The organism is Sphingobium estronivorans, assembly GCF_008692605.1.
GTDB classification, from domain to species: Bacteria; Pseudomonadota; Alphaproteobacteria; order Sphingomonadales; family Sphingomonadaceae; genus Sphingobium; species Sphingobium estronivorans.
The window spans coordinates 1-55974 of record NZ_LFCT01000028.1 but is presented as its reverse complement, the minus strand read 5'-3'; the positions used below and the strand labels follow the sequence as shown (position 1 = coordinate 55974).

The following is a 55974-nucleotide window of genomic DNA, read 5'->3' as shown; positions in this document are numbered from 1 at the left end:
TATAAGAAAGCGACCTGGGCGGCGATCCTGACCTGGCGCCCGACCCAGCGCGTGACCGCTTATGGCAAGATATCGACCGGCTATGTCGCGGGCGGCATATTGAGCGGTATTCCCTACAGGCCCGAAACCCTGACCGCTTATGAACTGGGCCTCAAGACCCAGACTCTGGGCAACCGGCTGCGCACGAACATTGCGCTTTTCTATAGCGATTACAAGAATCTCCAGACCCAGAATTTCATCAATGGCCGCCAATTCTTCAACAATGCGGGCAAGGCCGACATCAAGGGCTTCGAAATCGAGACCGATTTCGTGCCGATGCGCGGCCTGACGCTGAGCGGCAATCTCAGCTACACCGATTTCGGCTATAAGAGTTTTATCCTGAACGGCGTCGACGTGGCGGATGTGGCCCGCACCACCTTCGCGTCGAAATGGCAGGGGCGCGCATCGATTCAATATGATGCGCCGGACATGGCGATGGGCGGTCATGTGTCGGGACGGGTCGACGGTCGCTATCGCAGCCGTTTGCCGCTGGTGTCGACGCCCTTCTACGATTTGCAGGGCAATGTCGCCGCGCTCAACCAATATGCCTATCAGAAGGGTTTCTGGGTGGTCGACGGCCGCGTCGGCTGGGTCGACATGCCGCTGGGCGGCGCGAAAGCGTCACTGTCGCTGTTCGGCCAGAACCTGTTCAACAAACATTATACGGCTTTCGGCTCGCCCGTCCTGCAACTGGTGGCGAGTTATGATCGCGGACGAACATATGGCGTCGAACTGGGCTTTGCCTTCTGACGCTGGTTTTTTTGAGGGAAAATGACAGGAGAGCGAAAAATGGAAAACGACATTGCCGCACGCGTGAGCAGCGCCGATTTTGCCTATTATAATGGCGGGGAATCGCCGCACAGGACTGAAAGTTCCGTGCTGATCAGTTCGTCGCCCTATCTCAATCATCCGCAATTGCGGTCCCTGATCGCGCAGGAGATGTTGCGGCGCAATGGGGCGGAACTGCCCAATACCGCCTATATCCCGGATGTCGTGAAAATATTGATGGAACTGGAGAATTGGCCGCGCATATTCCAGCTCTTCGAGGAAGAAAAGGTGCGCCTGCCGGAATTCAAGGCTTGGCTGGAGGGGCGCAAGATATCGCTGTTCCGGAAGGAGGAACTGGAAGGGGCCAAGCCGGGGACGCTTCGTGCCGTGATCTATGACTTTGTGGTCAACAGCGGTTATAATATGGATCATTTCTTCCAGGGCATGGAAATCAAGACCGATTTCGATTTCTATATGAAGGAGCGAACCCATACCCATGACATCGAACATATGATCACGGGTTTCGAAACCAATCATGCCGGCGAAATCGCGTTGCTTGCCGCTAACATGCGGGCGATCTACAGATATTTCGTTCCAGAACTAGCGTCCTTTTTCAACCGGGTGAGCGCCTATCTGCGCGCCAAGACCATGATGAAGAGCGGCCTGTTCTATCCCGAAGCGGTGAAGATTGAACTGGATGCGGAAGACATTGGGGCCGCCCAGGGTCGGAACTGGAAATATCCTTTGTTCATCGTACCCTATCGGGACTATCTCGACTGGCAGGTGACGGATATTCGCGAGGAACTGGGCATCACCAATCCGCCTACGCCGGGCGAATGGGCCTGGACCAATTCGGTCAGCGAAGACCCGCGTCCCGGCCACGCCATGGCGGCGGAGTGACGGTGAAGCCATCCCGGCGCTGGTTGGCGGCGCCGGGATGGCTCCTCAATCTTATACCAAGGCGCGATGAGTGTGACTCATCGGATCTCGGTAAAGCGCGCCTGAGCGAAACCCACTTGTGATCGGTCGAAGACTGAGCGCGATGATATTAGGCAGTCGCATGCGTGCGCCGCAAACGGAGGGAAGGGCGAACCGATCCGCCCTTCCCGTTCCTTATTCCGCCGCCTCGAGCGCGGTTGCGTTGTTCGCCGCCGCCGTCGGAACCAGATATTCGCCTGGCCGTGCGCCGGTATAGGCGCTTCCGTCGAAGGTCTTGACCCCGTTCACCAAGGTCAGCCGCATCGGCGCGGGCGGGCGGGTGAAGCGCCAGGTGGTGCCCCCTTCGCCATCGGGTACGTCGAAGCGCTTTTCCATATTGCGATAGGCGATTTCATCCAGGTCGAACACCGCAATGTCCGCGCGGCGGCCGACCTTGATCTCTCCTGTGTCATGCAGACCGAAGAAATTGGCGAGCTTTCCGGTCTTCACATGGATGGCCTGTTCCAGCGTGAGCCGTCCATCCTTCACATATTGAGTGAAGAGCAGGATATTCTCGCCGCCGCCGCACAGCATTTGCAGATGCGCCCCGGCGTCGGAGATATTGCCGACGGTCTTGGGGTCGAGCATCAGGTCGACGGTCAGATCCTCATCCTTGGGGAAGGGGGCCATGTGCACGGTCGACTTGGTGCCATTCTCCAATATCCACTGCGCCATCGCATCGGACCGGTGCAGCCCGCGCGCATCGGCAAATTCCTTCAGCGTGCCGCCCACCGGTCCCGCGCCATTTTCGCTGTCGAGCAGGAAGAGGTCCTGGGGATTGTTCATCGGCGAATGCGGCCAGGCTTTGGCGTCCCAGCTTTCCCGCGCCCGTGCCCGCCAGTCGGGATCGGCCAGCAGTCGTGCTTTCTCTTCATGCGTTTCGGCCAGCACCACTTCATGCCAGACATAATCGTTGGACTGGGCGAAGATCAGCGACTTGACGAGGCTGAGCGTGCTGGTCGGCGACACATGGGCATAACCCGGCCAGATATCGACGCCCTCGGCCTTCAGGCGCGCCATCGTCTCTTGCAGTTTCGGCAGGATGTCCCGCTGGAAGTGCAGCGTCGGAATGCCGCCCGCCACCTGAATGCGAATGGCGCGGCCCTTCAGCAGCCGGCCCAGCCGTTCCAGGCTTTCCGGCCCGGTCTTGCGCATGAAGGTATCGATGATGACCTGATAGGTGGTGCCCGGGTAGCGCTCCATCACCGCGAACAGCGCCTCGAACTCGGCATCGTCGGCCAGCAGGGTCGGGATGGCGCGGTCGTCGCCGTCATGGTCGTGCAGATTGTCCGACATGCCCAGCGCACCGGCCGCCAGCGCGTCGTCCAGCAGTTCGGCCATGCGGGCGATTTCCGGCGCCGTGGCGGCGCGATCCCACGCCTCTACGCCCATGGTGGCAAGCCGCAGCGCGATATGGCCGACAAAGGCGGAATAATTGGCGGGCAGGCTGATGTTGCGGGCCATGGATGCCTTATATTCCGACCATTTCTCCCAGTCCCAGGGGACGTGCTGGAGGAAGGGCTTCAGCGGAATATCCTCAAAGAAGGAGAAGATTTTGATCATCTCCAACTGCGCGGCCTTTTCCTTTGACAGCGGCGCGGCGGAAAAGCCGCAATTGCCCAGGATCACCGTGGTTGCGCCATTGCCTGGCAGGGGGTCCAGATCCGGCTGCCACCACATCGTCGCGTCATAATGGGTGTGGCTTTCGATAAAACCGGGCGTCACATAGCAGCCGCCGGCATCCACCACTTCCTCGCCGGGGGCGGGGGCAAGGTGGGCGCCAATCTCGGCGATGCGACCACGCGCGATGCGTACGTCGGCGGCATAGCCCTTGGCGCCTGTACCGTCGATCACCGTGCCGCCACGGATCAGCATATCGGTCATGTCTCTCTCCTCTTGGGGGTTGCTGTTCCCTCGATGCTCAAAACCTGCATCTGTCCCGCGGGAATCCCGGCGGTCGTGCTTGGGGAAAGGCTACTCTTCCAGGGCGGTGGGAGCGATGACGAACTTTGGGAGAGGATCGGGACATGATCCATTTTTGCCGGGACGAATGATCCCGTTACCGCCGCCGCAGCCCCGTTTCCGCAGCAATATGGGCGCAAAAAAACGCGCGCCGTCCCGAAGGACGGCGCGCGCCGGAGAAAGGAAATGCCGAATCGGCCTTACAGCTTCAGGCGGAGTCCACGCCATAGGTCGCGGGTTCGCCATAGGTGTTGCCGGCATAGCCGATCGCACCGAAATCGATCCCGTAGAGCCGATATTTCTTGTCGAAGATATTCTTGCCCCACAGCGCGAGTTCCGCCCTGGCGCCGTTGAGGTCGATATCGGTCAGCGAGATGCGCCCGTTAACCAGCGAGCGCGGCCCGCTGGCGATCTCGTCATTATAGGGCGTTCCCACGGTGGTCGGGTCTGCGTTATTCATGGGCAATATGTCAGGATGGCTTCCCGGTTATAGCCAGGAAGCCATCGCTCTCAACACAGGTATGGAAGGCTCGATCCGATAAAATCAGATCGTTATCTGCCCTAAGCCTTCACGCTGCCGAACTGCGCCGCGATTTCCTTCACCGCGGCGGCGATGTCGTGACGGCGATAACCCAGCAGCGCCGTTTCGGCGGCATCGGGTTCATAACGGATCCAATTGCCGCGCCCCTGCGGGATTGCCACGTCGGGGAGCAGCGGCTGTTCTGCGTCGCGCTCCTCGAGCTGCACGTCCCGGCCCGCCGCGTCGAAGAACAGCTGGAAATAATCCCGGAACGAGAGATTTTCATCGCCCACCAGATAGGCTTTGCCCGGTTCACCCCGCAGCAGCGCGCCTTCCAGCGCCTCCGACAGCGATTGATAGGACATGAAATTGGTGCCGCCGGTCGGTGCATAGGCTTCGATCGGGATCAGTCCCTCGGCCCATTGCATATAGGGTTCGAAAATCGCGCTGGGCAGGCCCGGCACGGTGCCCACCATGAAGGGGGCATTGACGCTGATCACGTCGAAACCGGGCCGCCCCTGCGCCCGCGCGCCTTCGCAGGCGGCGAGGCGCGAACGGATATAGGCATTGCCCGCCAGCAGTTCCGGCGCGGCCTGCGGATAGAAGCTGCCCAACTGGATCGCACGCTTCACCCCCGCCTCGCGGCAGGCGGCGAACAGGGCGGGCACGGCCTCATGATTGGCCTTCAGCAGAAAGGCATCGAAATCGCTGTCCTGCGGCACATGGCGCGGATCGTTGCCCGCCGCGAAGATCACCCAATCGAAGCCCTTCAGGCGGTCGGCGGTGAAATCGCCAGCGACATAGTCGCCCTGCAAAAACGGCATCTTCGCCATGGGCGTCGCGGGGTTGGGGGCGTTGCGGCCCGCAATGCTGACCTCATGGCCCTGCGCCGCCATATGAATCGCCGCATGGCCGCCCAAAGCGCCCGTGCCGCCGATGACCAGCAGTTTCATGCCTCTATTTCCTTTCCTGAACGGATGGCGGCGATGCGGTCCTTACCATGCATCGCTTCGACCATTGGGGTGAGATCGGGGCTGCGGCGCAGATGGTTGCCGCCGTCGACGGACAGGCACTCGCCCGTCATCCACCGGCTGCCCGGCCCCGCGAGAAAGCGCACGACTTCGGCGATGTCCTCCGGCTCGCCCAGCCGCCCGAGCGGATATTCGGGCAGGAACTGATCGGCCGATCCCGGCGTCGTGAACAGGGCGCCCGTGCTTTCGGCGCGGGTCAGGCCGGGGCGCACCGCATTGATGCGGATGCCGGCGCTGCCCAGTTCGTCCGCCGCTGCGCGTACCAGCGCCTCCACCGCGCCCTTGGCGATGTGATAGGCGCTCAGATAAGGGAAGGTGAGCGGCGCGGAACTGGACGAGGTGCAGATGATCGATCCGCCGGGCCGCATCAGCGGAACGCCGTGCCGGACCACGAAAAAGGCGGTCATCAGGTTGATTTCGACTGTCCGTCGCAAGGCGTCGGCATCCAGCATCATCAGCGGCGTGAAATCGCCGCTGCCGACCGTTGCGAACAGGATGTCCAATTGTCCGGCCCATCCCTGCGCCTGGATGAGCGCCTGTTTCACCGCGGCCTCATCGGCACAATCGCCGGTGATGGTGAGGATATCCGCCTCCGGGACGGTCGCCACGATCGCCGCCCGCGTCGCGGCCAGTCCTTCTTCCCGCCGCGCCATCAGCGCCAGCCGGGCTCCGTCCCTGGCCATGGCGATGGCCGACGCCGTCGCAATCGCCCCGGTGGCGCCGGTGATGAAGGCGGTTTGTCCTGTCAGCACGCTCATGCGCCCACCCCCAGGGTGACGGGCCGCGTTTCCGTCCAGTCGACGATCAGCCGTCGCCGCGTGAATTGCCAGTCGTTCCCCTCACGCCGCCATTCATCCTGATAGCGGATCGCCCAGACGAGGATGGTATCATCATTGTTGAGCAGATGGTCTGCGGTGCAATAGGTTTCGCCTGTCGCCCGGTCGCCATCGATGATGACGGTCTGCTGGTGGACCCGATGCTGCGTAGCGCGAAACATGGTCCCCAGCGCGTCCAGCGAAGGCAGGCAATTGTCCCGTCCTTCGCTGGTGAAGCCGGGACCTTCGATCACGCAATCCTCGGCCAGCACCTGCCGCCACAGTGCCTTGTCGCGCCGGTCAGCGCCGGCCGCATAAATCTCGGCCGTCCGCCGCAACAGGTTTTGATCGATCAGCGACTGGATAGCGTCGGACATGGAAACGCCCCTTTTTCAAAGCAAATTCAGACCAGTTCGGCGATCGGCGGGAAGGCCGACAGCAGAGCGGCGTCCACCGCCTGCACCTGACCGTTGATCCCCGCCGAGCGACGACCGAGCAGGAACAGCGCGACTTCCGCGATCTGCTGCGCCGTGAGCGCCCCGCGATAGGCCGGATCGGCCAGGCTTTCCGGGTCGTCGATCGTCTCGATCCCGCCATTGCCGGTCATCGCGGTCAGTACCATGCCGGGGCTGATGGCATTGATCCGGGCGCCCCGGGCGGCAAAGGCTGCCGCCGAGGAACGGACCAGACCCACCAGTCCATGTTTCGACACGGAATAGGCGGCCGCCTCGGCAAAGCCGATCATCCCGGCCAGCGACGCCGTCACCACGCAGGCGCCGCCGGGCCGCAGTCGCGCCCGCGCCTGTTGCACGCCCATGAACGTGCCGCGCAGATTGACCCCGATCAGCCGGTCGAAAATATCGAGCGTCACCTCCTCCAGCGGTACATAGGGTTGAAGCGTACCCGCGTTCAGAAAAGCCGCGTCGATGCCGCCGAACCGGCTTTCGGCCAGGTCGAACATCGCGCGGTTATCCTCTTCCCGCGCAATGTCGGCCTGGATCGCGACGGCTTGTCCGCCGCGCCCCGCGATCAGTTCGACGGTGCGTTCCGCGCCGGCCAGGTCGATGTCGGCCACGACGACGCGCGCGCCTTCCATCGCCAGCCGCTGGCAGGCGGCGCGGCCGATGCCCGACCCGCCACCCGTTACCAACGCGACCTTATCGGAGAACAGGTTGCTCATTCTGCCGCTTCCAGCTTCGTGCGGAAATGGGGAATGACCTTGGCACCGATATTACGGATCGTCTCCATGATCGCGGCATGCGGCACCGTGCCCATCTGGAACAGGAACAACACTTCGTCGGCGCCCGCTTCCTGCAGACGCGTCACATAGCGGATGCAGTCGTCGGCATTGCCATAGGCATCCTGCGCGACCGAATAGTTGCTGACATGCTCGTCACCGATGGGGATGTGCTCCTCCGACAGATAGGCGACGATCTGTTCCTTGCCCTTCTCCAGTGCGGCTTCCTGTTCTTCGGCGCTCAGATAGTCGATGCTCGGCTTGGGGCCGCCCTGATACCAGTGGGCGATGGCTTCGGCGAAGAAGCGCTGGCCACGCAGACCGATCCGGCGGGCTTCCTCGCGGTCGTCCAGCACGCAGGCGGCGCAGAAGGCGGCCAGATGCTCGGTGGGCACGAGACCGACCTGATCCTCTTGCTTGCGGTTGCGGAAATTCTCACGGTAGATCGCATTCTTGCGCGCGATTTCCTCCGGCCCGGAAAAGCCGAGCACCAGAGCGCCAATGCCGCGCTTGCCCGCCAGTTCCAGCGTGGCTTCGCGGGTGCAGGCATAATAAAGCGGCGGATGCGGGTTCTGCAGCGGCTTGGGATGGATCGGGCGGCGCGGGATCTGAATATATTTCCCGTCATGCTCGATCTCGTCCTGCGTCATGATCTTGGGGATCAGATACATGGACTCATCGATCATCGGTTGCAGCTCGGCAAGGTCATAGCCGAAGGTGCCCGCTTCCTGCTGGGTCCCGCCCTTGCCCATGCCGAAATGGACGCGCCCGCCCGACAGTATGTCCAGCGTCGCGATGCGCTCGGCCACCTTCACCGGATGATTCATCGCGGGCGGCAGGCAGACGACGCCATGGCCGATGCCGATGCGCTTCGTCCGCCCCGCCAGATAGGCCAGCATGGTTTCGGGTGCCGACATATGGGCATATTGGGTCAGCGCGGTATGCTCGACGCACCACACATTGTCGAAGCCGACTTCTTCAGCCAGTTCCACCTGCTCGACGATCTCATTGAAGCAGCGGACCTCGGATTCCGGGGATGGGTCGGCCATCTGCGCTTCGTAGATGATGGAAAATTTCATCGTCTCTCCTCGCTTTTTAATTGTTCGCACCGAACTTATCTGCGGTGGTCCATCGGGCATCGTCTGTTTGGACTAGCTGCCTGAAACTGGTACGTGAATTTAGGATTCAAAAGCGAAGATGGCAACATTTTGCGCAGGAAAATTGTTGCCGATGTCCGCGATTATCCCTCAAAGCTGATCCCATTGCCGCTGATCATCGGCGTTACGGTCCATTGGCCGTCCGGGGTCTGCATCCATCCCGCCGCGGCCAATGCGCCGCCATCGACATGGATCGTCGTACCCGTCACCCAGGATGCGAGCGGGCTGGCCAGATAGAGCGCGGCCCCGGCGCAATCTTCCGGCCGGCCGAAGCGGCCGAGCGGGATCCACTTGTCCATATGCGCCCGGTTCCGGGGCGGAATCATATAGTCCAGCGGCACCTGCGGCGTATCGGTCGTCTCCGGCGCGACCGCATTGATGCGGATTCCGGCGGGCGCCAGTTCCAGGGCCAAGCTCTGGGTAAGCCCCGTGACCGCTGCCTTGGCCGCGCCGTAGACCGCGCAATTGGGAATGCCGCGAAACGCTTCGATGGCGGTGATGCTGACGATACTCGACCCCGGCGCGGCAGCGCGCAGCAGGGGGAGCATGGCGCGCGTCACCCGCATGACCTGACCGAAATTGATTTCGACGATGGCATCCGTTTCCTCGTCGCTCAGTTCCTCGAACGGTTTCGTGTGGACGAAATGACCAACATTGTTGACAAGCACGTCGAGCTTGCCGTCCCATGCGCGCAGTTTCTCCGCGAACGCGCGGACCTCAGCGGGCTGCGTCACGTCGCAATGGACGGCCAGCGCCTGCGGATGGGCTTGGGCAAAGGCCGCGCATTGTGCTTCGTCGATCTCTGCAATGGCGACGCGGGCGCCTGCTTCGACAAAGGCTTTGGCGCAGGCGAGTCCGATACCCGATCCCCCGCCCGTGACCAATACGCTCTTATCGGTGAAATCCATGCGTCACTCTCCCATTATCGGTTGGTTGCTCACTCGATCTGTCGGCGGCCGATCCTCTTATCGTTGAGAGGAAATATTGCCTCCATCCACGACGATCTCGGCAGCGGTGATGTAGCTTGCCTCATCCGAAAGCAGGAAACGGACCACGCGGCCGATCTCTTCGGGCTCCCCGATCCGTTCCAGCAGGATGCGCTGCTCGAAATGCCCCTGAGGCAGGGCATTGATGGCGGGCGTCATCATGGGTGTCACGATCTGCCCTGGCGACACCGCGTTGATGCGGATGCCGTCCCGTCCCAGCCGGTCCGCCAGCGAGCGCACGAGCGACAGGACGCCCCCTTTCGCGGCCGTGTAAATGGGATTGATCGCATTGCCCAGCGTCGCGTTGATCGACGCGGTCGCCACCATGGCGGAGCCGGGCTGGCGCTTCATATCCTCCAGGAAAGCCTGCAACAGCAGCACGATGGGGCGCAGATGGACGTTCATCCCGTCGTCCCAGCTTTGCAGCGTGATGCCGTCGAGCGAGGCGGTGTCGACGATCCCCGCGCAGTGGACGAGGCCGCCGATGGAGGGCAGGGCGGCCCGCGTCCGCTCGGCGGCCCCGGCGATCGCCTGAGGATCGCGCACATCGACACCCATGCCGGTGCAGGGCGTGCCGGTTTCTCGCCGTACGGCTTGCGCGGCCTCGACAGCCCGTCCTTCATGGATATCCCAGATTACGACCGGCCGCCCGACGCTGGCGAGCGCCCGGGCGGAGGCCAGGCCGATTCCCGACGCGCCGCCTGTGATCACGACGCCCGTGCCGGGAAGAGAGAGGCGCGATTGTAGATCTTTGCTCACAATTCGCTCTCCCTATCCTTGTTCTTTTGCCGCTGCTTAACCCAGATCGCGTAGCGCGGTGCGAAGCACCTTGCCGCCGGCATTGCGGGGCAGGGCATCGACGAAGGCGATCCGGCGAGGCACTTTGTAATTGGCCATATTCTCGCGTGCCCAGCCAATGATCGCGATCTCGTCCGCCTGCTGGCCCGGGCGCAGCACGACGAAGGCCTTGCCGATCTCGCCCAAGCGCTCGTCGGGCACGCCGATAACCGCCGCCATTTCGATGGCGGGATGGGCGGCAAGCAGCTTTTCGATCTCGGCGGGGTAGCAGTTGAATCCGCCGGAAATATACATGTCCTTCTTGCGGTCGGTGATGGCGAGATAGCCGCGCGCGTCGATGGTACCGATATCGCCGGTATGCAGCCAGCCGTCCGCATCGATGGCCTCCGCCGTCGCCTGCGGATTGTCCAGATAGCCCTTCATCACCGAATGGCCGCGCACCCAGAATTCGCCCGCCTGTCCCGTCGGGACATCGCGGCCTTCCTCATCGACGCAGCGCACTTCCAGGCCGGGCATCGGCAGGCCGCAGCTATGCGCGACCGTTTCGGCATCGTCGCCCTGACAGGTCATGGCGATGGAGCCGCATTCGGTCATGCCGTAGCCGTTGACGATGTTCGACATGCCAAGTTCGTTGCGCATCCGTTCGACCAGCGCCGGCGCGACCGGCGCCGCGCCCGTCACGGCGACCCGCAGGGAGGAGAAGTCGCGGGGCTTGTCCCCGGCCAGTTCCTGCAGCAGCGTCAGATAGATGGTCGGCGGTCCGGGGATGAAGTTGATCCGGTTCTGCTCAATCTGCCGCACCATTTCGGCACCGTCGAAGGTCGCCATCGGCACGATGGTCGCGCCGCGCGTGAAGCATGTTACCCAGCCTGCCTTGTAGCCGAAGGTGTGGAAGAAGGGATTGACGATGAGATAATTATCGCCCTCGCGCAGGTCGACGCGCACCGACCAGTCGCCGAACGTCTGCACAACCTGTCGGTGCGAAGTCAATGCGCCCTTGGGCCGGCCGGTCGTGCCGGAGGTGAAGATGATGTCGCTGATGTCGTCGCCGGACAGGCGCGCATACGCCTCATCGACCGCCGGATCCCCCGCGCCCTTGCCGCGCGTCAGGAAATGGTCGAACCCGTGATCGGTGCGGATGATCTCCTGCAGATCGGGCAGCTCTTCTCCGGCCAGAAGCGTCGCATAATCGACGCCCAGGAAATCCTGCGGCGCGAACAGCAGCTTGACCCGGCTGCGGCGCAGGATGTCGGCGGCTTCCTGCCCCTTGAAGCGGGTGTTCAGGGGGATGATGGCGGCGCCCACGATATGGGCGCCCAGCGCCGCGAGAATCCACGCCCGGCAGTTGGGGGCCCAGATGCCGACGCGGTCGCCATGACCGACGCCGTGGCTGAGCATGGCGGATGCGGAGGCCCGCGCGTCGGCCCAGATGTCGGCGAAGGTCCAACGCTCATCGCCTTCGATCAGGCCGATGATGGCAGGCCAGCGTTCCGCCGCCGCCTTCGCGGCGGCGGGGATGGTTTCGGGCCATGTTCCCATGGTTTCGGTCATTGGCCGCGCGGCTCCCTTGGCAGTCCGAGCCCGCGCTCGGCGATGATGTTGCGTTGAATCTGATCGGTTCCGGCATAGATGGTGTCGGACCGGCTCATCAGATACATGGTGGTAAGACCGTCGAAGCGTTCTTCGTCGAGGCCGACTTCGCCCTCCTGCCCCAGCACGTCCATGGCAAGTTCGCCCAGCGCCTTGTGCCATTGCGACCAGTAGAGCTTATAGGTGTATGCGGCGCCGGACAGGGTCTCGCCCTCGTCGGACAGCATGCGCAGGCCGTTATAGCGCATGATCTTGAGACCCGCATGGGCATGGGCGATCCGCTGGCGGATCAGCGCATCCCCGGCCTTGCCGTTCGCCTTGGCAGCGGCGATGATCTCGTCCAGTTCGTTGCGGAAATGCATCTGCTGGGCGAGGGTGGACACGCCGCGCTCGAAGCCCAGCAGTGCCATCGCCACCTGCCAGCCGTCGCCCTCCGCACCGATGCGGTCGATGGCCAGTGCCTCCGCGCCGTCGAAGAAGACTTCGGCAAATTCGGCCTCGCCGGTCATCTGGCGGATCGGACGCGGCGTGACGCCCGGCTGGTCCATCGGCACCATCAGGAAGGACAGGCCCTTATTGCCCACGCTGCCCAGCTCGGTACGCGCGACGACGAAACACCAGTCGGCGACCATGCCCATGGACGTCCAGATCTTCTGCCCGTCGATGATATATTTATCGCCTTCTGCCCGCGCCTTGGTCTTGACGTTGGCAAGGTCGGACCCCGCACCCGGCTCCGAATAGCCTTGGCACCAGATCGCCCGGCCATGGGCGATGTCGGGCAGAAAGCGCGCCTTCTGCTCCTCCGTGCCGAGCGCCAGCAGCGTCGGCCCGAGCAGTTCGACGCCCAGATGACCGAGGCGGGGAGGGGCCTTGGCCCGCGCATATTCCTCCGCGAAGATCACCTGCTGCGCGATGGAGGCGTCCCGCCCGCCCCATTGCTCCGGCCAGCCGACGACGCTCCACCGCGCCTCGCCCAGCGCGGCTTCCCACGCGCGGCGTTCCTCGACATTGTCGGTCTGGTTGGTCTGGCCGCGAACCCCTTTGAAGGGGCCGCTAAGCTGGCTGTTCAGCCAGTCGGCGGCCTCTTCGCGAAAGGTTTTCAGTTCAGGGGCGAAGGCAAGTTGCATGGATCAGGCGACCTCGAACAGACCGGCTGCGCCCATGCCGCCCGCGACGCACATCGACACGACGACATATTTGACGCCCCGGCGCTTGCCCTCGATCAGCGCATGGCCGACCAGACGCGATCCGGTCATGCCGAAGGGATGGCCGATGGCGATGCCGCCGCCGTTGACGTTCAGCTTTTCCGGGTCGATGCCCAGCTTCTGCTGGCAATAGACGGCTTGCGACGCGAAGGCTTCGTTGATTTCGAACAGGCCGATATCGTCGATCTTCAGGCCCGCGCGGTCGAGCAGCTTGGGGATGGCGAAGACCGGGCCGATGCCCATTTCATCCGCGCCGCAGCCCGCAACCTGGAAACCGCGATAGACGCCCAGGATCGGCCGCCCTTCCTTCTGCGCGGTGGCGAGGTCCATGACGACCTGCGCCGACGCACCATCGGACAGCTGGCTGGCGTTGCCCGCCGTCACATGCTTGCCTTCCTGGATGACCTGGCCGTTCTTGAACACGGGCTTCAGGCCGGCGAGCGCCTCATAGGTGGTGCCTGCGCGGATGCCCTCATCCTTGGCCAGCGTCACCTCTTCCTTGCCGGTCTCATTGCCTTCCTTGTCGAGCAGCGCCTTGGTGACGGTGATAGGCACGATTTCGGCATCGAAGCGCCCGGCTTCCTGCGCGGCGGCGGCGCGCTGCTGCGACAGGGCGGCGAAGCGGTCCTGATCCTCGCGGCTGACGCCATAGCGTTCGGCGACGATCTCAGCCGTCTCGATCATCACCATATAGGCATAGGGGTCCTGCGCCTTGATGAATTCGGACCGATTGCGGAAGGTCGGCGCATGCTTGTTGATGGTCAGCGAGATGCTTTCCATGCCCCCGGCCACGGCGACGTCGATCTCGTCGCACATGATGCCGCGCGCGGCGAGCGCGATGGCATTGAGGCCCGAGGAGCATTTGCGGTCGAGCGTGAAACCGGCGGTCGTGACGGGCAGCACCGAACCATGGACGGTCAGGCGGCCCAGATTGTAGCTTTGGGTGTTCCAGTGGTTGCCGACGCCCAGATACACGTCGTCGACGCGCGCCGGGTCGATGCCCGCGCGTTCGATCGCGGCATTGACGACATGGGACGACAGGACCGGCGCCTCGGTATCGTTGAACGCGCCGCGATACGCCTTGCCGACGCCGGTGCGGGCGGTGGAGATGATGGCTGCTTCACGCATGGGGAAATCCTCGCTCAAAAACCTTGCATGTTGGTCGGGCCGAAAAAGGCCCGCATTTCGATCACTTCATTCGCTTCGTTGAAGCGGAAGGTGTCGATGACATCGATGCGCTTGGGGCCGTCATAGTTCAGATGAACGCTGAAGGGGAAAGCCGCATACTCCGCCGTGACGCGCACCGGGCCTTCCAGGGTCAGCTTGGCGCCGGTCTTCATGGATTCGGCATAGAAGGCGCGGATCGCTTCACGACCCTTGTGGGGCGGGCTGCCAATGGGGTCCTCGACCGTCGCATCCGCCGCGAACAGCGCGGCGACCTGATCGGGACTGCCTGCCTCGAACGCGGCGACATAGGCGTGGACGGTAGCTTCCATCTTGGCGGGATCGGGCATTTGGCTCACTCCGGGAAATAGCGGTTGATGGTGTCGACGATGCAGGCGGGCTTGTCCTGGCCGTCGATTTCCACGGTGACGCGGATCACGGCCTGGATGGCGCCGCCCTTCACCTCCTCCACCGACACGATCTCGCCGGTGCCGCGAATGCGCGAGCCGACGAGCACGGGCGCGAGGAAGCGCGTGCGGTCCATGCCGACATTGATGCCCGCGGAAAAGCCGCGCACATCGACGATCTGCGGCAGGAACAGGTTGACCAGGCTGAGCGTCAGATAGCCATGCGCCACCGTGGCGCCGAACGGCCCGTCCTTGGCGCGGACGGGATCGACATGGATCCACTGATGATCGCCGGTGCAGTCCGCGAAGGCGTCGATGCGATCCTGCTCGATCGTCAGCCATTCGGAAACGTCGAGCTTTGCGCCGTCCTGACCCAGCAGGTCGCGCGGATTGTTGAAGACCACCGCCATGGATCAGGCCCTCTGGCTGGAGACGGAGACGATTTCGCCCGTCATGTAGGAGGACAGTTCGCTCGCCAGGAACATCATGACGTTGGCGATTTCCCACACTTCGGCGGGGCGCTTGAACGCTTCCTTCTCGACCAGCAGGTCCAGCGTTTCCTGCGTCGTCACCTTGGCGAGGAAAGGATGCATGGCGAGCGACGGCGCGACGGCGTTGATGCGCACGCCATGTTCGGCCGCTTCGATGGCGGAGCAGCGGGTGAAGGCCATGACGCCCGCCTTGGCGGCGGCATAGTGGGCCTGCCCCTTTTGCGCGCGCCAGCCCAGGACCGAGGCGTTGTTGACCATGACGCCCGACTTGTTGGCATACATGTGCGGCAGGAAGGCGCGGGTCATGCGGAACAGGCTGGTCAGCGTGACGTCGAACACGCGGTTCCACTGGTCGTCGGTCATGTCCACAATGTCGACCTCGCCGCCCAGACCCGCATTGTTGATGAGCACATCCACCTTGCCCAGCGCGGCCAGCGACGCGTCGCGCAGCGCCTGCACGGCTTCTTCGCTGGTCACGTCGCAGACGAAGGTCGCTGGCCGTTCCACGCCCGCTTCATCGGCGATCCGGTCGGCCGCTTCGCCCAGACGGCGCTCGTGGAAATCGCTGATCAGCAGCTTCGCGCCTTCCTCGGCGGCGCGCTTGGCGGCGGAAAAGCCGATGCCGGTGCCCGCAGCAGCCGTCACGACGACCGTCTTGCCCGTCAGCAGGCCGCGCGGAGTGGGATAGGGCGGAACGGGGGAAGTCGGGGTCATGCTGCGTCCTTGCTAGTTGCGGGCGTCGGTTCGGCCCGGTCGAGTTGGGCGTCCACCGCCAGCACGATCTTGCCGCGCACATGGCCCTCGCGAACGCGGGCCATGGCTGCGGCAGCATCGGCCAGCGGCAGCAGTTCAAAAGGCGGCGGCGCCATGGCGCCTGCGTCAATAGCCGTCACCAGAGCGGCGAGATGCTCGCCCAGCCGCTCGAAACTGGCGGAGGCGCGGATGGCGCTGATGTCCCGCGCGGCGAAGCGAGCCGTGTCGGGCAGCGCCTCCTGCGGCAACATGGTTTCAATGGCGACATAACGGCCGCCGGGCCGGATCAGCGCGGCCGGATCGGAAAGGCTGCCCTGACCCACCGTGTCGAGGACAAGGTCTACGCCCTCGGCCGCCCATTCGGCGATCTTTCCGGCGACATCTTCGTTGCGATAGTCGATCGGCAGGTCGACGCCGAGCGATCTCAGCAGATCCTGATTGGCCGCACCGGCCGTCGCGGCGACGATGGCTCCTGCGGCCTTGGCGATCTGGATAGCGAACAGGCCGGTTCCGCCCGATCCGCCGTTGATCAGCACGCGCTCGCCTGCCTTCAGCTGGCCTTGGGTCAGCAGCGCCTCGCGCGCGGAAATTCCGGCCACGGGAATAGTGGCGGCAGCGGCGAAGGAAAGGCCGGCGGGCAGCTTCACGGCATGGGCGACGGGGCAGATCGCATAGTCGGCCCATGTGCCCCCGCGCCCGAGCGGCAGCCCGGACATGAAGGCGACGCGGTCGCCTACGGCCATATCGGTCACGCCGTCGCCCAGTGCGACCACCGTGCCCGTGCCGTCAAATCCGGGCACCAGAGGCAGGAAAGCGTCGGGCAGGAAAGGCAGGAAGCCCGCGCAGGCCTTCCAGTCCGCCGGATTGACGCCGACCGCCGCCACCTTGACCAGCATCTCATGGGATTGCGGCGCGGGGACGGGCAGGGACTGGCGGCGAATCGCCTCCGGTCCGGCAAAGCCGTCCATCGCCATGGCATCCATGGTGGAAGGAAGGGCGTCGCCTGTCATGCGGCCGCCTTCTCGTCGGTCGGAGCATCGCCGTCCAGCAGCAGCTTCGCCAGCGCCTCCCGATGGGAATCCGGCGACCCCAGCCAGCTGGCCGTGGCGCGGGCGCGCTTGAAATAAAGATGGGCGTGATGTTCCCAGGTGAAGCCGATGCCGCCGTGGAGCTGGATCGCGTCGCCGCTGATCGACCGATAGGCGTCGGACGCATAGCCGCGCGCGATATGGCAGGCTTCGGCCAGTTCCTCGCCATCCTCATCAATGGCGGCGGCGGCATAATAAGCGGCCGAGCGCGACGCCTCGACCAGCAGCATCATGTCCGCCAGCATATGCTTGTACGCCTGGAATGAGCCGATCAGACGCCCGAACTGCATGCGCTGCTTCGCGTAGTCGACGGTGGCGTCGAGGCTATAGTGCGCGCCCCCCGTCTGTTCGGCGGCGAGCAGGCCCGCGCCGATGGCAAGGGTGCGGGCAATGGCGGCCCTTGCGCCACCCACCTCGCCCAGCACCATGTCGGGCGTCACCGCGCAGTCGAAGGTCAGTGTGGCGAAGCGGCGCGTGCGGTCCAGACCGGGCAGCGCCTCGACCGAAAGGCCGGGCGTCCCTGCTTCCAGCACGACCAGACTGTCATCCGCCGTGGCGACGACGATCAGCTGCGCGATATGACCGAAGGTCACGAAACCGGCCGTGCCGGTCAGACGGCCGTTCGACAGGGTCGGCCGGTCGGCGGTTCCGGCGAAGCAGGCCGCCGTCCCGGACGCCAGACGGGGAAGGAGGCTTTGCTTCTGCTCGGCCGACCCGGCCGCCAGCACGGCCTGAACGGCCAGCACCGCCGTTTCGAAAAAGGGCACGGGCGCCAGCACGCGGCCCGTTTCCTCCAGTACCAGCGCCATTTCCACCGCGCCCAGCCCCAGCCCGCCATAGGCCTCCGGCACCATCAGCCCGGCAAAACCCATCTCACCGGCGAGGCTCCGCCACAGGCTTTCGTCGAAGCCCGTGGCGCCTTCGACCACGGCGCGGATCAGGTCCGGGTTGGCGGCGTCGGTCAGGAAGTCGTGCGCGGCCTCCTGAATGGCGCGCTGGTCATCGCTGAGCGCGAAATCCATCAGGCGGCTCCGTAGACCGGCTTGGCGGGTTCGCGCGTGGTCAGCAGCTTGCGGACGATGCCGTCCATCTCGCTCGCTTCGATGCGGGCGCCCTTGTCGAAGGCGGGGCTGTCGGTCCAGCCTTGCGACAGGAAAACTTGGCCGCCCTTCAGTTCGAATACCTGGCCGGTCACGCCCTTCGACTGTTCGGACACCAGATAGGCGACCAGCGGGGCCATGTTCTCGGGCGCGAACAGGTCGAATTCGCCTTCCTTCACGTCCATGTCGAACGCGCCGGTGTCGGTCATCCGGGTACGGGCATTGGGGGCCAGCGCGTTGGCGGTGACGCCCAGGCGGGCGAGTTCGGCCGCCTGCACCAGCGTCAGCGACGCGATGCCGCCCTTGGCCGTCGAATAGGCCGACTGGCCGATCGATCCCTGAAGACCCGCGCCGCTGGTCGTGTTGATGATGCGGGCGTCGACGGGATTGCCCGCCTTGCTCTGCGCGCGCCAATATTCGGCGGCGTGGCGGCTGGTGCAGAAATGGCCGCGCAGATGGACGCGGATCACCGCATCCCATTCCTCGGGCGAGCAGGTGAAGAACATGCGGTCACGCACGAAACCGGCATTGTTGACCACCGCATGCAGCGTACCGAAGCTGTCCAGCGCCTGCTCGACCATGCGCTTGCCCGCATCCCAGTCAGCCACGTCGTCGGTGTTGGCGACAGCCTCGCCGCCCATGGCGCGAATCTCGTCCACCACCTGTTCGGCCGCGCCCTTGGTCAGCCCGGCCTCACCATGGGTGCCGACGCCCAGGTCGTTGACCACGACCTTGCAGCCCTCCGCCGCCAGACCCAGCGCATAGGCCTTGCCCAGGCCATTGCCGGCCCCGGTCACGATCGCAACACGTCCTTCGCAGATACCCACTTCTTTACTCCTTCATTGCGCTGCGACGGGGATCAGCAAATGCTGGCTCAAGTCCCCCACCAGATCGAGCAGCGAATAATCCCGCCGCGAAAAACGCCATTGCCCGTCCTCGCGGACGAAGGCGTCATGATAACGGCCCGCGCAGATCGCCTGAAGCGGCAGGTCCGGCGCGGCCTGAAACACGGTGTAATAGGACCGGCAGGTCGCGGTCCCGGCTTCCTCGTCGATCTCGACGATCGGATTGGTGATGACATGCTTGGTACGCGGGGTGCCGCAGGGATAGATGCGGACATTCGCGCGCCACAGCGCCAGCATCGGAGCGGAGCCTTCGACTTCCGCGTCGCCGGTCTTGATCCGCGCCTTGTCGAACAGCGCGGCGACGGCTTCCAGATCGCCAGCGTCCATCAGTTCGGCATAGCGATAGAGCAGATTGGTAATGGCCGTTGCGTCGTTCATGCGCGTCCCTCCCGCTGTGCCGCTTGCTGTTCACGCCTTGAAGCTGTCTCGCCCGTCAGGCGCACCGCGACGGCGTCCGACCGGATGCGCTGCCGCTCCGGTTCGGGTGCGGTGAGCGGGTCCACCTCGACCATCCCGGTCAGCGCGGCGCGGGCGAGCTTCTGATATTCGCCCTCTCCATCATTCTTCCACGTCACCTGATGCGGCTCGAAGCTCTTGATGACCTTGGCCGGATTGCCCGCCACCAGACTGCGCGGCGGCGTCTCCATGTCGGATTTGACCAGGCTCAGCGCCGCGACCAGATTTTCCGCCCCGATCACCGCATTGTCGAGGATCACCGCATTCATCCCGATCAGCGCATTCTCGCCAATCTCGCAGCCGTGAATGATCGACCCATGGGCGATGGTCGCGCCCCGCCGGATGACAGTGTCGCGCAACTGGTTGGCATGCACCGTCACGCTGTCCTGGATGGAGCTGTCGCCTTCCACCACGATCCGCCCGAAATCGCCGCGCAGCGACGCGCCGGGCGCGATGAAGCAGCCCGGTCCGACGATCACGTCCCCGATCAGCGACGCCAGCGGGTGGACGTAGCTGGTCGGGTCGACCACGGGAACGATTCCTTGAAAGGCGTAGCAGGGCATGGGCGGAGCTTCCCGTTACAGCCGTTCGATGATGGTGACGTTGGCCTGCCCGCCGCCTTCGCACATGGTCTGGAGGCCATAGCGCCCGCCGGTGCGCTCCAGCGCGTTCAGCATCGTGGTCATCAACCGCGCGCCGGTCGCACCGATGGGATGGCCGAGCGCGATCGCGCCGCCCTGCACGTTCACCTTCTCATGCGGGATGTCGAGTTCCTTCATCCACGCCATGGTGACGCTGGCAAAGGCTTCGTTGCATTCGAACAGGTCGATGTCGGACAGGCTCATGCCCGCCTTCTTCAGCGCATATTGCGTCGCCGGGATCGGGCCGGTCAGCATCCACACCGGATTGGCGGCGCGCACCGAAAGATGATGGATGCGGGCGCGGGGTTTCAGGCCATGCTCCTTCACGGCGCGCTCGCTCGCGATCAGCAGTGCGGCCGCGGCGTCGCAATTCTGGCTGGCGACGCCTGCGGTGATGACGCCGCCTTCACGGACCGGGTTGAGGCCCGCCAGGCCCTCCAGCGTGGTGCCCGGGCGGATCGTCTCGTCCTTCGCCAGACCTTCAAGGGCCACGACTTCCTTGTCGAACCAGCCATTGTCCCAGGCCGCCTGCGCGCGCTGATGGGATGCGAGGGCGAATTCCTCCATCGCCGCGCGGCTGATGCCCCATTTTTCGGCGATCATTTCGGCCGAACGGATCTGGTTCACTTCCTCGTCGCCATAGCGCGCGTCCCAGCCCTTCGCGCCCTGGAACGGGCTGTCGAAGCCATAGGGCTGGCCCGCGAACATGGCGGCGGAGATGGGAATGGCGTTCATCGCCTGGCTGCCGCCCGCGACGACGAAGTCCTGCGTGCCGCTCATCACGCCTTGCGCAGCGAAATGCACGGCCTGCTGGGAGGAACCGCACTGGCGGTCGACGGTGACGCCGGGCACTTCCTCGGGCAGGCCCGCGACCAGCCATGCCGTGCGGCCGATGTCGCCCGCCTGCGGCCCGATGGTGTCGCAGCAGCCCCAAACCACGTCATCGACCAGCAGCGGATCGATGCCGGTGCGCTTGACCAACTCGCGGATCGGATGCGCGCCAAGGTCGGCGGGATGGACGGCTGCGAGGCTGCCCTTCTTGCGGCCGACGGGCGAGCGGACGGCGTCGATGATATAGGCTTCAGGCATTTTCGGTTTCCCGTGCAAAGGTCTGGTCCGGCCCCATGGGCTGGGTGAAGATGCGCGTGGCGATGCGCGCGCGGTGGAAGGCCGGGGTGCCCCAGCTCTGGCTGAGGGCAAGGGCGCGCTTCAGGAACAGATGCACGTCGACTTCCCAGCTATAGCCCATGGCGCCATGCACCTGGATCGACGCGCGGGCGGCGGTGTCCGCTGCTTCGAGCGCGACCAGCTTGGCATGGCTGATGCGGGCGCGGGCCTGCACGTCGCGCGCGCTGATCTCGGCCGCCGCTGCCGCGACAACCGGTTTGGCGAATTCGATCGCGACCTGGGCGGTGGCGAGGTGATGCTTGACCGCCTGATAGCTGCCGATCGGCTTGCCGAACTGCTGCCTTTCCTTGGCATATTCCACCGCGAGGTCGACGGATCGCTGGGCAAGGCCCAAGCCCATGGCGGCGTTGAACAAGGCTGCGCGGTCCAGCGCCAGATCCCAGTCGGCCTTCCCCAGCGCGGTCGCGTTGGCGGCGTCCCACGTGACGGAGAACAGGCGGCGGAACGGGTCGATGCTGGGCTGTGCCGTCAGCGTCACCTGATCGGGCGTGGCGAGATAGGCCTCGCCGTCCTTTTCCAGCAGGATCGCCGCTGCGCTGTCGGCATGGGCGACGAAGGGATTGAGCGGGTGCGCGATCGCGATGGTCGCCATCGTATCGGCCAGCAGCGCATGATCGGGCGCCAGCGCGGCCAGCATCGGCGCCGCCACGCCCGCGCTTTCCACCAGCGGTTCGGGCAGCGCGACATAGCCCGCTTCCCGGGCGATCAGGGCGAAGTCGGTTTCGGACAGGCCAATGCCGCCTGCGCTTTCGGGCAGCAGCACCAGGGTAAGGCCAGTCTCGACGATGGATGCCCAGCGCGCATCGTCGCGCGCGACGCCGGCTTCCATCATCTTGCGCCAGTGATCGGGCGTGCAGCTGTCGGCGAACAGGCCGCGAGCCGTTTCGGCGAACATCAGCTGTTCGTCATTTAGGGTGAAGTCCATTGTCCCCTCCCGTCAGCGCGGCAGGCCGAGCATGCGCTCGGCGATGATGTTGCGCTGGATTTCGTTCGACCCGGCGTAAATCGGCCCGGCAAGTGCGAAGATGTAATCGTCGATCCAGTCCACCGGACCGGCGGCGGACGCCTCCTGCGTCAGTTCTGCCGTGGGGCCGAGGATCGCGAGCGCGGTCTGCGTCAGGTGAATGTCCAGTTCCGACCAGAAGATCTTGTTGGTGCTGGCTTCCGGGCCGATTTTCGCGCCCGCCATCAGCCGGGACGCGGTCTGGTAGATGTTGAGCGCATAGGCGTCGGCGTTCATGTGCGCGCGCACGACGTCCGCTTCCAGCGCCGGGTCGGCCGTTTCCTTGTTCGCTTCCCACAGCTGCGCCAGCTTACGCGCCGCCACCTGGTAACGGGCGGGCGATCGCAGCATCAGGCCGCGTTCGAAACCGGCCGTCGCCATGCAGATGTGCCAGCCCTGGCCCTCGTCGCCCAGCCGGTTGAAGGCGGGTACGCGGACATTTTCCAGGAAAATCTCGGCAAAGCCGACATGGCCGTTGATCTTCTTGATCGCGTTGACCGTGACGCCCGGCGCATTGAGCGGGAAGAAGATCAGCGACAGGCCCTTGTGCCGCTCCGTGCCCGGCGTGCGGAACAGGCCGAAGGCCCAGTCGGCGAACACGGCGCGGCTCGACCAGATTTTGTGGCCGCTCAGGATATAGTCGTCGCCATCCTGCACGCACGTCGCCCTGACGCCCGCAAGGTCGCTGCCCGCCTGCGGTTCGGACCAGGCCTGCGCCCAGATTTCCTCGCCGCTCGCCATTTTAGGCAGGAAACGCTGCTTCTGCTCATGCGTGCCGAACTCGATCAGGGTCGGGCCGAGCAGGAAGATGCCGTTCTGGCTGACGCGCCCGGGTGCCCCGGCGCGCGCATATTCCTCCTCGAAGATCAGCCACTGGATGAGGTCAAGACCGCGGCCGCCATATTCCTTGGGCCAGGTCACCATGCCCCAGTCGCCGGACTTCAGCGTCTTTTCCCATGTCCGATGGGCTTCGAAGCCTTCGCGGGTGGCGTCATAATGTTCCAGCGGTTCGGACGGCCCATGGGCTTCCAGCCATGCGCGCACTTCCGCCCGGAAAGCCTGTTGTTCGGGAGTGTAGGTCAGGTCCATCAGAACTTCGCCGCCTTGCCGGTTTCGACAAAGGCGTCGCGAGCCTTCTGGCTGTCTTCATGCATGTACATTTCCAGCGTGAAGCCCTGTTCCCAGCGATAACCGCGATCCACGTCGCGGGCTTCGAGACCGTTCAGCGCTTCCTTGGCGATCACGAGTGCCTTGCGCGATTTGGACGCGATCAGCGCGGCAAAGGCGCGGGCCTCGGTTTCCAGTTCGGCGCGCGGCACGACCTTTTCGATGGCACCCAGACGATAGGCTTCCTGCGCGGGGATATTGCCGCCGGTGAAGAAGGCCGCGCGGACCTTGTGCAGCGGCAGCATGCGCGACATGTGGCTCGCCCCGCCCATCGCGCCGCGGTCGATCTCCGGCAGCGAGAAGAAGGCGTCGTCCGCCGCGATGATCGTGTCGGACGCGCCGCAAATGCCGATGCCGCCGCCGATCACGAACTTGTGCACCGCGACCACGACCGGGACTTCGGCGTCGTGGATCGCCTTGAAGGTCAGGTAATTGCCGCGATTGAGATAGGGGATGCGCTCGGGATGGGCCTGCATCTCCTTAATGTCGACGCCGCCGCAGAAACCGCGCCCTTCGGCCCGGATCAGGATGCAGTGGACATCCTCGTTGCGCGCGGCTTCGGAGATGATCTTCGGCAGGCTGTTCCAGGTCTCGCTGTCGAAGGCGTTGACCGGCGGCACGTCGAAGACGATTTCCGCGACCCGGTTCTCGATGGTGCATGTAATCGGCATATCTCTGTCTCCTCAGGCCGCCGAAGCGGTTTCGCGGCCCAGTGCGGCAAGCGCGGCCAGACGCTCGTGCGCCTCGTCCACGATGCGGCCCACCAGTTGCTCGCAGCTTGGAATTTCACCGATGCGTCCGCCGACCACGCCGGTCGCCATCACGCCATGTTCGATATCGCCGTCGACCACGGCCTTCTGGATCAGCATCGGCATGGTCGCAGCCATCATCGCCTGCTTGAGCGGCATCGCGCCATGGGCGGTCATGCCCCGCGCCGATTTGATGAGGCTGAGCCAGCTTGCGCCGGTCTGCTTCTTCATCGCCATGCTCGCCTCGATGGCGCGCATCCACATGGCGAGGTTGCCGGACTTCTCGATCCGGTCCATCAGCTTGGTGCGGACCATGCGCTGGGGAATGCCGTCGAGCTTGGTGGTGACGATGATGCGGTCGGTGCCGGCTTTCAGATATTCCGCCTTGGCGCTGTCAGGCACCGGGCTTTCCTTGGTCAACAGAAACCGCGTGCCCATCGCGATGCCCACGGCGCCATAGGCGAGCGCCGCCGCAAGCCCGCGTCCGTCGGCGAAACCGCCGCTGGCGATCACCGGCACCTTCACGGCGTCCAGCACCTGCGGCAGCAGCACGGTGGTCGGGACGGAGCCGGTATGGCCGCCGCCTTCGCCGCCCTGCACATTGACCATGTCGACACCGAGTTCGACCATCTTCTGCGCATGCTTGACCGCGCCCACGGTCGGCACGCAGAGAATGCCCGCGTCCTTGAAACGCGCGATCATCTTCGCATTGGGGCCACGCCCGAAGCTGACCGCGCGCACCCGATCCTTATTGGCGAGGATCAGTTCGACGATCTGGTCCGCACCCGGTTGGAACATGTGGAAATTGACGCCGAACGGCCGATCGGTTCCCCGCCGCACCATCAGGATTTTCTCGCGCGCCTCGTCCGGCGTCATGACCGCCGCGCCGAGGAAGCCGAAGGCCCCGGCGTTGGAGCTGCCGATCACAAGGCTGGGTTCGGCCACCCAGCCCATGGCGGTCTGGATGATCGGCCAGCTGCAGCCCAGCCGCTCGGTCATGATAGTGTGCAGCGGATCGCTCATCAGCCTTCGCCTGCCTCTTTCTTGTTCGCCGCGGCCATTGCTTTGCCGTCAAGCCCGCCGATCGAATTGCCCATCGTCAGGTCATTCTGCGCATGGGCGAAGTGGTGCATATGATAGACCGCTTCCATCGCGTTGCGCTTGCCCATCAGTTCCTCGACATGATTGACGGCCTGTTTGGTCAGCCAGTTGCCAAGGCGCGGCTGGGCGACGAGCTTGGCCGCCATGGCCGCCACCGTCTCACGCAAGGCCTCGCGAGCGACGACCTTGTTCACCATGCCGAACTGTTCAGCGCGCTGGGCGCTCATGCGCTCGCCCAGCAGCAGAAACTCCTTGGCGATGCGCGGCGGCAGTTCATAGGCATGGGCGAAATATTCGACGCCCGGAATGCCCATGCGGTTGACCGGGTCCTGGAAGAAGGCGTCATCGCTCGCCACGATCAGGTCGCACACCCAGGCGAGCATCAGCCCGCCCGCGACGCAGGCGCCCTGCACCATGGCGATGGTCGGCTTGGCGACGTCGCGCCAGCGCCGGCACATGCCGACATATTGCTCTTTCTCACGAGTATAGAGCAGTTCCGCCGCCGGCTTGTTGACATGGGTCGGCACCATCAGCCGGTTCTCGAACTGCTTGTGCAGATCGCGACCCGGCGTGCCGATGTCATGGCCGGCGGAGAAATGCTTGCCGTTACCGCCCAGTACGATGCAGCGGACGTCATCGTCGTTCGTCGCCCGGATGAAGGCGTCGTCGAGCGCATAGGTCATCTGGCCGTTCTGGGCATTGTTGAAGCCCGGTCGGTTCAGCATGATCCATGCAACATGGTCGATCACCTCATAGGTGACCGGCTCTTCGGTCTCGTAGACGATGTCGACCTTCTGCGGTTCGACCAGGCGATCGGCCTCGTTCATCATGCCCTCCTTGCAGGCGGATTGTCCTTGATGACGGATGCGCGGATATTGTGCGGGTCGAGGCTGGCGATGATGTCGAGCGCTTCCTTGCCCGGCAACGCCGTTTCCCCGAGGTCGCCCTTCTCCAGCGGGAAGCCGGTGGCCTCCTGAACCTGTTCGAACGTGACGCCGGGATGCAGCGAGACGACGCGGATCGCGTTGTCCTTGCCACCGAAATCCATGACGCACAGGTTGGTGACGATCATACGCAGGTCGACGCCCGAATAATTGCCGCCCGCCACTCGCTTGGCCGGATTATAGCCCACACCGGACACCATATCCACTTCCCCCGGCACGAAGGTCCGTGCCGTGTGCGCCGGGAAGAAGAAGCTGTTCGCATGATAGATGGTGTTGCCCGGGAAACCGCGCACACCCAGCATCTGCGTCTTGGGTTTGTCGTAGGTGCCGCCCAGATAGCTCAAATTGATCTGGCCGAAGCGGTCGAGCTGCGTCGGCGTCACCATCGCATGGCGGCGACCCGTCCATACCGCGGCGTCGAAGAAGCGCGAGAAGGGGAGATGGCCCGCCGCCTTGCGGTCGTCATATTTGCGCGGCCCCAAAGGCACCGGCTGTTCGACCAGATAGGCTTCGCCATCGGTCATCATCAGTTCCGGGCTGTGGGTCAGCTTGGCAAGGCTCGCGGCCAGGCGCGGCACGGGGCCGACTCCAGTGGCGATGATCTCGCCATTGTTGCGAAATGCCTCAGAGCAGGCGAAAATGCAGAGTTCTGCGAGGGATACTTCAGTCATCAGAATATCGGGAGCGGGAGAGCCGCCACCGCCTCCTTTCCGCCAATGCTTTCCAGATAGGCTTCTTCGGTCGCGCCGACGAAGCGGTCCGCCACCGCCGACCAGTCGCCCGGTTCACGGGCAGCATCGGCATAGGCCTTGAACGCCTTCATGTCCCAGCCATAAGCCGGGGGCATGGAGCTGGGGTGCGCGCCGCCAGGTATCTCAACGACGCCGCTGACGAAGCAGCGTTCGAAAATGTTGAAATGCGCCTGGTCGGGATAATGATCTTCCATCCGGTCGACCAGTTCTTCGCACGACACATAGGTCTTGGCGGCCGCCTTCGCGAACCACTCGTCATAATAGCTGTCGGGTCCGAACAGATGGACGTTGCCACGCCAGTCGCTGCGGTTGGCGTGGATCAGGGCCACGTCCAGCTTCAGCGCGGGCATCGCCACCAGCGTCTCGCCGTCGGCATAGGGCGACTGCACGGTCTTGAGGCCGCCCAGTTCGGCAAGGTCGGTACCCAGACCGACGCGGGTCGGCAGGAAGGGCAGGCCGAAAGCGGCGGCCTTCAGGCCCCACTGGAACATGCCTTCGTCCAGTTCCAGAACCTCGATCTGCCCGGCTTCGCGCGCCTTGCGGAACCAGGGCTCCAGCGGAATGGCGTCGAGCGAGACGAAAGCGAAGACCAGTTTCTTCACCTTGCCCGCCGCGCACAGCATCCCCACATCCGCGCCGCCATAGGCGACGACGGTCAGATCCTTGAGGTCCGAACGCAAAATCTCCCGCACCAAAGCCATCGGCTTGCGCCGCGGACCCCAGCCGCCGATCCCGATGGTCATCCCGTCGGATAATTGACCGACGATGTCGGCCGCCGTCATTCTCTTGTCGAGCATCATTCCGCCTCTTCACTAATATTTTCCGGTACCATTGGTACCGATGTTGTCAACGGCCTATCTCGCCACACCACTAAAGCTACTTCCGTTTCCATCCGCCATCACGCGGTCGCCAGCTTCCGCTCAATCGCTTTCATACGCCCATTTATGGCCCCAGTCGCTTACCGACAGGCTGGTCGTCGGAACCCAGCTGGCCGGATCGATCACCATCCCGTTCCAGCCATATTCAATGTCGAAACCACTGGGCGTTTGCATGTAGAAGGACGTCATCTTGTCATTGACGTGACGGCCCAGGCTGGCGGACAGCGGAACCTTGCCCTTGCTCTTGAGCACTCGGTCATAGGCGCGTCCGACATCCTCCAGGCTGCCGACTTCCAGCATCATGTGCACCGCGCCATTCGGGCTTTCGGGAAGCTGGCCCAGAGCGAGGCTGTGGTGGCGGCTGTTGCAATGGAGGAAGGCGAAACCGACGCCCGCGTCTTCGGGGCCGCCTCCTGCCAGATAGAAGCGGCCAAGGTCGGTATCGCCAAAACCCATCACATCCTTGTAGAAGGCGTGGGTTTCTTCGAAATTCGGTGCTGTCAGCACGACATGGCCCAGCCCCATATCGCCATTGTTGCCGGTGACGAAGGCGCTGACCCCCGCCGGCGAGACGAAGGGCGCATAATCGACGAAGCGGCCGTAAAAAATTTCCATGGGATTGCCCGCCGGATCGGAAGAACGCACCAGTTCATAGACCTGCCGGGCGCGCGCTTCCATGACGTCGGCGCGCTCCACCGGACGACCCGCCGATTCGAGCTTGGCGATGACCGATTCGAAGGACTCGCGATCCGCGCATTCCCAGCCCGGCGCGACGAACGCATTGCGTTCGCCCTTCTGCACCCACAGGCGGTAGGGGCGATCGTCCATCCGGAACAGCGCCACATCGTCTCGCGCGGAGGGAGAGGCCATTAGCCCCGCGATATTGCAGGCAAAATCCTGCCACGCAGCCAGATCCTGCGTCTCCACGATAACATAGCCTAGCGAAATCACTGCCATTTCTGCCGCCTCGTCCCTTGTCCTCAACCTGGGCCTCGAACCCGATTTCGTTGCTACAAGCGCCTTTTCTTACGCAATTTCTCCAGATAGCACGTATCATGCTGCATGGATAAGGCGCTCTGACACGCATCGCGTAAGGTGCTTATGGCAATTCGTTCCGGATCGGCCTATAAGCATCGAGCAAAATGCGCAAGCCCTCTTTGCCTTGACAGTTTGCGTAATAACAAATTATATTAACTACGCATATAGGCAATTGATATGAGTCGTCCGAATTGGAGAAGATAATGACCGGGGCAATAGCAAGACCGACCGGCGAGGCGGATGCAGGCGTGCCGTCAGCCGAAAGCCTGATCGCTAAGGCAAAGGCCATGATTCCCGTCCTGCGGGAACGGGCGCGGGCCTGTGCCCTCGGCAATGACGTGCCCAAGGAAACCGTGGCGGAAATGAAGGAGGCGGGTTTCTTCCGCATCCTCCAGCCCAAACGCTATGGCGGTTATGAAATGCACCCCAATGTCTTCTTCGACGTGCAGAAGGCGCTCGCGGAAGGCTGCATGTCCACCGGCTGGATCTACGGCGTGCTGGGCTGTCACCCCTATGAACTGGCGCTGTTCCATGACGAGGCGCAGAAGGAAGTCTGGGGTGAGGACCCCGACATGCTGGTGTCGTCCACCTATCAGCCTGTCGGCAAGGTGGAGAAGGTCGAGGGCGGCTTCTACCTTTCCGGACGCTGGGGCTTTTCTTCCGGCTCGACCCATTGCGGCTGGGTGCTGCTGGGCGCGATCAACTTCGATACCGACGGCGGTCCGCCGGATATGCGGACCTTCCTGCTGCCCCGCTCGGACTATCAGGTGATCGAGGGGACGTGGGATGTGTTCGGTCTTCAGGGTACCGGCAGCTTCGACATTCTGGTCGAGCGCGTGTTCGTCCCCGAACATCGCACCCACCGTGCGGCCGACGGCTTTGCCTGCAACAATCCGGGGCAGGAAGCCAATACCGGCCCGCTCTATCGCATGCCCTGGGCGCAGCTGTTCACCCGCTCGGTGTCGTCGGCGGCCTTTGGCGGCGCCCGCAATGCGATCAACGCTGCGATCGAAATCATGCAGAGCCGTATTTCGACCAATACCGGCAAGGCGTCGAAGGCCGATCCGAACCTGCACGCCGCCATCGCCCGCGCGATTGCGGAAACCAGCGAAATGGACCTGACCCATCGGGCGACCTTCAACGAACTGATGGATTATGCGGAGCGCAATGAACCGATCCCGATGGAGCGGCGCGCCCTCTTCGCCTATCAGTCGGCCAGCGTCGTGCGCCGCCTGGCGGATCTTGTCGACGACATGGTGAAGTTGCTGGGCGGCCGGGCGGTCTATATGTCCAGCCCGATCCTCCAGCCCTGGCTCGACCTGCACGCCGCCCGCGCGCATGTCGCCAACGATCCCGCCAATCGCACCGGCGATGTGGTCGGCACGATGCTCGGCGAACCGCCGGCCTTCACTTTCATCTGAGGAGCGACGGAATGGCGAACGACATCATCAGCAAGACCTATCGCGTTTCGGGCGACCATGACATCGTGGTCGCGGAAGCCGGCTCCGGCTCCGGCCCCGCCGTCGTGTTCATCCACGGCAGCGGTCCGGGCGCTTCGGGGCAGTCCAATTTCCGTCAGAATGTGCAGGCGTTCGTGGACGGCGGTTTCCGCGTCATTCTGCCGGATCTGATCGGTTATGGCGCTTCGTCGAAGCCGGAAGGCATCGACTATACGCTCGATCTGTTCACCGACACGCTTTATGAAGCGCTGGTCGCGCATGGCATTGAGAAGGCGACCCTGATCGGCAATTCGCTGGGTGGCGGCATCGCCCTCCAGATGGCGATGGATCATCCCGAATTTGTCGACCGGCTGATCCTGATGGCGCCCGGCTGCATCCATGAGCGGGAGGAATATTTCAAGATGCCGGGCATCGCCGGCATGGTGAGTTCCTTCGGCGGTCCGGATTTCAACGAAGAGGAACAGCGCCGCCTCATCGCCAACCTGGTATATGACCCGGTTCATGTCACCGATGCGCTGGTCAAGGAACGGTTCGCCGTTGCCCGGACCCAGCCCAAGGATGTGATCGTGCGGATGCGGACGCCCAATCTGGCACCGCGCCTGGGCGAACTCAAAATGCCGATCCTGCTGTTCTGGGGCTATAATGAACGCTTCATGCCGCTGGAAGGCATCGGCCTCTTCTTCGAAGCGTGCCCCGATGTGCGCTGCATGACCTTCAACAAGGTCGGCCATTGGGTGCAGGTGGAGCGGGCCGATGAATTCAACCGCCACTCGCTCGAATTCCTCCATGGCTGATACGCCTGTCTTGACGGCTTCCGAAGAGGATGTTGCCGCGGGTTTTCGGGGTGCCATGCGCCGTCTGGCGTCTGGCGTCGCGATCATCACGGCCAAGGGCGATGAAGGCGCGGTCGGCATGGCGGCGACCTCCATCACCTCTTTGACGGTGGAGCCGCCTGCCGTGCTGGTGTGCATCAACCAGTCGGCGGGCATCCACCCCCATCTTGCGCCCGGTTGCCCGATCAGCATCAACATCCTCTCACGTCACCAGCGAGACGTGTCGGCGGCGTTCGGCGGTGCCGTGCCCAGGGACAAGCGTTTCGAGGTCGGGCAGTGGGTGCCCGACCGGCACGACTTGCCCATGCTGGACGAAGCGCAGGCCAATCTGACCTGCACCATCGTCAGCATGACACCCTTCGGGACGCATAGTATCGTCATCGCAGGCGTGGAGGCGGTACGCCTCAGCGACGCGGTGAACCCTCTCATTTATCAGGATGGAGCCTATTTGTGAGCGACATCGCCGACCAAGGCCTGAACGACGCGCTGGCCGATGAACTCTATCGCGCGCTGCGCGAGGGGCGCACCGTTTCGCCGCTGATGGCGCGTCATCCCGAACTGACCATCGACGACGCCTATGCCATTTCGCTGGGGGCGCTGGAGCGGCGCAAGGCCGATGGGGAACGCGTCGTCGGCAAGAAGATCGGCGTCACCTCCAAGGCGGTGCAGGACATGCTGGGCGTGCACCAGCCCGATTTCGGCTTCCTCACCGACCGCATGTTCGTGGAAGGCGATATCGACATTGCTGCCAACGGCTTGATCCAGCCCCGTGCCGAGGCCGAGATCGGCTTCATCCTCAAGGACAGCCTGAAGGGTCCCGGCGTCACGGCGGAACAGGTCATCGCCGCCACGGAGGCGATCATTCCCTGTTTCGAGATTGTCGACAGCCGGATCCAGGACTGGAAAATCGGCATTGTCGATACCGTCGCGGACAACGCCTCCTGTGGCGTCTATGTGCTGGGCGAGGCCCGCGCAAATCCGCGCGACCACGACCTCCCCAATCTTCACGTCACGGTGACCAAGAACGGTCAGCCATTGTCCGAAGGCTATGGCCATGCGGTTCAGGGTTCGCCGGCGGAGGCAGTGGCGTGGCTCGCCAATACGCTGGGCGCCTATGGCGTCACGCTGGATGCGGGCGATGTGATATTGTCGGGCAGCCTGGTGCCGCTGGAACCTGCCAAGGCAGGGGATGTGTTTGAAATGCAACTGCATGGCGTGGGCGCCTGCACTGCCCGTTTCGTTTGAGGAGTTATTGATGACTGGCAAGGTCAAGGCAGCGATCATCGGTTCGGGCAATATCGGCACCGACCTGATGATCAAGATGATCAAATATCCGCAGAATATGGAATTGGTGGCCGTGGTCGGCATCGACGAAGCCTCCGAGGGCCTCGCCATGGCCCGCGAGCGCGGCGTGGCGACCACCCATGAGGGGCTGGAAGGCCTCCAGAAGATGGACGTCTATCCCGAGATCGGCATCGTTTTCGACGCGACCTCGGCCTATGCCCACAAGGTGCATGACGCCGCGCTGCGCGCCGACGGCAAGCAGGTGGTGGACCTCACCCCCGCCGCCATTGGTCCCTACACCATCCCGACCGTCAATGGCGAAGCCAATCTGGACGCCGGCAACGTCAACATGGTGACCTGCGGCGGTCAGGCGACGATCCCGATGGTCGCGGCCGTCAGCCAGGTCGCGATGGTACACTATGCGGAAATCGTCGCGTCGGTGTCGTCGCGTTCCGCCGGTCCGGGCACCCGCGCCAATATCGACGAGTTCACCCGCACCACCGCGGGCGCCATCGAAAAGGTCGGCGGCGCGGCGCAGGGCAAGGCGATCATCATCCTCAATCCCGCCGAACCGCCGATGATCATGCGCGACACGGTCTTCACCCTGTCCGAAGGCGCCGACGAGGAAACCATCCGCGCCTCGGTGGAAGCCATGGTCAAGAAGGTGCAGGCCTATGTTCCGGGCTATCGCCTGAAGCAGGAGGTGCAGTTCGAGCGCTTTGGTGATAATAATAAGCTGAAGATCCCCGGTCGCGGCGAGTTCACCGGCGTCAAGACGATGATCCTGCTCGAAGTCGAAGGGGCAGGCGATTACCTCCCCAGCTATTCGGGCAATCTCGACATCATGACCGCCGCCGCGAAGGCGACCGGCGAACTGCTGGCGCAGCGCATTGCGCAAGGAAAGAAGGTGACGGCATGACCGCGAAATTCAACGTGGAAGCGGGCGACAAGCTCTACATTCAGGATGTCACCCTGCGCGACGGCATGCACGCCATCCGTCACATGTATGGCATCGACCATGTGAAGGCGATCGCCAAGGCGCTCGACGATGCGGGTGTCGACGCGATCGAGGTGGCGCATGGCGACGGCCTCAACGGCGCGAGCTTCAACTATGGCTTCGGCGCGCACACGGACTGGGAATGGCTGGAGGCGGTCGCCTCGGTGCTGACCAAGTCGGTGCTCACCACGCTCATCCTGCCGGGCGTCGGCACGGTCGAGGAACTGCGCCGCGCCCATGACATCGGCGTGCGTTCGGTTCGCGTCGCGACCCACTGCACCGAAGCGGACGTGTCGAAACAGCATATCGGCATCGCCCGCGATCTCGGCATGGACGTGTCCGGCTTCCTGATGATGAGCCACATGATCGACGCCGAAAAGCTCGCTGAGCAGGCCTTGCTGATGGAAAGCTATGGCGCGCAATGCGTCTACGTGACCGACAGCGGCGGCGCGCTCGACATGGACGGGGTGAAGGCGCGGCTTGAGGCCTATGACCGCGTGCTGAAACCGGAAACCCAGCGCGGCATCCACGCCCATCACAATCTCTCGTTGGGCGTCGCCAACTCTATCGTTGCCGCCCAGTGCGGCGCGGTGCGCATCGACGCTTCGCTGACGGGCATGGGCGCGGGCGCGGGCAACGCGCCGCTCGAAGTGTTCATCGCGGCTGCCGACCGCAAGGGTTGGAACCATGGTTGTGACGTCAACGCGCTGATGGACGCGGCCGAGGATCTGGTTCGTCCGTTGCAGGACCGTCCGGTCCGCGTCGACCGCGAAACGCTCGCGCTGGGTTATGCAGGCGTCTATTCCAGCTTCCTGCGCCATGCGGAGAAGGCGGCGGAGACCTACGGACTCGACACCCGCACGATCCTGGTCGAACTCGGCCGCCGCAAGATGGTCGGCGGTCAGGAAGACATGATCGTGGACGTGGCCCTCGACATGCTGAAGGAGCGCGAGGCAGCCGCCTGACGGCCCGCCATGCGATTGTCGCTCGACCATATCAGCGTCACCGACACGACCCCGTCGCAGCTTGCGGACATCGCCGCCGCGACGGGGTGCACGGGCATATGCCCATTCCTCCATTCGATGGCGGTGCTGCCCGCCATGCCGGATTATGATCTCATCGCCGATCCTGCCGAACGCCGCGCGACCAAAGCGGCACTCGCGGCCAGTGGGGTGACGGTCGATCTGGTTTATCCGTTCACCATCGCGGGCCGCACCGTCGTCGCGGCCTTCGAACCCGCGCTGGAGGTCGCGGCGGAACTCGGCGCGCCGCTGGCCAATATTCTTTGCTATGACCGCGACCCGGCGCGCCTGGTCGAGAAGCTGGCCGAACTGGCCGATCTCGCCGCCGGTTACCGGATCGGTCTCGCGATCGAATTCTATCCGCCCTCGCAGATCCGTACCCTTGGCGATGCGCTGGCTCTCATTGGAGCCGTGGATCGCGAGGATGTGGGCGTCACGCTCGACCTGCTGCATATCATGCGCGGGGGCGATGTGGCGGGCACCATGCGCCACCTCGCCGATCCTCGCATTTGTTTCGCGCAGCTCAGCGATGGCCCGCTGGACATGGCGGCGGAACGGCTTGAATGGGAAGCGGGCCTGCAACGCCAGTTGCCGGGCGAGGGAAGCTTCGACATTGCTGCCTTGCTGTCTGCTCTTCGCCCCGGCCTGCCGTTCAGCGTGGAAGCGCCGCAGGAGGCGGCAAGGAAGGCGGGGGTGTCCCCATTGGAACGCGCCCGCCGCGCCGTGGCGGCGACTTTTGCTGTGATGACACATTGAAATGGGAGAGTTTAAATCTATGCGTGACCTGATCGATCCCTCGCTGCTGCCGGGCCTGGATTTCATGCCGACGCTGGACCTGACGGACGAAAGCCTGCCTGCGATCCGCGCGGGCATGGAGCAGATGTCGGCGGCCATGCCGGAGCCGGAAAATAGCGGCGTTGCGTGGCGGGAAGAAATTCTGCGTGCGCCCGGCGGACATGATGTACCTGTCCGGATCTATACGCCCGACAGCGCTGCCGGACTGTTGCCCGCGATCCTGCACATCCATGGCGGCGGCTATGTGGTGGGATCGATGCGAACCAATCATCTGGCGAACATCGAGCTGGCGACGGCTGCAACGGCGGTCATCGTCTCGGTCGACTATCGCCTCGCTCCCGAAGTTGTCGCGCCCGGTTCGGCTGAAGATTGCTACGTGGCGCTATCCTGGCTGCATGAAATGGCGGCGCAGCTTGGCGTCGATTCCAGCCGCATCGCCGTGCGCGGCGAAAGCGCGGGGGGCGGGCTCGCCGCGGCGCTCACGCTCCTTGCTCGCGATCGGGGCGGTCCGGCCATCGTGCACCAGAATCTCATCTATCCAATGCTGGACGACCGTACGTGCATCACGCGCCTGCCCGAGCATCTGGGCGCCTTCGTCTGGACGCCGCAGGCCAATGCCTTCGGCTGGCGTTCGCTGCTGGGCAAGGAGCCGGGCTCGGCCGATGTGTCGCATTATGCCGCGCCGGCCCGCGCTGACGATTTGACGGGCTTGCCGCCCGCCTTCATCTCGGTCGGTGCGCTCGATCTTTTTCTGGTCGAAGACATGGATTATGCCCGCCGGCTGATCGAAGCGGGCGTTGCGACGGAAATGCACGTCTATCCCAGCGCCTATCATGGCTTCGACGTTCTGCCGGACTCGCCGCTGGTCCGGCAGATGAAGCGCGATGCCGTCAGCGCTCTTCGCAAGGCGCTGCATCCCGGCGAGAACGCCTGATCGATTGCAGGGGACATTTCCATCGGGCGGAGCCCGTCCGTTCGATGGATTTGTCCTCGAGCGCGCTGCGTGAAATGGGGCGCGGGTCGCGCGCTCTCAGTTTGTGCTGTCGGATCCTTTTATGCGGAAAAGGTTTCCGCACGATGCTCCAGTTCAGCCCGTGCCCTTCCGCAGGCCGTGAAGGAACAGGACGGCGCTGGCCCTGGCATAGCTGTCCCGCTGCATTTCCGACGGCGTTTCGGGCGCGGTGAAGAAGCGCGCTGCGAAGGTCGCAAGCGCGTAGAAGGCATGAACGGCAGGGCGATTGGGCGGGGGTAATCCCTGTGCTGCCAGCAGGTCTCTCAGCGGCTGGCCCAGTCGGTCCACGCGGCCTTCATAGAAGAGCCGGGCAAGATCGGGGATGAGGTCCGCCTCCTCCACCAGAAGGCGGTGCATCGCGATATTGGCGGGCGCAAGATGGCGATCCAGCACTTGCCGCGCGAACGCGACGAGGGCGCTTTCCGCGTCCATCCCGGCTGGAAGCGGCTCGAAGGGTTCGCGGCTCGCTTCGTAAATGTCGCGCTGGACGATGTAGCGCAGCAGATGTTCCTTGTTGCCGAACTGGCGATAGACGGTGGCCTTGCTCACCTGCACTCCCGCAGCGGCCCGGTCGACATTGGCGCGGCGATAGCCCTGGTCCAGAAATTCGTTCGTCACGGCCTCGATCAATGCCGCGAATTTCTCGGCGGAGAGACGCAGCGCGACGACGCTTTCGCGGACGGGCGGTTCGATCTTTGCCGGCGGCAGGCCGTCTCCCCCCCCTTCCGTCATGGCGCGATAGCCGTTCAGGAAGAGGCGGACGGCATTTTCGGCGTCGCGTTCCCGCTTCGCCATGCCAGGTAATGCGGCGCCGAGAAAATAGCGGGCGCCGTCGACTGCAAGGCTGCCGAAGCGGATGGCCATGGCGAGCGGATTGCAGGACAGGATGATACCGCCCTGGATCAGATTTTCGAGATAATCGGCCAGGGGTTGGGCGCCGGCCAGCCGCTGCTCGTGCAATTCGGTTGCCAGTTCGGGAAAATATCTGGCGGCGGCGATATTGGCGCGGAACAGCCCGAAACCGACGGGGTCGGCAAAGGCGTCGGACAGGCGCAGGGCATATTTTTTCAGCGTGTCTTCCATCGGCGCGTCTTCGTCGATGGAGATCGTCCCGTGCCAGGCGATCTGGAGCTTGCTGCGCACGGCCGCCTCGAACAGCGCGACCTTGCTGGGAAACAGCTCATATATGCTCTGCTTGCTCATATGGGCGGCGGCAGCGATCCTGTCGACGCTCGTCCGCTCCAAGCCTTCGTTCAGAAAGACTTTGCTCGCCGCGTTTAAGATCTTGGTCCGATTGTCATGTTCGAAGGGCAGGGGTGGAGATGCACTCTTGACCATTCACGTCTACTTCACGTCAGGGTGCGGTAATGCCGATGGCCGATGAAAACATTCATCGGCCATCGTTATCAGCGCAAACCGCCCATCGGCAAGGTCCTCAAGGACGGGCGGTCGCGCAGTCATGTCAGGGCGCCTCGCCGGCCGCGCCGGCTTTGCCGACTGCAATGTCGACCTTGTCGATCTTGCCCGCGAAATGCCCGCCTGCCGGATAGTCGCTGGTGACCGGCGTATCGGCATCGAAACCGATGTCGAGCGTTTCGGTCAGTTCCGGCAATTTGCTGATGGTTCGGGCGATCCGTCCGCGTGCGACCTCATGGCCGTTCGCGCTGACGATCATCTCGCCACCAGCATTCACCCCGCCGTCGTAGCGGAAGTCGAAGACAAGCCGGTTCCGTCCCGCCGCGAGCGGCCGTTCCGCCGCCACCTGCGATTGATCGCCGGCCAGCTGCGACGCCGCCATCAGGGCGATCGGCCTGCCGTCCTTCACATAGAAGCTCCAGCCGCCGAACTTGCCGCCCAACGCGACCAACGCACCGGTTGCATGTTCCTGCGGCATGTCGACATCCGCGGTGATACGGAAGCTGCGCGCGAGCAGAGGGGCCGCCGTGACCGACGGAATGCTGATGTCCGATCCCCAATAGACATAGTTGGATCGGCTGGGGTGCTGGCTTGCCGCCGCCTGGAACCGGGCAAATGTCATCCGGTCGTCCAGGGGGAAGACCTGGTTGCGTTCCGCCTCCTGACGGAACAGAGCCTGCATTTCCGCGAGCTTGGCCGGCTGTTTCGCGGCCAGATCGTGCGCCTGCGAGAAGTCCTTGTTCAGGTCGTACAATTCCCACTTATACTGGTTGGGCTTGATCGATCCGTCGCCGCGCTTCCACGGCAGGTTGACCGGCGTGGTGCCGGCCAGCCAGCCTTGGTGGTAAATGCCCTGATTGCCCATCATTTCGAAATATTGGGTGTCGTGCCGTTCCGGGGCCTTGGGCGCGTCGAAACTATAGGCGAAGCTGACGCCGTCGATCCGCTGCTGCTTCACGCCATTGACGCTGTCGGGGGCCTTGATGCCGGCCGCCTCCAGGATCGTGGGCATAACATCGTTCACATGGGTGAATTGCGAACGGATGCCGCGCGCCTTGATATGGTCGGGCCAGGATACGACCATCCCGTTGCGCGTGCCGCCCAGATGCGACGCAAATTGCTTGAACCAGCGGAAAGGCGCGTCGCTCGCCCAGGCCCAGCCGTAGCCCCAATTGGGGACCGCATCGGGACCGCCCACCTTGTCGAGATTGGCGAGCAGCGTCTTTTCGTCTTCCTGCGTGCCATTGGCGAAAAGGGACATGGGGTTGGTGCTGCCATGTGTGCCCCCTTCCGCAGCCGCGCCATTGTCGCCTTCGATGAACATGATGAGCGTGTTGTTGCTCTCTCCCATCCGGTCGAGTTCATCGAGAACGCGACCGATCTGCGCGTCCTGATAGGAGAGCATGGCGGCGTAAACCTCCATGAAGCGGGCGTTGATCCGGCGTTGATCCGGAGTGAGGTCCTTCCATGCCGCGATGCCGTCGGGGCGGGCCGTGTTCTCGGCATTGGCGGGAATAACGCCGAGCCGCTTCTGGCGGGCGACGGTTTCCGCGCGCATGGCGTCCCAGCCCTTGTCGAACTGGCCCTTGAACTTCGCGATCCAGTCGGCCGGCGCTTGCAGCGGGGCGTGGGCGGAACCGGTCGCATAATAAAGGAAGAAGGGCTTGTCGGGCGCGGCGGCCTTCTGGTTATGGATCCAGTGGATCGCTTCGTCGGCCAGCGCCTTGTCGAGCACGCCGTCCTTCAGCGTCGGGATCGGGGTCGTGCCGCGATAGAGGCCGGGGGTGAACTGGTTGGTTTCCGCCGCCATGAAGCCGTAGAAATATTCGAAACCCAGTCCGGTCGGCCACAGGTCGAACGGCCCGGCGGGCGAGACATCCGCTTCCGGTGCATTGTGATGCTTGCCGACCATCGCGGTGTTATAGCCATTCTGGCGCAACACCTCCGCGATCGTCGCGGCGCTCTTCGGCATGACGTTGGTATAGCCGGGGAAGCCGGTCGTCAGATTGGCGACGATGCCGTTGCCGACGGCATGATGGTTGCGTCCGGTCAGCAGGGCGGCCCGGGTGGGCGAGCACATGGCCGTGGTATGGAAGCGGTTGTAGACCAGTCCGCGCGCCGCCAGCCGGTCGAGATTGGGGGTGGGGATCGGCCCGCCGAAGGTCGATGCCGCGCCGAAGCCGATATCGTCGGTCAGGATGACCATCACATTCGGGGCGCCCGCCGGCGCGGTGACGGGCTTGGGAAAGGCCGGGGTCGAATCGGCATAGGTTGCCCCGATCTTGCCTGCAAAGGGCTGGGGTGCGGGAGGAAGCGTCGTCTGCGCCGACACCGGCGCGGCGCCCCCGAGCATGAGTGCCAGAAATCCGGCCCCGCAATTCAGGGTCGATCGTTTACGCATTGCCTCTCACTCCTCTGGATGAGCCTGTCTTGTACCGGTGGGTTTCGTACAATGCAAGCACGCGCAACGGGAAAGCCCGGTTGGCCGATGACCGCTTCTCTCGCGCGCCGCGTTTCCGCGTCACCCTTGGGCGAGTAATGACCCGCGACATGGCGCGCGCCGTTCGCAGTATTTGAACCCCATCGCATCCTGCCAGCCGTTGGCGAAAGAGCCTTCTGGCGGCACTGTCCGGCATTTGCTTTCACCGCCGTGGGCAAGGCATTGCCTGTGATCGCGCGGCAAGGTCCGCCGAGCCTGGCTATTTCCCGGGCCAGAGGGCGAGGGTGGTTTCCACAAATTGCTCCAGCTTGTTTCGCGGCGTCCCCGCGCCCGCCTGCACGGCCATGCCCTGGATGATGGTGGAAAGGTAGGTAACCAGGGCCTGCGGATCGATGGTGGCCGGGAAATCGCCCTCAACGCGTGCGCGTTCGAACCGTTCGGCCAGCGCCGCGTCGGACGAAGCGCGGCGGGCGATGACCTCGTGGCGGATCGATTCGGCCTGAGCGGTGCAGGCGACCGTGCTGATGACGCCCAGGCAGCCATGGGGATCGGTCGTACCGGTTTGGATCGCCAGCGACCCGCGCAGCAGCCGTTCGGCAACGCTCTTGGCAGTGGGCGCGTCCAGCGCGGATTTCATGTAGCAGAGCTTGTCGCGCTCATAGAGGTCGAGCGCCTTGCGGAACAGCGATTCCTTGTTGCCGAAACAGGCGTAGAGGCTGGGCTTGGTGATCCCCATGGCCTCCGTCAGTTCGGCCATGGAGGCGCCCTCATAGCCACGGCGCCAGAAAACGGTCAGCGCAGCGCTCAGCGCTTCTTGGGGATCGAACTCCCTCGGGCGGCCCCTGGCTGTCTGCGTCTGCGATTTCATACCGATCGGTATGTAGTTGGCCTCCGCCCCGGCGTCCAGAGCCGGGTTCCATGGTGCGCGGCTTTGCCCTATCAGCGCGGGGAGAAAGAACCAAGCCTGTGCAGACCCGCCTTCTTCAATATTTCCTCGCGCTGGAGCGCGAAGGGCATTTCGCACGGGCGGCGGCGGCGTGCCATGTGTCGCAACCGACCCTGTCGGCGGGCATTTCGGCGCTGGAGGCGCAACTGGGCAAGCGGCTGATCCTGCGCAACCGGCGCTATGGCGGACTGACGGAGGAGGGGCGCGCGATCCTGCCCTGGGCACGGCAACTGGTCGCGGCGGCGGACAATCTGATGCAGGCGGCGGCGGTCGTCAAGGGGCCGTTGCGGGGCGAATTGCGGCTGGGCGCGATTCCGGCGGCGATGCCGGCCATCGGTTTTCTGGTGGAGGCGTTGCTGGAGCGGCATCCGGGGCTGAACATCTCCGTCCGGGCATTGACCTCGCGCCAGATCGAGCGGGAACTGGCGGCTTTTGAACTGGACGCGGGACTCACCTATCTCGATTTCGAGCCGCCCTCCCATGTGCTGGCGGTCCCGCTCTATGTCGAGCGCTACATGCTGGTGGCGGCGCACGGGGTGCTGGAGGAAGAGCGGGCGCTCGGCTGGGAGGATGTGGCGCGTCTGCCGCTTTGCCTCCTGCATCAGGGAATGCAGAACCGGCGGATATTGGACGCGCGGCTGGGCGGGCGCGAACTGGCGTTGCGGCCCGTGGTGACGGCGGACAGCTATGTCGCGCTGTTCGCGCTGGTGCGGCAAGGGCGACTCTGTTCGATCGTGCCGGATCGTCATGCGATGCTGTTGGAGGGGTTGGATTGGGTGCGGACCTTCGCTTTGCCCGATACGGATGAAGGTAGCCGGATCGGCGTGATCGTGTCGGATCGGGCGCCGCTAGGACCGCTGGCTCAGGCGGTGGCGGCCGTCGCCCGGGATATTGCCGGGCGCCTGGACGGCTGAAATCCGGCCGATCATGCTTGATAGAGGATTTCTATCAAGCATGATCGCCTTCGATTTGACGCGGGACGTTCCGGGGCGCAGCATGGCGCGCGGAAGAAGGCGTCGAAAGAATGAGAACGGATGCAGCAGGATAAGGTCGTCGAGGAAGCGACGCTGTTGATAGAGGATTGGGCGCGCGTGCATGGACGGACGCGCGACGGACTGCTGCCGCTGCTGCACTGGTTGCAGGAGGAAATAGGCTATGTCGATGATGCGGCGGTCCCGGTCATTGCCCGGGCGCTGAACCTCAGCCGGGCGGATGTGCATGGGGTCGTGACCTTCTATCATGATTTCCGGCGCGCGCCTGCGGGGCGGCATGTGGTGAAGCTGTGCCGCGCGGAAAGCTGTCAGGCGCGGGGCGGGACCGCGGTGGAGGCTACGGCGGTTGCGCGCTTGGGCGTCGCCATGGGTGAGACCCGGCGCGACGGGCAGGTGACGCTGGAACCGGTTTATTGTCTGGGGCTGTGCGCAATCGGGCCGAATGCGCTGGTCGACGGGCGGCCGGTGGCGCGGATCGACGCCGCTGCGCTGAACCGGATCGCGCAGGAGATTTCGGCATGACGCGGGCCTTTGTGAGCCGGGACATGGCCTCGGTCGCCCTGGGTGCGGACGAGGTGGCGCAAGCGTTCGAGGCAGCGGGATGCGAGGTGATCCGCACGGGCAGCCGGGGTCTCTTTTCCATCGAACCGCTGGTGGAGGTTGAAAAGGACGGCACGCGCGTTGCGTTCGGGCCGGTCGGACCGGGCGATGTCGCGGCGGTGCTGAATGGAAGCCATGCGGCGCGGCTGGGCGATGTGTCGGCCCTGCCTTTCTTCGCGGGGCAGCAGCGGTTCACCTTTGCGCGCTGCGGGGTGATCGATCCCCTCTGTCTGGAGGATTATGCCGCGCATGGCGGCTGGCGCGGGCTGGATGCGGCGCGGGCGATGGCGCCGCAGGCGGTGGTCGATGCGGTCAAGGCTTCCGGCTTGCGCGGGCGGGGCGGAGCGGGCTTCCCCACCGGAATCAAGTGGCAGACAGTGCTGGACGCAGTTTCGGACGCAAAATTCATCGTCTGCAATGCCGATGAAGGGGACAGCGGGACGTTTGCCGACCGGATGCTGATGGAGGGCGATCCCTTGTGCCTGATCGAGGGGATGGCGATCGCCGGACATGCGGTGGGCGCAGGCCATGGCTATGTCTATATTCGCAGCGAATATCCCTATGCCATCGCCACGATGCGGGAAGCGATCGCGCTGTCCGCCAAACGGATCGCACCCTTCACGCTGGAAGTGCGGATGGGCGCGGGCGCCTATGTCTGCGGCGAAGAGACGGCGTTGCTCGACAGCATCGAGGGGAAGCGGGGGCAAGTGCGCGCCAAGCCGCCTCTGCCAGCGCTGGCCGGGCTGTTCGGGCAACCGACGGTCATCAACAATGTGCTGAGCCTGGCGGCGGTTCCTTTCATATTGTCTGAGGGGGCAGAGGCTTATGCCGCGGTCGGTTTCGGGCGGTCGCGCGGTACCATGCCGGTGCAGCTTGCGGGCAATGTGAAGCATGGCGGTCTGTATGAGATCGGCTTCGGCATCACGCTCGGCGAACTGGTGAACGGCATCGGCGGCGGGACCGCGAGCGGAAGGCCGGTGCGGGCGGTGCAGGTTGGGGGGCCTTTAGGCGCATATTTTCCGCCCTCCATGTTCGATCTGCCTTTTGACTATGAGGCGTTTGCGCAGGCGGGCGGGCTGATCGGCCATGCCGGCATCACCCTGTTCGACGACAGCGTCGATATGGCGCATATGGCCCGCTTTGCGATGGAGTTCTGCTCGGTCGAAAGCTGCGGCAAATGCACGCCCTGCCGGATCGGATCGACGCGCGGGGTGGAGGTGATGGATCGGATCATCGCAGCGCGGGACACGCAGCCCGTGGCCGCCGAGCCTGTTGGCGGCGGACTGACGAAGGCGCTCTATTCGCGCGCTCCCGACCGGAACGACGGCGGGTTGGAAGCGCAAACGGCGCTGCTGCGCGATCTGTGCGACACGATGAAATATGGATCGCTCTGCGCGCTGGGCGGCTTTACGCCTTATCCGGTGTTGAGCGCGCTCGATCATTTTCCCGAGGATTTCGGGGCTCCCGCTCCGGTGAAGGAAGCTGCGGCATGACTTTTACGCGCGAAACCGATCATGGGACGCCGCCCGCCATTGCGACCGGCAAGAGCGTGACGCTCACCATCGATGGCGAGACGGTGACGATGCCAGAGGGAACGTCGATTATGCGGGCGGCTTCGCTGACCGGCTGTTCGATCCCAAAGCTATGCGCGACCGATACTGTCGAAAGCTTCGGTTCCTGCCGCCTGTGCCTGGTCGAGGTGGAGGGGCGTAACGGCTATCCCGCATCCTGCACCACGCCGATTGCCGAGGGCATGGTGGTGCGCACGCAAAGCGAGCGGCTGAAGCAGTTGCGGCGCGGGGTGATGGAACTCTATATTTCCGACCACCCGCTCGATTGTCTGACCTGCCCGGCCAATGGCGATTGCGAATTGCAGGATCAGGCTGGCGCGGTGGGGCTGCGTGAGGTTCGCTATGGCTATGACGGCGCCACCAATATGGGGCAGGCGAAGGACCAGTCGAACCCCTATTTCGACTTCGATCCGAGCAAATGTATCGTCTGTTCGCGCTGCGTGCGGGCTTGCGACGAAGTGCAGGGGACGTTCGCGCTGACCATCGAGGGACGGGGGTTCGACTCGAAGGTTGCGCCGTCCCAGGGCCAGGATTTCCTCTCGTCTGAATGCGTGTCCTGCGGCGCCTGCGTGCAGGCGTGTCCGACCGCGACGCTGACCGAGAAGAAGGTGGTGGAAATCGGCACGCCGGACCGGGCGGTCGTCACCACCTGCGCCTATTGCGGCGTCGGCTGCACCTTCCGCGCGGAGATGCGCGGCGAGGAGTTGGTGCGTATGGTGCCGTGGAAGGAAGGTAAGGCCAATCGCGGGCATAGTTGCGTCAAGGGCCGCTTCGCCTGGGGTTATGCGCAGCATCGTGACCGCATCCTCCATCCGATGATCCGTGCTTCGGTGGAGGAGCCATGGCGCGAGGTATCGTGGGAGGAGGCGATCGCCCATACCGCGAGCGAGTTCAGGCGCATCCAGGCCAGCTATGGCACGCGGAGCATCGGCGGGATCACATCCAGCCGATGCACCAATGAAGAAACCTTCCTTGTCCAGAAGCTGATCCGGCAGGGTTTCGGCAACAATAATGTCGATACCTGCGCGCGGGTCTGCCACTCGCCGACGGGCTATGGGTTGAAGACGACCTTCGGCACATCGGCGGGGACGCAGGATTTCGACAGCGTGATGCAGGCGGACGTCATTCTCGTCATCGGCGCCAATCCGACCGATGGGCATCCGGTTTTCGCCAGCCGGATGAAGAAGCGGCTGCGGCAGGGCGCCAAGCTGATCGTCATCGATCCGCGCCGGACCGATCTGGTGAAGTCGCCCCATGTCGAGGCGGCGCATCATCTGCCGCTGCGGCCGGGCACCAATGTCGCCATGCTGACGGCTTTGGCGCATGTCATCGTCACGGAAAATCTCTTCGACGAAACCTTCGTCCGGGAGCGCTGCGATTGGGATGAGTTCATGGACTGGGCTGCCTTTGTGGCCGAACCCAGCCGTTCGCCCGAGGCGGTCGAGCCACTGACCGGGGTCAAGGCGGAGGATGTGCGCGCGGCGGCGCGGCTCTATGCGACGGGCGGCAATGGCGCCATTTATTATGGCCTTGGCGTTACCGAGCATAGCCAGGGGTCCTCGACCGTGATGGCGATCGCCAATCTGGCCATGGCAACCGGCAATGTCGGACGCGAAGGCGTGGGCGTGAACCCGCTCAGAGGCCAGAATAATGTGCAGGGCGCCTGTGACATGGGCAGCTTCCCGCATGAATTTTCCGGCTATCGCCATGTGTCGGACGATGCCGTGCGCGCGCAGTTCGAGCAGGCCTGGGGCGTGGCTCTGGATGCCGAGCCGGGTCTGCGCATTCCCAATATGCTGGATGCCGCGACGGACGGGACGTTTAAGGGCATCTTCATTCAGGGCGAGGATATTCTCCAGTCCGATCCCAACACCCATCATGTCGCGGCAGGGCTGGCGGCGATGGAATGCGTCGTCGTGCAGGACCTGTTTCTGAACGAAACCGCCAATTACGCGCATGTCTTCCTGCCGGGATCGACTTTCCTGGAGAAGGACGGGACCTTCACCAATGCCGAACGGCGCATCCAACGCGTGCGCAAGGTGATGACGCCGCTGAATGGCTATGGTGATTGGGAGGTCGTGCAGCTTGTAGCGCAAGCCATGGGACTGAACTGGTCCTACAGCCACCCTTCGCAGATCATGGATGAGATCGCCGCGCTGACGCCGACCTTCGCCGGCGTGCATTATGACCGGCTGGAAGCGGAAGGATCGCTGCAATGGCCCGCCAACGCGGCCGCGCCCGATGGCACGCCGACCATGCATATCGACGGCTTCGTGCGGGGCAGGGGCAAGTTCGTCGTCACCGACTATGTGCCGACCGATGAAAAGACCGGCCCGCGATTCCCGCTGCTGCTGACCACAGGACGCATCCTCAGCCAATATAATGTCGGCGCGCAGACCCGTCGCACGGCGAATGAGGCCTGGCATCCCGAGGACCGGCTGGAAATGCATCCGTCCGATGCGGAGAACCGGGGGATCAAGGATGGCGACTGGGTGTCGCTCAAAAGCCGGGCCGGAGAGACCAGCCTGCGCGCGCTGATTACCGAGCGGGTGGCGCCCGGAGTGGTTTATACCACCTTCCACCACCCCGATACGCAGGCCAATGTCATTACCACCGACTATTCGGACTGGGCCACCAACTGCCCCGAATATAAGGTGACGGCCGTGCAGGTCATGCCATCCAACGGGCCGAGCGACTGGCAGCGCGACTATGCGAGCCAGGCACGGCACAGCAGGCGGATTGCGCCGCTGGAAGCGGCGGAATAGGATCGGGCGCATGAGCGATGAAAATCACGTCATGTCGACCGAGGACCGGCTGATCTACATGGCGAACCAGATTGCGCGCAATCTGGCCGCGCTGAGCGAGAAAGAGGCTGTCGCAATGGTGGCCGACCATATTCGCGACTTCTGGGACCCGGCGATGAAGCAGCGCATCTGTGCCCTGGCGGCGGCGCGGCCGGAGGCGCTGACGCCTGTTGCCGCGGCAGCTGTCGAGCGGGTCATGGCCCTTTGAGCGAGGCGCGGGCGCGACTGGGATCGACCTTTCCTTTCACGCAGGTCAGGCCGCACGGCAGCGCGTCGCCCGTGATGCGCGAACTGGCGGAGGAAGTGCCGGTCGCGGTTGAATTTAACGGTATCGGCTACGCGGTGCTGATGGCGACGCCCGCGGATGTGGAAGAGCTGGTGCTGGGCTTTGCGCTGGCGGAGCGGTTGATCGGGCGGGAGGATGCGCCTCTGGAGGTCGATGTCCATGCGACGGAGCAGGGCATTGTTGCGCGAGCGACCTTGCCGGAGGGGCGTACGGAGGCGTTGCTCAGCCGGGTGCGGCATCGCGCGTCGGAATCCTCCTGTGGGATTTGCGGGGTGGAGAATCTGGAGCAGGCTGTCCGCCCCTTGCCGCTCGTGACCCGGCGGCCGTCGCAGGCCGGCAAGGAAGCCATCTTCCGGGCGCTGGATCATCTCAGGGATTTTCAGCCGCTCAATGCGCGAACCGGGGCGGCGCATGTCGCGGCTTTGGTGGCTGCGGACGGAACGATCCGGCTGGCGCGGGAGGATGTCGGGCGGCACAATGCCTTCGACAAGCTGATCGGGGCGATGCGGCGCCAGGGGCTGGATTGGGATGGAGGCTTTGCCCTGCTGTCGTCGCGCTGTTCCTATGAACTGGTGGAGAAGGCAGTGTTGGCCGATTGCCCGCTGCTGGTGACGATCTCCGCGCCGACGCGGTTGGCGGCGGAGCGGGCAGCCGATGCCGGGCTGGCGCTGGCCGTGCTGGCGCGGGCCGACGCGATTCTGGTCGGAGTCGGGGCGTTGGAGGGCGCGGCGGGATAGTGCCTCCTGATCGTCTGGTGACGGAAGGCAGCGCGCTTCAGCGGGGAGACCGATTCGGCCTGCGACTCAATCCGTGTCGGACGGGATGTGCATGATGAGGCGATTGATGCGCAGATCGTTTTCCGCCGTGCAGGCGAAAAGCTCACAGATCCAATCCATCCAACGAGCCAGTATGCCCACGGCTCCTCTCCCTTATCGTTAAGCGGATATTAGCAGATGGCGCCGGGCAGAGGAAGGGGGGTCGGCGGCCCGGCAACCTCTTGCGGCCAGGGCCATCGGCCTCTATCAGCGGCGCTGCGACAGGTTCCCCGCACGGGGATGAAAAGGGAAGTCGGGTGAAGCCCGCGCTGCCCCTGCAACTGTGAGCGGCGAGCCATCCGGCCATCGCGCCATTGGGGTACAACGCCCCGAGAAGGCGGCCGGGAAGCATCGACCCGCGAGCCAGGAGACCTGCCTGACGCAGTCGTTCTTCGACCGGACAGGGTGTGCCGGCCGAACGGGGATTTCCCTCGCTGAGCGACAGCCATGGCCTTGCCGGTGCGACCGGGCGGGGGGATTTCCCCTGTCCGGCCTTCCCGGCGGGTTGTTTGCCGTCCGGTCGGAGGAGCGGGAATGACTGATGTGGGATGCCGGCGCTGATGTTGCGCGCCGTGGAAAAAGGGGCGTCGGTGGTCGTCTGTTCGACCTGCCGTTTGTCGGCGGACAGCCGGGACGATGGCGAGGGGCGGCGCGGCGGTGCTCTGCTGGCGGAGGCGATGCGCGCCGTCCGGGCGAGCGATCCGGCCTATGAGGCGGTGTCGGTACAGGACATGCCGTGCCTTTTCGCCTGTCAGCGGCATTGCACCGTGCATGTTCGGGGCGACGGCAAGGTTGGCTATGTGCTGGGGGACTTCACGCCCGGCGAGGAGGCGGCGCGGGCAATATTGGACTATGCGGTGCGACATGCGGCCAGCGAGGAGGGCGCGGTGCGCTATGCCGATTGGCCGCAGGGGGTGAAGGGGCATTTCATCGTCCGCACGCCGCCTGAAGGCTTTGTCTGCTCATGATCCGTTTTGACGACAGGGCGGCCTTTGCCGCGGCTTTGGCGCAGTTGCCGATGCCCGATGAGGCTGCGGTCAAGGCCGCAGCGGCGCGGCAGGGGGTGTTGACCAAGCCGCCGGGCTCGTTGGGACGGCTGGAGGATATTGCGCTGTTCATGGCCGGTTGGCAGGGACGGGAGCGGCCTCGGGCGGAGCGGATCCGGGCGGCCATCTTCGCGGGCAATCATGGCGTCGCGGCGCGGGGGGTGAGCGCCTTTCCGGCCGAAGTGACCGCTCAGATGGTGGCGAATTTCCGCAATGGCGGCGCGGCGATCAACGCGCTGGCGGGTGCATGTGGGGCGGAATTGTCGGTGGTGGCGCTCGATCTGGAGCGCGCGACCGGAGATATTTGCGTGGCACCCGCGATGAGCGAGGCAGAATGCCTGGAGGCGCTCAATGCCGGGGCGGCGGTGGTTGAACCGGGCATCGACCTGCTGCTGCTGGGCGAAATGGGGATTGCCAATACGACGCCGGCGGCGGCGCTCTGCGCGCAGCTTTTCGGCGAGGCGGCGGACCTGTGGGTGGGGCGCGGCACGGGCGTCGATGCGCACGGGCTGGCGCGCAAGGTGGAGGCGGTGACGCTGGCGCTGGCCTTGCACGGCGATGCCTGTGGCGATGCGTTCGAGGTCCTGCGGCGGCTGGGCGGACGGGAAATCGCGGCGATGGCGGGCGCTGTGCTGGCGGCCCGGATGATGCGCGTGCCCGTGATGCTGGACGGCTTTATCGGCTGCGCGGCGGTGGCGCCGCTGGCGCAGGCGGCTCCGGCGATCACCGGCCATTGTCTGGCGGCGCATATGTCTGCCGAAGCTGGCCACGGCCGGCTGCTGGAAATTCTGGGGCTGGAGCCGTTATTGCACCTCCGGATGCGGCTCGGCGAGGGGAGCGGCGCGGCGGTGGCGGCGCAGATCGTCCGGTCCGCGCTGGCGGCGCATGACGGCATGGCGACCTTTGCCGAGGCAGCGGTGGCGGGAGCGCTGTGAGCGCTTTCATGCTCCATCTCATGCGCCATGGTGTGCCGGAAGGCGCTGGCCGGTTGCTGGGGCATTGCGACGCGCCGCCTGAAGCGGCTGGGATCGCGGCCTGCGTCGAGCGGGCGCGGGCGCTGGATTTCGGTCGGGTGGTGACTTCGGACCTGTCGCGGGCGACGGCGCTAGGCGCAATCGTCGCGCGGGAGCGGGGCATCGCGCATGGCGTCGATGCACGCTGGCGGGAACTGCATTTCGGACGCTGGGAAGGCGCGGATCCAGCAGAGCTGCCGGGCGATGCGCTGGCGCGTTTCCGGGAAGATCCGAATGGCTTTCCGCCGCCGGACGGCGAACGGTGGATGGATTTGCTGGCGCGGGTCGGGGCGGCGCTGGCCGACCTGACCGAACCGGCGCTGGTGATCTGTCATGCTGGTGCGATGCGGGCGGCTTTGACGCATTTATGCGGCTTCGATTTGCGGCAGGGTTGGGCGGTCGACCTGCCCTATGGAGCCGTGCTCAGCCTGCGCGTCTGGCCGGGGGAGCCACTCTCCGCGCAGATTACAGGGCTGGCATCGTGAGGCGGCTGGTGCTGGCCTTGCAGCTGATGACGCGCCTGCCCCTGCCTCCGGTCGACGTCGATGAGCGGGACTTTGCCGCGGCGATCCGCTGGTTTCCCGCAGCGGGCGTGGCGGTGGGATTGGTCGTGGCGGGGGCGTGCGGCCTTGGCCTGCGGATCGATCCCTGGATGGGGGCCTTGTGCGGATTGGTGGCATGGGTCGCCGTGACGGGCGCGCTGCATCTGGACGGGCTGGGCGACATAGCCGATGCTGCGGGGGCGGCGCATGGCGACAGGCAACGGCTGTCGGCGGTGCTGGGCGATCCGCATATCGGCAGCTTCGGCGTTGTCGCCATTGCCCTGCAATTGCTGGCGAAGTTGGTGCTCCTGCGCGTCTGGCTGGAGGTTTTTCCGGTCTGGATGCTGGTTCCGCTGACGATGATGGCGCGGATCGGGCCGCTGGTCTGGACGCGCTGGCTGCCGCCGCTGCATGAGGGGCTGGCGAGCCGGTTCCGGGCGGGCTGGCGAGCCGGTCCTCTCCTCCTCTGGTCCGTCTTGAGCCTGCTGGCGAGCCTGTGGGTGCCGGGCCTGCTGACGGCGATTGTCCTCGTTCCGCTATGGGGATGGTGGCTGCGGTCGCGGATCGGCGGGATTTCGGGGGATGGCCATGGCGCAGGCATCGAATTGATGGAAAGCGGGATGCTGCTGGCCATGGTGGCGGCGCGATGAGCGGCTTCACCTGGCATGGCGGGCGTTTGAAGGAAGCGCAGGCGGCCTATGGCGGGGACGACTGGATCGACCTGTCGACCGGGATCAGTCCGCTGGTCTGGACAGGCGTTGAGGAGATCGCGCCCGATTGGCGGACCCTGCCGGAGCCGGACGATCTGGCGGCGCTCGAAGCAGCGGCGGCGGCGCATTTCGGGGTCCATCCGGATCATGTCTGCGCGATTCCGGGGAGCGAAATGGGATTGCGGCTGGTGGGCCCGATGCTCGCCATGCCGGGGCGCTGGCTGGTGCCGAGTTATCGGACGCATGGGGAGATTTTCGGGGAAGGCTGCCCAGTGGAGCATTGGGAGGGCGCGGCGGAACAGGTGGCGCTGCTGCTGGCCAATCCGAACAATCCCGATGGCCGCGTGATCCCGGCCGCCCGCCTCCGGCAATGGCTGGCGGCGCTGGAGCGGGCTGGGGGATGGCTGGTGATCGATGAAGCCTATGCCGATGCCGTGCCCTCATGCAGTCTGGCGAGCGACATCGGGGACGAGCGGCGGCTGGTCCTGTTGCGATCCTTCGGCAAGTTTTTCGGGCTGGCGGGGGTGCGGCTGGGCTTTCTGCTCGGCCCGCGCGGGGTGGTCGCGCAGGTCCGGCGGGCGATGGGGGAATGGCCGGTTTCGGCGGCTGCGATTGCCTTTGGGCGGGCGGCCTATCGCGATCGGCAATGGATCGAGAGGGCGGTCGGCCTCCTCAAGGCGCGGGCCGCGGCGCTGGATGCGGTGCTGGCGCGCCACGGGTTGGATGGGCGCGGGGATTGTCCGTTGTTCCGGCAAGTGGCCGTGCCGGACGGGTTCGTCCTGTTCGAACGGTTGGCGCGGCGCGCGATCCTGACGCGGCCTTTCGCGGAAAATCGTCACTGCCTGCGGCTGGGGCTGCCCGGCGATGAAGCCGCATTGGCGCGGCTTGACCGGGCGTTGGCGGATGGCTGAACCGGTGGCCTTTGCGGCGCTGGCGCTGGATGCGGCGCTGGGCTGGCCGGGCTGGCTCCATGCGCGGATCGGGCATCCGGTGGGGGCTTTCGCGCGGATCATCGGCGCGGCGGAGCGGCGATGGAATCGGACGGAAGGGAGCGGCATCGCGCGGCGTTGGGCGGGCATCGGCCTGCTGGCGATCCTGCTGGGCGTGGCCGGCGGCGCGGGTCTTGCGGTGGATGGGGCGATCCGGCGGTGGGCAGGGGACTGGGCGTGGGTCGGACTGGCGCTGGCGGCGTGGCCTGCCCTGGCGCAGCGCAGCCTTTACGCGCATGTGGTGCCGGTGGTGCGCGCGCTCGTGGCGGGAGACCTTGGCGCGGCTCGGCGGGCGGTGGGCTGGATCGTGGGGCGGGATACGGCGGAACTGGACGAGGCCGGGGTAGCCCGGGCCGGCATCGAGAGCCTGGCCGAAAGCTTTTGCGATGGCGTGGTGGCGCCGCTTTTCTGGCTGCTGCTGCTCGGGCTGCCGGGGGTCTGGGCCTATAAGGCGGTGAATACGGCGGACAGCCTGATCGGGCACAAGGAGGCGCCCTTTACCGATTTCGGCTGGGCGGCGGCGCGGTTTGACGATGGGATGAACTGGGTTCCGGCCCGGCTGGCGGGATTGTTGCTCTGCGTCGCGGGGGGCGGAGGCTGGGGCGTGCTGTGGCGGGATCACGGACGGCACGCATCGCCCAATGCCGGTTGGCCGGAGGCAGCCATGGCAGGGGCATTGGCAGTCAGGCTGGCCGGGCCGGTGCGATATGACGGGGTGTCGCATGACAAACCCTGGATCGGATCGGGCGGCGAGGCGGATGTTTGGGCGATGCGGGCCGGGCTGCGCGTCTATTTGCGGGCGTGCCTGATGCTGTGGGGCCTGGCGGCGTTGTGGGAGGGAAGCGGGTGAGGACATTGCTGGTTCTGGGAGGTGCGCGTTCGGGCAAGAGCGGCTATGCGCAGATGCGGTGCGAAGCGGTGTCGGGGCGGCTTGCCTATGTCGCGACGGCGCAGGCCTTCGACGCGGAGATGACCGAGCGCATCGCCCGTCACCGGGGGGAGCGCGGAACGCGCTGGCTGACCGTCGAGGCGCCGCTGGATCTCGCGGGCGCGATCCGCGACGCCGGGGGCCGTGCGCAGGCAGTGCTGGTGGATTGCCTGACCCTGTGGCTGTCCAATCTGATCCTGGCGGAGGCCGACGTCGAGGCGGCGCGATTCGAATTGATCGATGCCGTGGCCGCCTGCCCCGCGCCTGTCACGTTGGTGGCCAATGAAGTGGGTCTCAGCATCGTGCCGGACAATGCGCTGGCGCGGCGGTTCCGGGATGAGGCTGGATGGCTCAACCAGAAAATGGCGGCGATTTGTGAGGAGGTTGTGCTGGTGGCGGCGGGGCTGCCCCTGACGCTCAAGGTTTAATATTGCGCCACGATATGAATTTATTCGGCGGGGCAATGGGATTGAACGTTGCGGAAGAGCAATGTTTGAACGGAAACGCGACCTAGATGGGGGTATAAGAAAACTTCGTTGCGCGACAGGCCGGGTTGATATTTGGGATTGTGCGTCTTGTCTGGCCGCAGTGGAGGCAATAAGGCAAGCGCCGCGGAAAAGCTGTGGAGGGATTATGGAAAGCAGCCGGTCCATCGAGGGATCAGGGCACTGTCGACGTTTCCATCCATTAGGATCTGCTAATCGCGAAGGGTTGTTTTTTCCCATCATTGGGATGGTGAATCAGGGGGATTGCCGGTGAGTGCACTTAATCCGGACTATTTGTTCGTTTTCATTTTGGCGGGCTTTGTGGGTTTTCAGCTCATCAAGAAAGTGTCGCCGCTGTTGCATTCGCCGCTGATGTCGCTGACCAATGCGATCGCGGCGGTGGTGATCGTCGGCGCGATCACGATCACGGGTGAGGAAGGCGCGACGCCGCTCGCCAAGACACTGGGCTTCATCGCGGTCTTCTGCGCGACGGTGAACCTGGTGAGCGGTTTCATGATCACCGACCGCATGCTCAAGATGTTCAAGCCGCGGGGGAAGTAAGAGATGAACGCTTTTGTACCCTTTGCGGCGATTCTCTCGTCCTCGCTGTTCATCCTGGCGCTGATGTGGATGAGCCACCCTTCGACTGCCCGGCGCGGCGTGCGCGCGGGCGAGATCGGTATGATCGTCGCCATCATCGGCGCGCTCGTCCAGCATGAGGTGGTCGACTATAATCTCATCGTCATCGCGATGATCGCGGGCGCGGCTGTGGGTATCCCCATGGCGCTGCTAATGCCGATGACGGCCATTCCGCAGCGGACGGCGATCTCCCACGCCTTCGGCGCGCTGGCGGTCGGCCTGATCGGCGCGGCGGAATATTACAAGCATGCCCATGCCGAATATGCCGGCAGCTTCATCCTGTGGGCGCTGATGTTCGAGATGCTGCTGGGTTTCCTGACCTGTACGGCATCCGTCATCGCCTTCGCCAAGTTGCAGGAACTGATGGGCAGCCGTCCGGTCTCCTTCCCGGGCCAGCGCATCGTGAATGGCGCCGTTGCGCTCGGCGCCGTGGTGATCGGTGCGATGCTGGCGATCGATCCGACGCAGACCTGGCTGTTCCCGGCCTTTGTCGCGCTGACGCTGCTGTTCGGCATCCTGCTGGTGATCCCCATCGGCGGCGCCGACATGCCGACCGTGATCGCGCTGCTCAACAGCTATGCCGGTCTGGCCGCGTCCGCGATGGGCTTTGCGCTGGGCAACAAGCTGCTGATCGTGGCGGGCGCGCTGGACGGGGCCTCGGGCTTCATCCTGGCGGTCATCATGTGCAAGGCGATGAACCGCAGCTTCGCCAACGTCATGTTCGGCGGTTTCGGCGCGGTCGTGGCGGGCGCCGCGGGCGGCAAGGACGACCGGGTGGTGCGCTCGGCCTCGGCCGAGGAAGCGGCGATGCAGCTCGAAAATGCCGGCAGCGTCGTCATCATTCCGGGCTATGGCATGGCTGTGGCGCAGGCGCAGCACAAGGTCAGCGAACTCTATCAGGCGCTCACCAAGAAGGGCGTGGACGTCAAGTTCGCCATCCATCCAGTGGCAGGCCGCATGCCGGGGCACATGAACGTTCTGCTGGCCGAAGCGAACGTGCCCTATGAGCAATTGGTCGAACTGGACGACATCAACCCTGAACTGCCGCAGGCGGACGTGGCGCTGATCATCGGCGCGAACGACACGATCAACCCGTCGGCACGCGACGATCCGCAGAGCGCGATTGCGGGTATGCCGATCATCGAGGCGGATCGCGCCAAGTCGGTGTTCGTCATCAAGCGGTCGATGAATGCGGGCTTCGCCGGGATCGACAATCCGATCTATTACAACAGCAACACCCAGATGCTGTTCGGCGACGCCAAGGACATGGTCGGCTCCATCGCCAAGGAACTGGCGGGCGGCGGCAGCGGATTGCACTGATCCGCTGAAGATCAGGATGAAAAAGAAGGAAGCCTGCCCCTTGGGGCGGGCTTCTTTTTTTTCAGTTTTTGTCGTCTTTCGACCAGAAGCGGGCATCCAGATCATCCGGCATCACCGT

Annotated in this window: 57 protein-coding genes and 1 riboswitch (1 of these 58 only partly in view); of the genes, 25 read left to right on the top strand and 32 right to left on the bottom strand. The window is 64.6% G+C overall.

Annotated features, from left to right (window positions below; genetic code table 11):
- Positions 1 to 789: the end of a TonB-dependent receptor gene (locus F7P65_RS18300; RefSeq protein WP_150294291.1), read on the top strand. 1695 nt of this gene lie to the left of the window's left edge; 789 of the gene's 2484 nt are visible here — the last part of the coding sequence; its start codon lies beyond the left edge, outside the window; its stop codon occupies positions 787 to 789.
- 39 nt (positions 790 to 828) lie between these two features.
- Entirely contained in the window at positions 829 to 1707 is an 879-nt protein-coding gene (locus tag F7P65_RS18295; protein ID WP_150294289.1) for a Coq4 family protein, read from the top strand.
- A gap of 213 nt (positions 1708 to 1920) precedes the next feature.
- Here the strand turns inward: F7P65_RS18295 and F7P65_RS18290 are convergent, their stop codons facing one another.
- The 29 genes from F7P65_RS18290 to F7P65_RS18150 form a co-directional block, all read right to left on the bottom strand.
- A complete protein-coding gene (locus F7P65_RS18290; protein ID WP_150294287.1) occupies positions 1921 to 3669 on the bottom strand; it encodes an N-acyl-D-amino-acid deacylase family protein in 1749 nt (582 codons plus the stop codon).
- A gap of 286 nt (positions 3670 to 3955) precedes the next feature.
- On the bottom strand, positions 3956 to 4207 hold the full coding sequence (locus F7P65_RS18285) for a hypothetical protein (RefSeq protein WP_150294285.1): 252 nt from the start codon (positions 4205 to 4207) through the stop codon (positions 3956 to 3958).
- A gap of 101 nt (positions 4208 to 4308) precedes the next feature.
- Entirely contained in the window at positions 4309 to 5220 is a 912-nt protein-coding gene (locus tag F7P65_RS18280) for an NAD-dependent epimerase/dehydratase family protein (RefSeq protein WP_150294283.1), read from the bottom strand.
- Complete coding sequence (locus tag F7P65_RS18275) at positions 5217 to 6056, bottom strand: SDR family NAD(P)-dependent oxidoreductase (RefSeq protein ID WP_150294281.1); 840 nt, start codon at positions 6054 to 6056, stop codon at positions 5217 to 5219. The genes F7P65_RS18280 and F7P65_RS18275 overlap by 4 nt, the downstream gene beginning before the upstream one ends.
- Positions 6053 to 6490 (bottom strand): nuclear transport factor 2 family protein, encoded by a 438-nt coding sequence (locus tag F7P65_RS18270; RefSeq protein ID WP_150294279.1) that lies wholly within the window; start codon positions 6488 to 6490, stop codon positions 6053 to 6055. The genes F7P65_RS18275 and F7P65_RS18270 overlap by 4 nt, the downstream gene beginning before the upstream one ends.
- A 26-nt stretch (positions 6491 to 6516) precedes the next feature.
- Entirely contained in the window at positions 6517 to 7293 is a 777-nt protein-coding gene (locus tag F7P65_RS18265; RefSeq protein WP_150294277.1) for an SDR family NAD(P)-dependent oxidoreductase, read from the bottom strand.
- Positions 7290 to 8429, bottom strand: coding sequence for an LLM class flavin-dependent oxidoreductase (locus F7P65_RS18260; protein ID WP_150294275.1), 1140 nt, complete (start codon positions 8427 to 8429; stop codon positions 7290 to 7292). The genes F7P65_RS18265 and F7P65_RS18260 overlap by 4 nt, the downstream gene beginning before the upstream one ends.
- Before the next feature lie 161 nt (positions 8430 to 8590).
- Positions 8591 to 9415, bottom strand: a complete 825-nt coding sequence (locus tag F7P65_RS18255; protein ID WP_150294273.1) for an SDR family NAD(P)-dependent oxidoreductase — start codon at positions 9413 to 9415, stop codon at positions 8591 to 8593.
- Positions 9416 to 9472: 57 nt separating this feature from the next.
- Complete coding sequence (locus tag F7P65_RS18250) at positions 9473 to 10252, bottom strand: SDR family NAD(P)-dependent oxidoreductase (RefSeq protein ID WP_205452153.1); 780 nt, start codon at positions 10250 to 10252, stop codon at positions 9473 to 9475.
- Positions 10253 to 10288: 36 nt separating this feature from the next.
- Complete coding sequence (locus tag F7P65_RS18245) at positions 10289 to 11842, bottom strand: FadD3 family acyl-CoA ligase (RefSeq protein ID WP_240334381.1); 1554 nt, start codon at positions 11840 to 11842, stop codon at positions 10289 to 10291.
- Positions 11839 to 13008, bottom strand: coding sequence for an acyl-CoA dehydrogenase family protein (locus tag F7P65_RS18240; protein ID WP_150294269.1), 1170 nt, complete (start codon positions 13006 to 13008; stop codon positions 11839 to 11841). Before F7P65_RS18240 ends, F7P65_RS18245 begins: the two co-directional genes overlap by 4 nt.
- A gap of 3 nt (positions 13009 to 13011) precedes the next feature.
- Complete coding sequence (locus tag F7P65_RS18235) at positions 13012 to 14214, bottom strand: acetyl-CoA C-acyltransferase (protein ID WP_150294267.1); 1203 nt, start codon at positions 14212 to 14214, stop codon at positions 13012 to 13014.
- A 14-nt stretch (positions 14215 to 14228) separates the two neighbouring features.
- Positions 14229 to 14600 carry a nuclear transport factor 2 family protein gene (locus F7P65_RS18230; protein WP_150294264.1) on the bottom strand — a complete coding sequence of 124 codons (372 nt, stop codon included), beginning with the start codon at positions 14598 to 14600 and terminating at the stop codon, positions 14229 to 14231.
- 5 nt (positions 14601 to 14605) lie between these two features.
- Entirely contained in the window at positions 14606 to 15067 is a 462-nt protein-coding gene (locus F7P65_RS18225) for a MaoC family dehydratase (RefSeq protein WP_150294262.1), read from the bottom strand.
- A 3-nt stretch (positions 15068 to 15070) separates the two neighbouring features.
- Positions 15071 to 15862, bottom strand: a complete 792-nt coding sequence (locus tag F7P65_RS18220) for an SDR family oxidoreductase (RefSeq protein WP_150294259.1) — start codon at positions 15860 to 15862, stop codon at positions 15071 to 15073.
- Positions 15859 to 16911, bottom strand: coding sequence for an NADP-dependent oxidoreductase (locus tag F7P65_RS18215; RefSeq protein ID WP_150294257.1), 1053 nt, complete (start codon positions 16909 to 16911; stop codon positions 15859 to 15861). Before F7P65_RS18215 ends, F7P65_RS18220 begins: the two co-directional genes overlap by 4 nt.
- Entirely contained in the window at positions 16908 to 18011 is a 1104-nt protein-coding gene (locus F7P65_RS18210) for an acyl-CoA dehydrogenase family protein (protein ID WP_150294255.1), read from the bottom strand. The genes F7P65_RS18215 and F7P65_RS18210 overlap by 4 nt, the downstream gene beginning before the upstream one ends.
- A complete protein-coding gene (locus F7P65_RS18205; RefSeq protein ID WP_150294253.1) occupies positions 18011 to 18916 on the bottom strand; it encodes an SDR family oxidoreductase in 906 nt (301 codons plus the stop codon). The genes F7P65_RS18210 and F7P65_RS18205 overlap by 1 nt, the downstream gene beginning before the upstream one ends.
- Positions 18917 to 18928: 12 nt before the next feature.
- The gene (locus F7P65_RS18200) at positions 18929 to 19372 is read right to left on the bottom strand and encodes a nuclear transport factor 2 family protein (RefSeq protein ID WP_150294251.1); all 444 of its coding nucleotides are present in this window, start codon (positions 19370 to 19372) and stop codon (positions 18929 to 18931) included.
- Complete coding sequence (locus F7P65_RS18195; RefSeq protein ID WP_240334380.1) at positions 19369 to 19980, bottom strand: LbetaH domain-containing protein; 612 nt, start codon at positions 19978 to 19980, stop codon at positions 19369 to 19371. The genes F7P65_RS18200 and F7P65_RS18195 overlap by 4 nt, the downstream gene beginning before the upstream one ends.
- A gap of 48 nt (positions 19981 to 20028) precedes the next feature.
- Positions 20029 to 21180 carry an acetyl-CoA C-acetyltransferase gene (locus tag F7P65_RS18190; protein ID WP_150294247.1) on the bottom strand — a complete coding sequence of 384 codons (1152 nt, stop codon included), beginning with the start codon at positions 21178 to 21180 and terminating at the stop codon, positions 20029 to 20031.
- A complete protein-coding gene (locus tag F7P65_RS18185) occupies positions 21173 to 22204 on the bottom strand; it encodes an acyl-CoA dehydrogenase family protein (RefSeq protein ID WP_150294244.1) in 1032 nt (343 codons plus the stop codon). Before F7P65_RS18185 ends, F7P65_RS18190 begins: the two co-directional genes overlap by 8 nt.
- Positions 22205 to 22216: 12 nt before the next feature.
- The gene (locus tag F7P65_RS18180; RefSeq protein ID WP_150294242.1) at positions 22217 to 23371 is read right to left on the bottom strand and encodes an acyl-CoA dehydrogenase; all 1155 of its coding nucleotides are present in this window, start codon (positions 23369 to 23371) and stop codon (positions 22217 to 22219) included.
- The gene (locus F7P65_RS18175) at positions 23371 to 24120 is read right to left on the bottom strand and encodes an enoyl-CoA hydratase family protein (RefSeq protein ID WP_150294240.1); all 750 of its coding nucleotides are present in this window, start codon (positions 24118 to 24120) and stop codon (positions 23371 to 23373) included. Before F7P65_RS18175 ends, F7P65_RS18180 begins: the two co-directional genes overlap by 1 nt.
- Before the next feature lie 12 nt (positions 24121 to 24132).
- Positions 24133 to 25221 carry an NAD(P)H-dependent flavin oxidoreductase gene (locus F7P65_RS18170; protein ID WP_150294238.1) on the bottom strand — a complete coding sequence of 363 codons (1089 nt, stop codon included), beginning with the start codon at positions 25219 to 25221 and terminating at the stop codon, positions 24133 to 24135.
- On the bottom strand, positions 25221 to 26126 hold the full coding sequence (locus F7P65_RS18165; protein ID WP_150294236.1) for an enoyl-CoA hydratase: 906 nt from the start codon (positions 26124 to 26126) through the stop codon (positions 25221 to 25223). The genes F7P65_RS18170 and F7P65_RS18165 overlap by 1 nt, the downstream gene beginning before the upstream one ends.
- The gene (locus F7P65_RS18160) at positions 26126 to 26914 is read right to left on the bottom strand and encodes a CoA-transferase subunit beta (protein WP_150294234.1); all 789 of its coding nucleotides are present in this window, start codon (positions 26912 to 26914) and stop codon (positions 26126 to 26128) included. Before F7P65_RS18160 ends, F7P65_RS18165 begins: the two co-directional genes overlap by 1 nt.
- Positions 26914 to 27795, bottom strand: coding sequence for a CoA transferase subunit A (locus F7P65_RS18155; protein ID WP_338053920.1), 882 nt, complete (start codon positions 27793 to 27795; stop codon positions 26914 to 26916). The genes F7P65_RS18160 and F7P65_RS18155 overlap by 1 nt, the downstream gene beginning before the upstream one ends.
- Positions 27796 to 27915: 120 nt before the next feature.
- Positions 27916 to 28830, bottom strand: a complete 915-nt coding sequence (locus tag F7P65_RS18150; protein WP_150294230.1) for a VOC family protein — start codon at positions 28828 to 28830, stop codon at positions 27916 to 27918.
- A gap of 284 nt (positions 28831 to 29114) precedes the next feature.
- On the opposite strand from F7P65_RS18150, the gene F7P65_RS18145 reads away from it, so the two are divergent.
- From F7P65_RS18145 to F7P65_RS18110, 8 genes are all read left to right on the top strand, one after another.
- Positions 29115 to 30332: an acyl-CoA dehydrogenase family protein gene (locus tag F7P65_RS18145; protein WP_240334379.1), complete on the top strand. Its 1218-nt coding sequence runs from the start codon at positions 29115 to 29117 to the stop codon at positions 30330 to 30332.
- A gap of 11 nt (positions 30333 to 30343) precedes the next feature.
- A complete protein-coding gene (locus tag F7P65_RS18140; RefSeq protein WP_150294228.1) occupies positions 30344 to 31165 on the top strand; it encodes an alpha/beta fold hydrolase in 822 nt (273 codons plus the stop codon).
- Positions 31158 to 31658 carry a flavin reductase family protein gene (locus F7P65_RS18135; RefSeq protein WP_162854702.1) on the top strand — a complete coding sequence of 167 codons (501 nt, stop codon included), beginning with the start codon at positions 31158 to 31160 and terminating at the stop codon, positions 31656 to 31658. The genes F7P65_RS18140 and F7P65_RS18135 overlap by 8 nt, the downstream gene beginning before the upstream one ends.
- A gap of 86 nt (positions 31659 to 31744) precedes the next feature.
- Positions 31745 to 32449 carry a fumarylacetoacetate hydrolase family protein gene (locus F7P65_RS18130; protein WP_150294328.1) on the top strand — a complete coding sequence of 235 codons (705 nt, stop codon included), beginning with the start codon at positions 31745 to 31747 and terminating at the stop codon, positions 32447 to 32449.
- A gap of 10 nt (positions 32450 to 32459) precedes the next feature.
- On the top strand, positions 32460 to 33407 hold the full coding sequence (locus tag F7P65_RS18125; protein ID WP_150294224.1) for an acetaldehyde dehydrogenase (acetylating): 948 nt from the start codon (positions 32460 to 32462) through the stop codon (positions 33405 to 33407).
- A complete protein-coding gene (gene dmpG, locus F7P65_RS18120) occupies positions 33404 to 34450 on the top strand; it encodes a 4-hydroxy-2-oxovalerate aldolase (RefSeq protein ID WP_150294222.1) in 1047 nt (348 codons plus the stop codon). Before F7P65_RS18125 ends, dmpG begins: the two co-directional genes overlap by 4 nt.
- A 9-nt stretch (positions 34451 to 34459) precedes the next feature.
- Positions 34460 to 35263, top strand: coding sequence for a sugar phosphate isomerase/epimerase family protein (locus tag F7P65_RS18115; protein ID WP_150294220.1), 804 nt, complete (start codon positions 34460 to 34462; stop codon positions 35261 to 35263).
- A gap of 19 nt (positions 35264 to 35282) precedes the next feature.
- Positions 35283 to 36236 carry an alpha/beta hydrolase gene (locus tag F7P65_RS18110; protein ID WP_150294218.1) on the top strand — a complete coding sequence of 318 codons (954 nt, stop codon included), beginning with the start codon at positions 35283 to 35285 and terminating at the stop codon, positions 36234 to 36236.
- A 153-nt stretch (positions 36237 to 36389) separates the two neighbouring features.
- Here F7P65_RS18110 and F7P65_RS18105 read toward each other — a convergent pair whose 3' ends face one another.
- From F7P65_RS18105 to F7P65_RS18095, 3 genes are all read right to left on the bottom strand, one after another.
- The gene (locus F7P65_RS18105) at positions 36390 to 37652 is read right to left on the bottom strand and encodes a TetR/AcrR family transcriptional regulator (protein WP_150294216.1); all 1263 of its coding nucleotides are present in this window, start codon (positions 37650 to 37652) and stop codon (positions 36390 to 36392) included.
- Positions 37653 to 37776: 124 nt separating this feature from the next.
- Positions 37777 to 40131 (bottom strand): arylsulfatase, encoded by a 2355-nt coding sequence (locus tag F7P65_RS18100; protein ID WP_150294214.1) that lies wholly within the window; start codon positions 40129 to 40131, stop codon positions 37777 to 37779.
- 298 nt (positions 40132 to 40429) lie between these two features.
- On the bottom strand, positions 40430 to 41038 hold the full coding sequence (locus F7P65_RS18095) for a TetR/AcrR family transcriptional regulator (protein ID WP_150294212.1): 609 nt from the start codon (positions 41036 to 41038) through the stop codon (positions 40430 to 40432).
- 98 nt (positions 41039 to 41136) lie between these two features.
- On the opposite strand from F7P65_RS18095, the gene F7P65_RS18090 reads away from it, so the two are divergent.
- The 15 genes from F7P65_RS18090 (at position 41137) to F7P65_RS18020 (ending at position 55856) form a co-directional block, all read left to right on the top strand.
- On the top strand, positions 41137 to 42030 hold the full coding sequence (locus F7P65_RS18090; protein ID WP_150294210.1) for a LysR family transcriptional regulator: 894 nt from the start codon (positions 41137 to 41139) through the stop codon (positions 42028 to 42030).
- A gap of 120 nt (positions 42031 to 42150) precedes the next feature.
- Entirely contained in the window at positions 42151 to 42630 is a 480-nt protein-coding gene (locus F7P65_RS18085; protein WP_150294208.1) for a formate dehydrogenase subunit gamma, read from the top strand.
- On the top strand, positions 42627 to 44201 hold the full coding sequence (locus tag F7P65_RS18080; protein ID WP_150294206.1) for an NADH-ubiquinone oxidoreductase-F iron-sulfur binding region domain-containing protein: 1575 nt from the start codon (positions 42627 to 42629) through the stop codon (positions 44199 to 44201). The genes F7P65_RS18085 and F7P65_RS18080 overlap by 4 nt, the downstream gene beginning before the upstream one ends.
- Positions 44198 to 47044, top strand: a complete 2847-nt coding sequence (fdhF, locus tag F7P65_RS18075) for a formate dehydrogenase subunit alpha (protein ID WP_150294204.1) — start codon at positions 44198 to 44200, stop codon at positions 47042 to 47044. Before F7P65_RS18080 ends, fdhF begins: the two co-directional genes overlap by 4 nt.
- A gap of 10 nt (positions 47045 to 47054) precedes the next feature.
- On the top strand, positions 47055 to 47291 hold the full coding sequence (locus F7P65_RS18070) for a formate dehydrogenase subunit delta (RefSeq protein WP_150294202.1): 237 nt from the start codon (positions 47055 to 47057) through the stop codon (positions 47289 to 47291).
- Positions 47292 to 47365: 74 nt separating this feature from the next.
- The gene (gene fdhD, locus F7P65_RS18065) at positions 47366 to 48106 is read left to right on the top strand and encodes a formate dehydrogenase accessory sulfurtransferase FdhD (RefSeq protein WP_150294326.1); all 741 of its coding nucleotides are present in this window, start codon (positions 47366 to 47368) and stop codon (positions 48104 to 48106) included.
- Positions 48107 to 48390: 284 nt separating this feature from the next.
- A riboswitch (cobalamin riboswitch) is annotated at positions 48391 to 48578 on the top strand.
- Between the two features lie 166 nt (positions 48579 to 48744).
- Positions 48745 to 49152: a DUF1636 domain-containing protein gene (locus F7P65_RS18060; RefSeq protein WP_150294323.1), complete on the top strand. Its 408-nt coding sequence runs from the start codon at positions 48745 to 48747 to the stop codon at positions 49150 to 49152.
- Positions 49149 to 50165, top strand: a complete 1017-nt coding sequence (gene cobT, locus F7P65_RS18055; protein WP_150294200.1) for a nicotinate-nucleotide--dimethylbenzimidazole phosphoribosyltransferase — start codon at positions 49149 to 49151, stop codon at positions 50163 to 50165. Before F7P65_RS18060 ends, cobT begins: the two co-directional genes overlap by 4 nt.
- Positions 50162 to 50728, top strand: a complete 567-nt coding sequence (locus F7P65_RS18050) for a histidine phosphatase family protein (RefSeq protein ID WP_150294198.1) — start codon at positions 50162 to 50164, stop codon at positions 50726 to 50728. The genes cobT and F7P65_RS18050 overlap by 4 nt, the downstream gene beginning before the upstream one ends.
- A complete protein-coding gene (locus F7P65_RS18045) occupies positions 50725 to 51435 on the top strand; it encodes an adenosylcobinamide-GDP ribazoletransferase (RefSeq protein WP_150294196.1) in 711 nt (236 codons plus the stop codon). The genes F7P65_RS18050 and F7P65_RS18045 overlap by 4 nt, the downstream gene beginning before the upstream one ends.
- Entirely contained in the window at positions 51432 to 52406 is a 975-nt protein-coding gene (locus F7P65_RS18040) for an aminotransferase class I/II-fold pyridoxal phosphate-dependent enzyme (RefSeq protein WP_150294193.1), read from the top strand. Before F7P65_RS18045 ends, F7P65_RS18040 begins: the two co-directional genes overlap by 4 nt.
- Positions 52399 to 53334 (top strand): adenosylcobinamide-phosphate synthase CbiB, encoded by a 936-nt coding sequence (cbiB, locus tag F7P65_RS18035; protein ID WP_150294191.1) that lies wholly within the window; start codon positions 52399 to 52401, stop codon positions 53332 to 53334. Before F7P65_RS18040 ends, cbiB begins: the two co-directional genes overlap by 8 nt.
- Entirely contained in the window at positions 53331 to 53840 is a 510-nt protein-coding gene (gene cobU, locus F7P65_RS18030; RefSeq protein WP_275897567.1) for a bifunctional adenosylcobinamide kinase/adenosylcobinamide-phosphate guanylyltransferase, read from the top strand. The genes cbiB and cobU overlap by 4 nt, the downstream gene beginning before the upstream one ends.
- 327 nt (positions 53841 to 54167) lie before the next feature.
- On the top strand, positions 54168 to 54458 hold the full coding sequence (locus F7P65_RS18025; protein ID WP_150294189.1) for an NAD(P) transhydrogenase subunit alpha part 2: 291 nt from the start codon (positions 54168 to 54170) through the stop codon (positions 54456 to 54458).
- 3 nt (positions 54459 to 54461) lie between these two features.
- Positions 54462 to 55856 (top strand): NAD(P)(+) transhydrogenase (Re/Si-specific) subunit beta, encoded by a 1395-nt coding sequence (locus F7P65_RS18020; protein WP_150294187.1) that lies wholly within the window; start codon positions 54462 to 54464, stop codon positions 55854 to 55856.
- Positions 55857 to 55974: the final 118 nt, after the last annotated feature.

Excerpts from the sequence above, each read along its gene's own strand:
- F7P65_RS18295 (WP_150294289.1), top strand. The coding sequence starts at position 829 with ATGGAAAACGACATTGCCGCACGCGTGAGCAGCGCCGATTTTGCCTAT.
- F7P65_RS18290 (WP_150294287.1), bottom strand. The coding sequence starts at position 3,669 with ATGACCGATATGCTGATCCGTGGCGGCACGGTGATCGACGGTACAGGC.
- F7P65_RS18285 (WP_150294285.1), bottom strand. The coding sequence starts at position 4,207 with ATGAATAACGCAGACCCGACCACCGTGGGAACGCCCTATAATGACGAG.
- F7P65_RS18280 (WP_150294283.1), bottom strand. The coding sequence starts at position 5,220 with ATGAAACTGCTGGTCATCGGCGGCACGGGCGCTTTGGGCGGCCATGCG.
- F7P65_RS18275 (WP_150294281.1), bottom strand. The coding sequence starts at position 6,056 with ATGAGCGTGCTGACAGGACAAACCGCCTTCATCACCGGCGCCACCGGG.
- F7P65_RS18270 (WP_150294279.1), bottom strand. The coding sequence starts at position 6,490 with ATGTCCGACGCTATCCAGTCGCTGATCGATCAAAACCTGTTGCGGCGG.
- F7P65_RS18265 (WP_150294277.1), bottom strand. The coding sequence starts at position 7,293 with ATGAGCAACCTGTTCTCCGATAAGGTCGCGTTGGTAACGGGTGGCGGG.
- F7P65_RS18260 (WP_150294275.1), bottom strand. The coding sequence starts at position 8,429 with ATGAAATTTTCCATCATCTACGAAGCGCAGATGGCCGACCCATCCCCG.
- F7P65_RS18255 (WP_150294273.1), bottom strand. The coding sequence starts at position 9,415 with ATGGATTTCACCGATAAGAGCGTATTGGTCACGGGCGGGGGATCGGGT.
- F7P65_RS18245 (WP_240334381.1), bottom strand. The coding sequence starts at position 11,842 with ATGACCGAAACCATGGGAACATGGCCCGAAACCATCCCCGCCGCCGCG.
- F7P65_RS18240 (WP_150294269.1), bottom strand. The coding sequence starts at position 13,008 with ATGCAACTTGCCTTCGCCCCTGAACTGAAAACCTTTCGCGAAGAGGCC.
- F7P65_RS18235 (WP_150294267.1), bottom strand. The coding sequence starts at position 14,214 with ATGCGTGAAGCAGCCATCATCTCCACCGCCCGCACCGGCGTCGGCAAG.
- F7P65_RS18230 (WP_150294264.1), bottom strand. The coding sequence starts at position 14,600 with ATGCCCGATCCCGCCAAGATGGAAGCTACCGTCCACGCCTATGTCGCC.
- F7P65_RS18225 (WP_150294262.1), bottom strand. The coding sequence starts at position 15,067 with ATGGCGGTGGTCTTCAACAATCCGCGCGACCTGCTGGGTCAGGACGGC.
- F7P65_RS18220 (WP_150294259.1), bottom strand. The coding sequence starts at position 15,862 with ATGACCCCGACTTCCCCCGTTCCGCCCTATCCCACTCCGCGCGGCCTG.
- F7P65_RS18215 (WP_150294257.1), bottom strand. The coding sequence starts at position 16,911 with ATGACAGGCGACGCCCTTCCTTCCACCATGGATGCCATGGCGATGGAC.
- F7P65_RS18210 (WP_150294255.1), bottom strand. The coding sequence starts at position 18,011 with ATGGATTTCGCGCTCAGCGATGACCAGCGCGCCATTCAGGAGGCCGCG.
- F7P65_RS18200 (WP_150294251.1), bottom strand. The coding sequence starts at position 19,372 with ATGAACGACGCAACGGCCATTACCAATCTGCTCTATCGCTATGCCGAA.
- F7P65_RS18190 (WP_150294247.1), bottom strand. The coding sequence starts at position 21,180 with ATGCCTGAAGCCTATATCATCGACGCCGTCCGCTCGCCCGTCGGCCGC.
- F7P65_RS18185 (WP_150294244.1), bottom strand. The coding sequence starts at position 22,204 with ATGGACTTCACCCTAAATGACGAACAGCTGATGTTCGCCGAAACGGCT.
- F7P65_RS18180 (WP_150294242.1), bottom strand. The coding sequence starts at position 23,371 with ATGGACCTGACCTACACTCCCGAACAACAGGCTTTCCGGGCGGAAGTG.
- F7P65_RS18175 (WP_150294240.1), bottom strand. The coding sequence starts at position 24,120 with ATGCCGATTACATGCACCATCGAGAACCGGGTCGCGGAAATCGTCTTC.
- F7P65_RS18170 (WP_150294238.1), bottom strand. The coding sequence starts at position 25,221 with ATGAGCGATCCGCTGCACACTATCATGACCGAGCGGCTGGGCTGCAGC.
- F7P65_RS18165 (WP_150294236.1), bottom strand. The coding sequence starts at position 26,126 with ATGAACGAGGCCGATCGCCTGGTCGAACCGCAGAAGGTCGACATCGTC.
- F7P65_RS18160 (WP_150294234.1), bottom strand. The coding sequence starts at position 26,914 with ATGACTGAAGTATCCCTCGCAGAACTCTGCATTTTCGCCTGCTCTGAG.
- F7P65_RS18155 (WP_338053920.1), bottom strand. The coding sequence starts at position 27,795 with ATGATGCTCGACAAGAGAATGACGGCGGCCGACATCGTCGGTCAATTA.
- F7P65_RS18150 (WP_150294230.1), bottom strand. The coding sequence starts at position 28,830 with ATGGCAGTGATTTCGCTAGGCTATGTTATCGTGGAGACGCAGGATCTG.
- F7P65_RS18145 (WP_240334379.1), top strand. The coding sequence starts at position 29,115 with ATGACCGGGGCAATAGCAAGACCGACCGGCGAGGCGGATGCAGGCGTG.
- F7P65_RS18140 (WP_150294228.1), top strand. The coding sequence starts at position 30,344 with ATGGCGAACGACATCATCAGCAAGACCTATCGCGTTTCGGGCGACCAT.
- F7P65_RS18135 (WP_162854702.1), top strand. The coding sequence starts at position 31,158 with ATGGCTGATACGCCTGTCTTGACGGCTTCCGAAGAGGATGTTGCCGCG.
- F7P65_RS18130 (WP_150294328.1), top strand. The coding sequence starts at position 31,745 with ATGGCGCGTCATCCCGAACTGACCATCGACGACGCCTATGCCATTTCG.
- F7P65_RS18125 (WP_150294224.1), top strand. The coding sequence starts at position 32,460 with ATGACTGGCAAGGTCAAGGCAGCGATCATCGGTTCGGGCAATATCGGC.
- dmpG (WP_150294222.1), top strand. The coding sequence starts at position 33,404 with ATGACCGCGAAATTCAACGTGGAAGCGGGCGACAAGCTCTACATTCAG.
- F7P65_RS18115 (WP_150294220.1), top strand. The coding sequence starts at position 34,460 with ATGCGATTGTCGCTCGACCATATCAGCGTCACCGACACGACCCCGTCG.
- F7P65_RS18110 (WP_150294218.1), top strand. The coding sequence starts at position 35,283 with ATGCGTGACCTGATCGATCCCTCGCTGCTGCCGGGCCTGGATTTCATG.
- F7P65_RS18105 (WP_150294216.1), bottom strand. The coding sequence starts at position 37,652 with ATGGTCAAGAGTGCATCTCCACCCCTGCCCTTCGAACATGACAATCGG.
- F7P65_RS18100 (WP_150294214.1), bottom strand. The coding sequence starts at position 40,131 with ATGCGTAAACGATCGACCCTGAATTGCGGGGCCGGATTTCTGGCACTC.
- F7P65_RS18095 (WP_150294212.1), bottom strand. The coding sequence starts at position 41,038 with ATGAAATCGCAGACGCAGACAGCCAGGGGCCGCCCGAGGGAGTTCGAT.
- F7P65_RS18085 (WP_150294208.1), top strand. The coding sequence starts at position 42,151 with ATGCAGCAGGATAAGGTCGTCGAGGAAGCGACGCTGTTGATAGAGGAT.
- F7P65_RS18080 (WP_150294206.1), top strand. The coding sequence starts at position 42,627 with ATGACGCGGGCCTTTGTGAGCCGGGACATGGCCTCGGTCGCCCTGGGT.
- fdhF (WP_150294204.1), top strand. The coding sequence starts at position 44,198 with ATGACTTTTACGCGCGAAACCGATCATGGGACGCCGCCCGCCATTGCG.
- F7P65_RS18070 (WP_150294202.1), top strand. The coding sequence starts at position 47,055 with ATGAGCGATGAAAATCACGTCATGTCGACCGAGGACCGGCTGATCTAC.
- fdhD (WP_150294326.1), top strand. The coding sequence starts at position 47,366 with ATGCGCGAACTGGCGGAGGAAGTGCCGGTCGCGGTTGAATTTAACGGT.
- F7P65_RS18060 (WP_150294323.1), top strand. The coding sequence starts at position 48,745 with ATGTTGCGCGCCGTGGAAAAAGGGGCGTCGGTGGTCGTCTGTTCGACC.
- cobT (WP_150294200.1), top strand. The coding sequence starts at position 49,149 with ATGATCCGTTTTGACGACAGGGCGGCCTTTGCCGCGGCTTTGGCGCAG.
- F7P65_RS18040 (WP_150294193.1), top strand. The coding sequence starts at position 51,432 with ATGAGCGGCTTCACCTGGCATGGCGGGCGTTTGAAGGAAGCGCAGGCG.
- cbiB (WP_150294191.1), top strand. The coding sequence starts at position 52,399 with ATGGCTGAACCGGTGGCCTTTGCGGCGCTGGCGCTGGATGCGGCGCTG.
- F7P65_RS18020 (WP_150294187.1), top strand. The coding sequence starts at position 54,462 with ATGAACGCTTTTGTACCCTTTGCGGCGATTCTCTCGTCCTCGCTGTTC.